Origin of the sequence: Cupriavidus sp. a3 (assembly GCF_051015765.1) — a bacterium.
GTDB lineage: Bacteria > Pseudomonadota > Gammaproteobacteria > Burkholderiales > Burkholderiaceae > Cupriavidus > Cupriavidus oxalaticus_A.
Window position 1 is genome coordinate 173015 of record NZ_CP170645.1, and the last position, 56836, is coordinate 229850.

Sequence of the window (56836 nt, forward strand, 5' to 3'; positions counted from 1 at the left end):
CCAGCTCGCGCGGCATCTCTTTGCGCGCCTCGAAGCCGTCCATCACGGGCACGACCTCACGCTCCATGAACCGGACCACGCTGTCGCGTATCGCAGCGATATCCTCTCCGTGCAGGTCAACCATCACCAATCTCCTCATTTGCTATGACTTACCGCGTCCCGCAGCACGCGGAAGCGCTCGGCCACTGTTGGCCTCTGATACTTATCATGACGGGCTTTGCCTGGCGGCTGAACCATGTTGCGCATTGTTCCGCCATGCAAAACCGCCAATCTCAGCGCCCCTGCCAGCGGGGCGCCCGCTTCTCCGCGAAGGCGCGCATGCCTTCTTGCGCATCCTCGCTTGCGTACACCGTGGCATAGATGTCTACCGCATCGCGCAGGCCTTGCTCGACACCGACCGAGCCGGCATGCTGGATGCTTTTCTTTCCGGCGCGCACGGAAAGCGGCGCATTGGCTGCAATCTTCGTCGCCATCTGGAGTGCGACAGTACGAACCTCGTCTGGCGTCTCTGCCACATGGTTGACAAATCCAAGCGCGTGCAGGCGCTCGATCGGTAAAAAGTCGCCGGTCAGGGTCATTTCCATCAGCACTCCCTGCGGCAGCATCCAGAGCAGCGGAACCCCCCAGGGGGAGCCGCGCCCCACCTTCGCCTCGGCAATGCCCCCTAACGTCCCTCGCAAGCCGATCCGCAAGTCACAGTTCAGCGCAAGCATCATGCCGCCCGCGGTAAAACTCCCCGTCATGGCAGCGATGATCGGCACGTTGACCGTTCTCATGCCTTGCTGGAAGGGATCCTCGATCCGGTCCGTAATGTCGGCTGTGGCATCGTCCCGACGGATGGCCGCCGCTTCCTTCAGGTCCATGCCGGCGCAAAAGGTGCCGCAGTCAGCGGATGTGAGGATCACCACCTGGACTGACTTGTCCTTGTTGATGCGCTTCCATACCGCGCTCAGGCCGTTGAAGACCGCCACAGACAGCGCGTTACGGGCCTGTGGGCGGTCGATCCTGACTTCCACCACGCCGGGTGCCACTTCGGCCAAGACCAAACCTTCCGCAATGGTTTCGGCATTCATGGCTCGATCACTGGCAGGCGCAGGATGGCATTGCCCAGCGATTTGCCGGTCTGGTCCAGCCGCAGCGTCCGGGTGGCGCCACCGCCCAGCGCCTTGTGCATGAATACGCTGAGCGAGTGCAGATTTGCGGCCTCGAATACCTCGACGTCACCGCGGACCCATTCGCCGAACAATTGCTTCACGGCCTCGGGGGTCACGGAGCGGCGCAGCGCCTCATAATCCTGTGGCGTTTTTGCGATCACGCCGATCGTCACCGTGTCGCCTTTATCGCCGGAGCGCACGTAGGCAATGTCTTTGAGCAGGGAAGTCATGCTGTCGATCTCCATTTCAAACGTCGAGGACCGTCACGGTCTGCTGGATCAGCTCGCGCGGAATCAGCGTCGGCCACAGCGACACCACGGGACGCGGCTTCATCGGTGCACCGAACGACGTGCCGCCGGGGCCCATGATCCACATATGGGCGCAGCCCCGCCGAACTTTCTCGGCCTCGTCCTTTGTGCGCGTGCGCACTGCGACGCGCAGACCGACCTCGTTGTGGTCGCAGTTGCTTCTGGGTGCGGCCGGGCCGTGCAGCATATTGACCCCAACGAAATCGAACTGGATCTCGTCGGCCTTCAGGCCCAGACGCTCAAAGCGCTCGAGCAGGGTTTCGCGGGCCTTTTCCGCCCGCGCCAGCGCCGACGGCCAAGGGAAGAACATCATGCCCTCGCCGATCCAGCCGTCTTCATAGCCGATGACGACCTTGAGCTGATCCGGACGCCCCGTTCCCGTCATGCCGCTGATGCGAATGCGGTCGCCACCCAGTTCTTCAAGCGAGAGCGAAGTGAAATCGGCGACGCCATCGGGCATCACATAGCGGCGAGGATCATTGATCTCGTAAAGCAGGTGCTCCTTGATCGTGAATTGGTCGACCCGGCCGCCAGTTCCCTGGAGCTTGCTGATCACGGCGGTGCCGTCCTTGGAGAAGTCCGCGAACGGGAAGCCGAGATTCCCCATATGCGGCATCTCGGCGAAACGCGAGTTGATCCCGCCGCTGGCGCAGCCGGCGCACTCGAGGACGTGGCCTACCGTCACTGCCGCGGCAATGCGATCCTCGTAAGATGCTTCGTAGCGCCACCCGAATTCGTGGACCATTGGGCCCACGTACAGCGCGTTGTCGGACACGCGGCCCGCCACCACCACATCCGCGCCGGCCCCCAGGGCTTCCACGATGCCCGAGGCATCGGTATAGACATTGGCCGCGACGACGCGCGAACGGATTCTGGCGAAATCCGTGTCGCCGGTATCCATGTTTACGAGGGGAATGCCACTCGCGATAATGTCGTCGAGCCGGTGCAGCACGTCATCGCCTTCGATGACCCCAACCTTCGTCCCCGACAAGCCCAATTCCTGCGCTGTCTTGACGATGGCGTTGCCAGCGGCCATGGGATTGACGCCACCGCCATTGGAAATCAGCTTCGTCCCGGACTGGCGCGCAAGTGGCATGGTAGCGCGCATGTAGTCGATGACGTCCGGCACGTAGCCCAACTGCGGATTCTTGGCCCGCAGGCGCTGCAGCAGCGCCATGGTCAGCTCGGCGAGGAAGTCGAACGACAGGTAGTCAAGCTTGCCGTGTTCCAGCAGTTCCAGGGCGGGGTCGAGTGCGTCTCCCCAAAAACCAGAACCAGATCCGATACGTACGATGTCTTTCATGTTGTCACCACACCTCTTGGAGAATTTGCTGTAACTGTTCCGCGTCGCGCACGGGGCGCGGGTTGTTCTGCAGGTACCAGTCGTCGAAGGAAACCCGGGCCAGCTCGGGCAGCGCGTCCTGCAGGACATCGAGGTCGCGCAGGCGCGTGGGCAGCTTCAGTGCGCCGAACACCGACGCAAGCGCATCGACCACCCGGGCGCCGGCCACCTCTTGTTCCGCGCCTTGCAAAGGCAACCCAAGCGCGGTAGCGATCTTGGCAAGGCCTTGCGCGGCTTCGGGGGCATTGAAACGAAGCACGGCGGGCAGCACGATGGCGTCGGTGATGCCGTTGTCGATGCCGAACCTGGCACTGATGGCGTGGCCGAGTGTCAGGGCAGCGCCCGCACCCGTGTAGTCGGAACCATGGCCACACAGGATCGAAGCCGCCATGAGTTCCGCACGCTCGCCGTCGTCATATTCGTGCTCGCTCGCACCAAGATGCTTCGTGAGCAGGCGCACCGCGTGCATCAGCATGGCATCGGCCATGGAATCGCCCTTGCGCGACATCAGGCCTTCGACTGCCAGCGACAACGTATTGAGTCCGGCACTGAGGATCAGCTGGCGCGACGCAGTCCTGAGCAGGTCCGGGTGGATGAACACGGACTGCGCCCGGGTCTTGGGGTCATAGAGCGCCAGGCGGCTGCCGTCGGCCGGATCGAGGACGGCGCTGCCGGCCTTCACGATGGCGGTCGTCGGCGTGGTCGGAATGACCAGCTGGGGCAGCTTGGGAGCGAGCAGCTTGGGGCTGGTCAGCTTCCCCGCCGGGTCGCGCTGCGTGCACATGGCGTCGGCCGGTCGCTGCTCGGCCATCAGGATGCTGGCTGCGCGCGCAGTCACGATCGCCGACCCGCCGCCGACCGCAATGACGGCATCGGCATTGACCCGCGCCAGTTCCGCTGCGGCTTGCTCGACCGCAGGCAGCGGGCTTTGCGAACGCACCCCGGCATAGACACCGGCACAGCGTCCCTGCGCCGCCGAGACGATCAGGTCGACGATACCGGCGTCGCGGCCGAGCGTTGCGCCACAGAAGACCAGCGCGCGCTTGCTGCCGAGCCGCTCCAGCTCTGCCCCGAGCGAGCCGAGGCTGTCCGCACCCTGGAAGATGCGCAGGGCCGGTACGATATGACGGAAGGATTGCATTGAGGTTTTGCGCATTGCCTGTAAGGTGAGAACCATGATGCGGCGGCTGGCGTCCAGCGCGAAGCCGGCATGAGACTGTTCCGCGGGTGAAAACAAGCCGCGGCGGCGAATGCAGCCGCTGCCCGGGTTCAGAAGATTTCAAACAAGCCGGCAGCGCCCATCCCACCGGCGATGCACATCGTCACGACCGCATACCTGGCGCGCCGCCGGCGGCCCTCCAGCAACACGTGACCTGCCAGTCTCGCGCCGCTCATGCCGAACGGATGTCCCACAGAGATCGCGCCGCCATTCACGTTCAAGCGCTCGTCCGGGATCCCAAGCTGACGCTGGCAGTAGACCGCTTGGCTCGCAAAGGCTTCATTGAGTTCCCACAGGCCGATGTCCGCCACGGTCAGGCCGTGCCGCTTCAGTAGCCTGGGAACGGCATAGACGGGACCGATACCCATTTCGTCGGGCTCGCAGCCGGCCAGCGCATATCCCCGGAAAGCGCCGAGCGGCTCGAGTCCCCGCTTCGACGCTTGGGACGCCTCCATCAGCACGCATGCCGCGGCGCCGTCGGACAGCTGCGAAGCGTTCCCTGCTGTCACGACATGTCCTTCGCCCAGCACGGGCTGAAGCTTTGCCAGGCTTTCGTAGGTGGTGCCCGGGCGGTTGCAGTTGTCGGCGTCGACGGTCACTTCCTTGTGCGTCACGGCTTTGGTGACTTTGTCGGTGACCGCCATCGTCGTCGTGCATGGGACGATTTCGTCGGCAAAGCGCCCCGCCTTTTGCGCCGCTTCCACCTTTCGCTGGCTGTCGGCGGCAAAGCGGTCCTGTGCTTCACGGCTGATCTCGTAGCGCCGGGCGACCACTTCCGCAGTCTCGATCATCGACAGGAATAGTTCAGGGCGATGCTCGGCAAGCCAGGGATCGATGGTGGTATCGGTTCCGTCGGTTGCGCGCGCTCGGATTTGGGAGATGCTTTCGACACCACCTGCGACAGCGGCATCGGCGCCATCCATGACCACCCGTCCGGCTGCAATAGCGATGGCCTCGAGACCTGATGCGCAGTAGCGGTTCACCGTGGCACCTGCGACGCCAATCGGCAGGCCCGCCCGGAGTGCTGCCTGACGGGCAACGTTCCTGCCGGTCGTGCCTTCCGGGTAGCCACAGCCCAGGATCAGGTCTTCGATGCGCCCCGGCTCGATGCCGGCGCGCTGAACCGCGGCCTGGATGGCGAAAGCAGCCAGGGTGGGACCCGGCGTGATGTTGAATTCCCCCCGATGGGACTTGGCAAGGGGAGTTCGTGCAGTGGATACGATGACGGCTTCGCGCACCGGAGGCTCCTTGGACTAGATTCGCGTATGACCTGCATCTTGCGGAGCACGGCCTGCGCGCGACAGCAAGTCGCAAGTTGTTCCGGCAGCGAAAACTCGCGAGTCGCCGTCCACGCAGTCTTCCACCTCGCAAAACCCAGTATTCGGCAAATAGAATCGCTAAATCGGGCAGGGATTACCCGTTGTTGACAGCTATCGATTCACGACACTAAGCTGGGTCATCCTTCGGGGCGTCCCCGTCTTTCGCATCTCCCCATGCCATCCAAGCCTTACAAAGTCACTTCCTTGGAACGTGGCCTGGCAGTACTGCAAACCTTAGGCAGCGCCGACAGGCCGCTGCGCAACCGGGATGTCGTGGCAAGCACCGGACTGCCGAAGGCGACTGTGTCCCGACTGACCAACACGCTGGCGGCCATGGGTTACCTGCGTCGCACCGACCAGGGCAGTTATGTGCCGGGGCATCTCAGCGCACGCTCGGGCCGGTCGATGCTCGCCGGACTCGACTTGGCGCAGCATGCGCCGCGCTTCCAGGCATTCTTCGAGGAAACCGGTGGGATCGCGGTATTGGAAGCGATGATCGGACGCACCATGGTCCCGGTGTTCCGCTGGTCTGCTGCCGCCAGCACGCTGCTGTCACAGGGAACCAGCGAGGTGTCCGACGATGAGCAGGTTCCGTCGCGCCATTGCCGGGAGTTCTTTTATGGCGACAAGACCAGCGTCACTGGGGAATTTGCCAGGCAACTCAGCGAGAAGGGATGGTGTTATTGGTGGGACGTGGCGGCCAGCGAACTGAGCGCCAGTACCGCAGTGCGGTTCGAGCACGTCGGTGACTTCGTATTGACGCTGCATGTGCCGCAGCCCGAAGCGCCATCCGAGGCGCGGCTCGCCTGTGTCGGACTGCATCTTTGCCAGTCCGCGCGAGACATTGCACAGCAATAGCTGTATCGAGAGGTAGCAAGCAATGGATACCAAGCCGCTCCAAAATGTCTGGCAGATGGCCGACCCGACGGCAACGAGGCTGGACCTGACAGGGATCGTGCGCAGGGTTCACAGCACCTCTGAAGAGCGCAGGAAGGCCGTTTCCACACGCAAGACTGCGCCTGCGCGCCAGGACCCGGGCTCCGATTTCGTCGAAGCTTTGGCCCATGGCCTCGCGCTGTTTGAATCCTGGCAAGACCACGATACGTGGCTCACCAACGCGCAGATTTCCGAGCGGTCTGGTCTGACGCGCACGACTGTCTCGCGGCTCTCCGCCGTCCTGGTTGACCTGGGCTACCTCGCTCGCGAAAGCCAGCGCGGACGCCTGCGACTTACAGCATTGACACTGAGCCTTGGCTTTGGCAATGCCTTCGCGCGGATTCCTGCTTCCGCATCGCAGCAGCAACTGAAACAACTCGCCAGCGAACTCGATGTGTATGCAGCGCTGAGCATACGGCAGAGCGACCTGGTCCAGGTCGTCGAGCACGTCGTGAGTCCGTACCACCCGGATGCCGTTGTCCTGGATGTCGGTGGGAAGCTACCGATCTGTCGTTCCGCATCTGGGTTCGCCGCTCTCTGTGCGCTCAAGGAAAGCGAGGCGTCACCGCTGCTCGAGCGGCTGCGGTCGCAGTATGGGGAACGGTGGTCGCCTTTGGCGCGCCAGATCGAACGATCGCGGCAGGAATACCTGAGCAAGGGCTACTGTACCTCGGTCTCGAACTTGTCGCGCAACATTGGCGCTGTCGCGGTCCCCGTGATACCCACCGGCAGCGACGATATCTTCGTGCTTGGTTGTGGCATGTCGGCCCAGGACTTCTATCCCGAACGCGTCGAGCGGGAAATAGCGCCGCAGCTGCTGAAGGTCGCAGATGACCTGAAGGTATCGCTGTTAGCGTGATAGCGCCATCCGCGGCCCCAACATGTGAGACTTTCAAATGCCCTGTCATCCCCCGCTGCCCGCCGTGAAATCCACGAGCGGGTCATTTCGATGAAGGCGTATCAGAGTGAAGACGGGCTCTACGAAATCGAAGCACGACTGGTCGATACCAAGCCATTTGCCTTCCAGCGGATCAGCCTGCCGGATCCGTTGCCACCGGGCGAACCGCTTCATGACCTGTCCCTGCGCCTCACGGTGGATCGGGACTATGTGGTGCGCGCGGTGGAAGCCTCGTCTGATGCCACGCCCTACTCGCTTTGCAAGGAAACCGAGTCGACACTATCCGTGCTCGTTGGAGATCGGATCGCATCTGGCTGGTCTTCGACCGTCAAGACGAAGCTGCGCGGCGCGGCGAGCTGTACGCATCTGATGGAGATGCTGATTCCCATGGGCACTACCGCCTTCCAGGGCATTAATGGCGTGCAGCGCGAAGGGCAGACAACCGTGGACACCAGCAAGGTCCCGGTCCAGGTGGACAGCTGCTACAGCTATGCGAAACACCGCAGTGTCATTCAGCGCTACTGGCCCCAGCATTATCAGCCGGATTCGGAATAAGGGAATAAGCGCGGCCGGCGTGAAAACGCACCGCCGACCGTTCGGCATTCGCACGGCCGGCGGTTCTCGATGGCAGGCTATTCGAGTTCCATCTTCGCAGTCTTCACGATGCGCGACCAGCGTTCGATGTCCTTCTTCTGGAAGTCCGCGAGCTCCTGGCGCGACATGGGCATCGGCCGCCAGCCGCTTTCGCCAAACAGTCGAGCAGCTTCGGGCATCCTCACGGCAGTAGTGATGACTTCATTCAGCTTGTCCGCCACTTCTGCGGGCGTGCCTTTTGGTGCGAACGCCGCGACCCAGCCGCTTAGTTCGTAACCCGGGACGCCCTGCTCGGCTATCGTGGGAACCGTCTCAAGGCCAGGCATGCGATTGCGCGTCGAGACACCAAGCGCGCGCAGCTTGCCGTTCCTGACCTGCGGCATGATCGAAAGCGAGTCGCCGAACGTCATGTCGACACGGCCACCGATGATATCGCCGACCACTGCCGACATCGCTTTGTATGGGATATGCAGGATGTCTACCTTTGCCTGCTGCTTGAACAGCTCCCCGCCTGCAAGTGTCCACGAGCTGGCACTGCCAAAGGTTAGCGTTCCGGGTTTATCCCGGGCCAGGGCGATCAGCTCAGGTACGTTCTCGGCCTTTACGGTCGGTGAGACGGCAAGCACCATGCCACCTAACGAGATCCCGGCGATGGGGACAAAGTCCGCGACGGGATCGTAAGGCATCTTCCTGTACAGGCTCGCGTTAGACGCGTGCGTGGTGCTGGTCGTGATGATGACCGTATAGCCATCAGCAGGCTGGCTCAGTGCGTACTGGATACCAATAATCCCATTAGCGCCGGGCTTGTTTTCCACGACGACAGGCTGTCTGGTCTGCTCGGTGACATGCTGGCCAATAAAGCGCGCCACCTGGTCTGTAGTGCTGCCGGCCGCAAACGGAACGATCACACGGATCGGCCGGGATGGGAACGACGACTGCGCCATCGCCCCTGTGCACGCCAGGATAAGCGGCACGGCGGCAAAGAATGTTTTGGGAAATCCTCTCACGGTTGGCTCCAAGATTTGTCGTCAGACAGTACAAGAGCTCGACGCAACGCGAACGTTTTCTGGCGCGATGCGTAGCCCGACAGCGAACTGCGGGTGGTGATATGCGCACCGGATTGATCGATTGCTGCCGTGCGCGCATGGACTCCCTGGCGCTCAATCGTCGGGCGCGGTCATGCGCTCCATGGCTTCGGCATACTCCAGTTGCAGTTGGTACATGACATCCTTGACCGAGCGCTCATGTGTCAGGTCCCAGACGCCCTGGCCCGCCGGATATGAAAAGTACTCCTTGCGCTTCGCCCGCACCACACGAGCCTGTGCCGGATTCCAGAGCACGGCTTGAAGCGGCGCCTGTAACGGTACGGGCGCATCAGGACGCTCCCAAGCTTCGGAAAGCTGACTCTTGATCATGCGGACAGTTTTTCCGCTCCAGCACCGGCGCCGCGCGACATCTTCGGAGCGCGCTGCAAACAGCACCTCTTTCTGGAACGGCTCGATCAGTTCGCTCTCTCGTGTGCCAAGCCAGATCGTGCCGGTCCAGACTCCCTCCGCGCCCAGTGCCCGTGCTGCAGCAATCTGGCTTCCGCGGGTAATCCCACCAGCGGCTAGCACCGGCACTCGGCCGGCAGCGGCGGCTACCACTTGCGGCACCAGCACCATGGTCGTGATCTCGCCCGTATGACCGGCCGCCTCAGTGCCAACGGCCACCAGCAGGTCCACACCGGCCTTGAGGTTTCGCTCGGCATGTTCAGCCTTGCCACAAAGCGCGCCCACCAGGATGCCGCGGCTGCGCAGTAGCGACACGATGTCGGCGCGCGGCTCGCCTAGCGCGCTGACCACCAGCCTGACTTGTGGATGCTGCAGTGCGACTTCCACCAGGCGCATGCCACCGCTCGCCGTACGATTGCGCCCGACCTGAAGGATCTCCTCGTAGAGGCGGCCATGTTCTTCCGCGGGCAGCGGCGGCACGTCCGCCTCCTTCAGGACGGTATCCATGTATGCCTTGTGCTCGCCAGGGATCAGTGCATCCAGCGATCCTGTGGTTTCCTCCGCCTCTTTCGAGTACTTTCCAGGCACGACGATGTCGATGCCGTAAGGCTTGCCGTCAACGTGCCTGTCGATCCAGGCAAGCTCTACTTCCAGTTGCTCCGGGGTAAACCACGATGCGCCCAGTACGCCGAAGCCACCGGCGCGCGTGACCTCGACAACGACATCGCGGCAGTGGGAAAAGGCGAAAATAGGGACGGAATATCCCAGCTTCTGGCGCAAGCTGGTCATGTCGTTCTTCATCTCAGGACTCCAGAAAGAGTGTCACCGTCATTGCTTGATGATGGTCGTCCGCTCCACCGAAACAATTCCGTGATCTTCACGGCAAGCTCTTCAGCGAACTGATTCGGAAATATCTAAGACCAGCGTGGAGCGGGGGCTTACGCCAATGAAAAGGGTCGGCACAGCGGCATCAGAGCCGAGTGAAGCCCGCCTTTCTGCCCTTATCCCGCATACTCTGGATGGGTGCGCTGGCCAGCCGTTTTCGCTTTGGTCGAACGATATTAGGAAAACGTAGTCGCGCTTCGAAGCCGCGGGCCATTTGTTCCGTCATGCAAAACAAGCAGCAGGAATTCCCGTTTTGGCCAGGTGAGCGCGCGAAGCCAAATGGTGCGCGCAAGGTTACGTAGATGCCAGTCCGCGATCTCCACTAGGATATATCATGCATCAATGACAATCGTTCACGAAGGAATAGGCGATGGAAGTCACTGGCATGAATCACTTCACTGTCCTGACAAAGAACCTGGCGTCCAGCGTGCAGTTCTACGCGCAAACACTTTGGCTCTCGAAAGGACCGCGCCCGGGACTATCGTTCCCTGGCGCATGGCTGTACTGCAACGGTGGGCCGATCGTGCATCTGATCTCCAGCGATACTTCAGCACCCCCATTTGGGGTAATTGACCACATGGCATTCAATGCACGGGACCTGCCCGAGCTTCAACAGCACCTTCAACCGGACCTGGGTTCTTCTGAATCAGGCAATGCCGAACCCGCCATCAACCGGCAAGATGACACCGGTCACATAGGCTGCGTCGTCGGAGCACAGGAAGCGCGCCACGCGCGCCACATCGCGCGGCGTGCCCCACCGTTGCATCGGAATACGAGCCATGATCCCCGCACTGCGCTCCGGGTTATCCAGCGCGCCCGATGACAAGCGCGTGCGGATCCAGCCCGGCGCGACCGCGTTCACGCGGACGCCTTTTGGTGCCAACGCTGCAGCGTAGGCGCGGGTCAGCCCAAGCACGCCGGCCTTGCTGGCCGTGTACGCCGGATTATTGGGTGAGCCAAAGTAGCTCCACATGGACGCCACGTTGACGACGGCGCCGCGTGCAGCGGCCAGGCGCTCCTCCAGCACGCTGATCATTGCCTGCGAACCGTTCAGGTTCACGTCGACCACCTTTCGGAATCCCTCCGGTGAGAACTCCTTGCGTTCGTGCAGGATAATGCCGGCTGCGTTGACCAGCACCGACACCGCATCCAGGTCCGCCGCGGCGTCACGCATGGCGTCCACGGCAGTGACATCGCCGCGTCGGAAGTCCAGAGCGCCCGGCAGGTCTTCGTCGGCGTCCATGCCCAGGCATACCACGCGCAGGCCGTCCTGTGCAAACAATTCGGCGATGGCACGGCCGATTCCGGTTCCACCGCCCGTTACCACTGCAATCCGTTGACTCATACTGCCTCACTCCCTGTTGAAGAAACGGGGCGCTACACGCCCAGGTAGGTTGCGCGCAAGTGCGGGTTGGCAAGCAGTTCCTTGCCCGGCCCGGACAGCGCGATGGTGCCGCTTTCGATGACGTAGCCGTAGTCGGCCATGTCCAGCACCTGGTTGACGTTCTGCTCGATCACAAGGACGGCCATGTCGCGCTCGCGCAGCTGGCGAATGCTGTCGAAGAGCCGATCGACCATGATCGGCGCGAGCCCGAGCGATGGCTCGTCCAGCGCCAGCACGCGTGGCAGCGCCATCAGCGCGCGGCCGACCGCCAGCATCTGCTGCTGCCCCCCGGACAGTGTCGAGGCGGCCAGGTGCTGGCGCTCCTCCAGTATCGGGAACAGCGTGAACACCTCGCGCAGCGTCTGCGTGCGCCGCTGGCGCGCGCGCCGATTGCTGGCGCCGATCAGCAGGTTCTCGAGGATTGACATGCCGAGGAAGAGCTGCTTGCCTTCCGGCGACTGAACGAAACCGTCCAGCACCACGCGGTGCGGCGCCTGGGCATCGAGCTCGCGTCCGTCCATGCGCACCGCGCCGCGCTTGCGCCGGACCAGCCCCGACACTGTGCGCAGGAATGTGGTCTTGCCAGCGCCGTTGGCGCCAATCAGCGCGGTGATTGAGCCCGGCGCCAGCGACAGGTTGATGCCGCGCAGCACCTGCTGTTCGCCATAGCCGGACCACAGGTCCTCCACTTCAAATACTGCTGCTGGCATAGCCATCTCCGAAATAGGCATTGAGAACCTGGGGCATGCGGACCACGTCAGCAGGCGCCCCGTCGGCGATCAGGCGCCCCTGCTCCATCACGATCACGCGGTCCGACAAGCCCATGATGACCTTCATCACGTGCTCGACGATCAGCACGGTCACGCCGGTGTCGCGGATTTTGCGTACCAGTTCGACCATCTCGCCCGCCTCGTTGGGCGTGGCCCCCGCCACCACCTCATCCATCAAGAGCAGGCGCGGACGCGTGGCCAGCGCCCGACCCAGTTCGAGCTTGCGCTTATCGAAGGCAGTCAGGTCGCTGGCATCGGTATCGGCACGCGCAGCCAAGCCCAGGAATTCCAGGCAGGCGTAGGCCTCGTCGCGCACGCGCGCCCTTACGCGGCTGCGCGAAAAGCCGCCGACCATGACGTTCTCCAACGCACTGAGCCCGCCGAAAGGCTTCGACAGCTGGAATGTGCGCGCGATACCAGCGGCGCATATCTGATGCGGCCGCTTGCCGCCGATCTGCTGTCCGCCGAACTGGATGTCGCCTTCGTCGGCCTGGATTGCGCCTGCGATCAGGTTGAAGGCAGTGGTCTTTCCCGCGCCATTCGGGCCGAGCAGTCCCAGGATCTCGCCCTTTCCCACCGAGAACGAAAGCTTGCTGACAGCCTGCAGGCCGCCGAAGCGCTTCGAGATCGATTTCACTTCGAGAATACGTTCCATGGATCTTCCTTCAGGCGTCCTTGGCGACGACCGCCTTGGCCGTAGCATGCGGTGCGCGCCGGTAGCGCAGCAGCCGCTCGAGCGGGCCGATAATGCCCTTGGGGAAATACAGCACCGCCACCATCAGGATCAGGCCATAGATCACCAGGTGCAGGCCGAGGAATTTGCCGGCAAACCAGGCGCGGGCGAGTTCGGCGATGGGGTGCAGCACGAAGGCGCCCAGCACCGGGCCGATGATGGTCCCCTGGCCGCCGACGATGGCCATGATGGCAGCGTCGATCGACAGGTCCAGTCCCATGTTCCGCTCCGGATTGATGTAGCGGAAGAATTGCGCATAGAAGGCGCCCCCCAGCCCGGTCATGAACGCGCTGATCGCGAGCGCAATGATCGGATAGCGCGTAGTGCTGACGCCTACCGCCTGGGCGGCGGCCTCGTCGCCGCGGATCGCCTTCAGGTAGTAGCCCAGGCGGGAGCGTTCAAGCGCCAGTGTGGCCAGCAGCATCGCCACCAGCATCGCAAAGATGATGTAGTAGTACGGTACCTTGTCGTCGAACTGGAACGCCAGCCAGCCTGCCTGCGATGGCGGAATGACAAGGCCCTGCGCCCCCTTGAGCGGGATACCGAGGAACTCATCGGTATTCTCGATCCAGATACGCACGATCTCGGCAAAGGCAATGGTGGTCAGCGTGAAGTACGGCCCCTTGAGCTTGAAGGTGGGATAGCCGATGCACACCGACAGCAGCGCCGCAGCCAACCCGCCGGCGAGCATGCCGAACCAGGGCGAGATGCCCAACTGAGTGAATAGCAGCACGGTGATATAGCCGGCCCCCCCGGCGAACACCGAATGGCCCAGGGACAGCTGACCTACATAGCCGCAGACGAAGTTCCATGCCGACGCCATGTAGGCGAAGTAGAGGATCATGATCAGCGAGTGGAGCGCGTAGCCGTCCTGCACGAATAGCGGCAGCACGCCGGCAACGGCCATCAGCGGAATTCCGATCACGGCGTTGATATTGGTCCTGGATACGGTCATGAGTACGGACATGAATGTGTCCCTCCCTACTTGCGGCCGAGCAGCCCGTTGGGGCGGAACAGCAGCACGATAATGAACAGGCAGAACGAGAACACCGATGCGGACGTGGCCGTGACGAACTGCGAGGCGACCGACTCGAACACGCCCAGCACCAGGCCGCCGAGCAGCGAACCCGGAATCGAGCCGATCCCGCCCAGCACCACCACCAGGAAGGACTTGATGCCAAACCCGAGTCCGGTGGTCGGCGATACCGACAGGAACGGCACCAGCAGCGCGCCGAAAAGTCCGAGGATGCCGGCGCCGATGCCGAAGGTGACGTTGTAGACCTGGCCAACGTTGATACCGGAAAGCGCTGCGGCGTCGCGGTTCTGGGCGGTTGCGCGGATCTGGCGGCCGGTGTCGGTGGCGCGCAGCCAGTACGACAGGCCGGCCGCGACCGCCACCGCCGCCACGCACGCGATCAGCCGCGGCACGTTGACCGGCAGCGATGCCAGGTCGATCGAGCCGCTGAGCGCATCGGTGGTGACCGTGCGCACATCGGGCCCGAAGGCCATCAGAATGCCGTTGTCGATCACCAGGAACACCCCGGTGGTCAGCAGCAAGGCACCAAGCGGCTCGACCACCATGGTGGCCTCGCGCCGGAACAGCGGGGCGATCACTACCGCCTGGGTGAAATAGCCGAGCAGGAACAGCAGCGGCACGGTGAACAGCACGGTAAGGTAAGGATGCAGGCCGAATACCGACCAGATCAGGTAACTCAGGTACATGGCGAGCATCAGGAAGGAGCCATGCGCGAAGTTGATTACCCTCAGCACGCCGAAGATGAGGCTGAGGCCAAGCGCAATGCCGCCGTAGATGCCGCCCAGCAGTACGCCGTTGACCACGGCGTAGGCCAGAATGGTTGGGTCCATGTCACTATCTCGATAAGCACGGGCAGCGCCCGTGTTGCGATACATCCGGCCCGGCACGGCGTGCCGGACCGTCCTGCCGGGTGCCTCAGCGCGCGCCGGGTGCGGGCAGCGGCCACACCGGCGCCACGCCTGCCAGGCGGTTCGATGCCGGCCAGATCGTGCGGCGCTCACCATTCTGGTTCTGCGAGATCACGCCGTGGGCAAAGGTGTTCTGGCCCTGCGCGTCGAACTTGATGCGCTGGTAGCCGGTGATCAGCGCGGGACCGCTGCTGATGTCGGTCGCGGCCAGGGCGTCGCGCACCTTGCCGCGCTCGGTCGAGGCAGCCCGCTCCAGCGCGTCCTTGACGATGTAGACGTTGGACACGCCCTGTGCGCCGTAGGAATTGATGCCGTAACCGAGCGCCGCCTTGAACCTGGCATCGGCGGCGATCATGGCCGGATCCTTGGCGGCGCGCATGATGTCGACCTGGAAGTCGTCCTGCACGAACATGTTCTCGACGGCCTTGGGCGACACCGCCTTGTAGAAGTTCGGATCCTCCGAGCCACCGCCCACGGAGTGGATGCCATAGGGCACGTACACGCGGCTTTCGGCGAGCTGGCGCGTGAACAGGATGTGGTCCGGCGTGTAGGCCACGACGATCAGCGCGTCGGGCTTGGCGCTGCGGATCTTGAGCAGTTGCGCCGACAGGTCGGTCTGGTTGGGCGGGTACGATTCATCCAGCGAGATGGCGTAACCGCGCTCCTTCGCCAGCTTCTTGACGTTGGCGGCATGCGAGCGGCCCCAGTCGGTACCCTCGTAGAACAGGCCGATGCTCTTCGGGCCCTTGCCAGTCTCCTTCTTCAGCAGGTCGAGCGCGTCGATCTGCTCGCGTGCGTCATAGATGGCCTTGTTGTTGGGCCGGAACACATACTTGAAGCCGCGCTCGGTAATCTCGTCCTTGACTGCGCCGGTGACCAGCCAGGGTACCTTGTAGCGCTCGGCGACCTCGGTGGCCGGGAAGGTCACCGCGCTGTTGTAGGCGCCGACGATCAGCGTGACGTTCTCGCGCTGGATCAGGCGCTCGGTTTCCGCGACACCGACGTCGGGCTTGGACTGGCTGTCGGCGAACACCAGCTTCAGGCGCGCGCCGCCCAGCGCCTTGACGCCGCCCGCGGCATTGATCTGCTCGGCGGCGATTTCCGCGCCGAGCTTGGTCTGGTTGCCAATGGTGGCGGCGCCGCCCGACAGCGGCAGCACGAAGCCGATCGGGATCTCCTTGACTTGCCCGATGGCATTGCCGCCCGCCAGCGCCAGCAGCAAGGCCGAGGCGCCGATAAAGCGACGGCGGGACGAACGTGGGTGCGTATGCATAGTGTCTCCTGGTTTGGTCCGGACCCGACGGCCCGGTGCAACTCTGGGTTGCTTCTGTGATCCGGCGCGGGCGCGCGGCCCGCGCCCTGCCGGTCAGGCCGCCATCACCTGCTGCGCCAGTTCGCCGATGCCGGCGGCATCGAGCTTGTAGTGCGCATACAGGTGGGTCGGTGGCGCGATCAGGCTGTACTCGTCGAGAATGCCGTGACGCACCAGCCGCGTACCCGCACCCGCATCAGCCAGCACCTCGGCCACCGCGCCGCCCAGGCCGCCCAGCACGTTGTGCTCCTCGACGGTCATGATTGCCTTGGAGCGCGCTGCCGCACGCAACACTGCCTCGCGGTCGAGCGGCTTGACGGTGGCCATGTCGATCATGCCGACCGAGCGGCCGGCGGCATTCATGCGCTTAGCCGCTTCCAGCGCCGGATGCACCGTCGAGCCGGTCGCGATCAGCGTCAGTTCCTCGCCCTGCAGGTGCTCGATCGCCTTGCCGAACTCAAAGACGGTGCCCTCCTCGTAGACGGCGGGCTCACGGCCACGGCCGATGCGGAAGTAGATCGGCTGCGCATGGTCCTTCGAGGCATTGATCGCCGCGCGCAACTGCGGGCCGTCCGCGGGGGCGACCACGGTCAGGTCCGCGATCGAGCGCATGATGGCCAGGTCCTCGGTCGCATGATGCGAGGTGCCGTAGAACCCCAGCGAGATGCCGGCGTGATGGCCGATCAGGCGCACAGGCAGCGCGCAGTACGCGACGTCCATGCGGATCTGTTCGCAGCACAGCAGCGCCAGGAACGAAGCAAAGGTGGCGACAAAAGGGGTATAGCCGGCAGTGGCCATGCCCGCGGCGGCCGTCACCATGTTTTGCTCGGAAATGCCGAACTGGATATAGCGGTCCGGATGCCGCTGGGCAAAGCGGATCAGCCCGTTGGAGTACTGCAGGTCGGCGGAGCCGGCGAGCACCGGCGCGCCCGCTTCGACCAGGTCGATCAGGCCGTCGGAGAGGTAGCTGAGTCCGGGGGTGATCGCGTTCAGGCCGCGGTACTGCCAGGAGTCCTTGGAGAGTGGCTGGTTCATTGCAATCAGTCCTTTGCGAGAATTTCTTCGATGGCGCGCTGGGCGTCGTTCGGGGCCAGGTAGCCCAGGTGCCAGCCCGGCTCGGTCTCCATGTAGGAAACCCCCTTGCCCTTGACGGTTTTCGCGATCACGCACACGGGGCGCGTGCGCGCGGTGTCGGCCCGCAGCCGCCGCAGCAGCGCGGTCAGCGCGGTCACATCGTGGCCGTCGACCTTGTGCACCTCCCAGCCGAACGCCTCCCACTTGGCGTCGAGCGGCTCGATGCCCATGACCTCGTCGACTGCGCCGTCAAGCTGGTAGCCATTGCGGTCAACGATCGCAATCAGCCTGCCGGTACCATGGTGCGCGGCGGACAGCGCTGCTTCCCATACCTGTCCTTCCTGCATCTCGCCGTCGCCCAGCATCACAAAGGTGGTGAAGTCCTGCCCCGCATGCCGGCCTGCGAGTGCCATGCCCAAGCCCGCGGACAGTGCGTGCCCAATTGACCCCGAGCTGAAATCGATGCCGGGCACCTTGCGCATGTCGGGGTGGTCGCCCAGGGGGCTCCCCAACCGGGTGTAGTCGTCCAGCCATTCTTTGGGGAAGAAGTCGAGATCTGCCAGGATCGGGAACAGCCCCACTGCGGCATGCCCCTTGCCCATCAGGAAGCGGTCGCGCCCAGCCCAGGCGGGCTCGCCGCGGCGCAGATTCATCACGTCGTAGTACAGCGCGGCAAAGGTCTCAGCCGCGGAGAACACCGAGGTGTAGTGGCCGGTCTTGGCGATCTCGATCAGGCGGATCGTCTCCAGGCGCACGAAGGTGGCGCGCTCCTTGAGCATTGCCACCTGTTCGGCGCTGGGCGTAAACGGGTCGGCGGCGGTGCTGACGAGCGCAGATGCTACAGACTGGTTCATCTCACATCTCCATTTTTATGATGCATCATATATCCTTTAATTGGGCAAAAAATTGGCCTTTGGCAGCCATGGCGGCCGTCAGAGGCTCCCCATGCAGAGGTACTTCACTTCCAGGTAGTCTTCGATGCCCTGGCGCGCCCCTTCGCGCCCGAGCCCGGATTCCTTGATACCGCCGAACGGTGCCACGGCGGTCGAGATCAGGCCTTCATTGATGCCGACCATGCCGCATTCCAGCGCCTCGGCCACGCGCCACACGCGGCGCAGGTCTTGCGTGTAGAAATAGCCGGCCAGCCCGAACGGCGTGTCATTGGCCATCTGCACGACCTGCTCGTCCGAATGAAAGCGCATCAGCGGCGCCACCGGGCCGAAGATCTCGTCGCGGCCCAGCGCCATCTGCGCGCTGACCTCGCCCACCACGGTGGGCGCATAGAAGGCAGAGCCATCCTGCGGCGGCGTTCCGCCCGCCAGCACGCGCGCCCCCAGTCCGACCGCCTCGTCGACCATGCCGTGCACGCGCCGTGCCGCGCCGGCATGGATCAGCGGGCCGATGGTGACGCCAGGCTGGCTGCCGTCGCCCATCCTCAGCCCCGCCACCGCCGCGCACAGCTTCGCGGCAAAGGCATCGTAGACCGCGTCATGGACGAAGATCCGATTGGCGCAGACGCAGGTCTGGCCGGCATTGCGGTACTTCGAGGCCATCGCACCGCGTACCGCGGCATCGATATCGGCATCGTCGAACACGATAAAGGGGGCGTTGCCACCCAGTTCCAGCGACAGCTTCTTGATATTGGACGCCGACTGCTCCATCAGCAGGCGGCCGACGCGCGTGGAGCCGGTGAAGGTCAGCTTGCGCACGGTTTCGTTGCGCGCCAGCACTTCGCCAATGGCCGGTGCGCTGGCGCCGGTGACCACGTTGAACACGCCCGCGGGCACGCCGGCACGCTGCGCCAGTTCCGCCAGCGCCAGCGCGCTCAGCGGTGTTTCCGCGGCCGGCTTGAGCACCACGGTGCAGCCCGCGGCCAGCGCCGGCGCCACCTTGCGCGTGGCCATTGCAATCGGGAAATTCCACGGCGTGAGCGCCGCCACCACGCCCACTGGCTGGCGGATCACCATCAGGCGCCGATCAGGCGATGGCGTGGGAATGCACTCGCCGTAGGTGCGCGTGGCTTCTTCGGCAAACCATTCGACAAAGGACGCGCCGTAGACCACCTCGCCTGCCGCCTCGGCCAGCGGCTTGCCCTGCTCTGCCGTCATCAACGCGGCCAAATCCGCCTCATGCGCGCGGATCAGCTCGTACCAGCGCCGCAGGCATTCGGCACGATGCCTGGCGGTGGTGTTGCGCCACGCGGCCAGGGCGCGCTCGGCCGCGGCGATGGCGCGGCGGGTTTCGTCGGCACCCATATCGGCGACTTCGGCAATGACTGCACCAGTGGCGGGGTTGGTCACGGCGAAGCGGGCACCGTTGTCGGCGTCGCACCATTCGCCGCCGATCAGGCCGCGCGTGCGCAGCAGTTCAGCATCGCGTAGCTTCATGATGCCTCCGCAGCCTGCAGCATCTGCAGCGCGCGCGCGTTGACCGCGCCCATCGCCGCGACCAGGTCGCCGGCGTCCAGTTCGCGCATGAAATTGCGCATATGGGGCGCGGCCAGCGAGAGTTCCGCGGCGTGGCGCAGCTCCTCCACCGTCGCATCGGGCAAACCCAGGTCAGCCAGGCACAATGGCAGGCCGATGCTGCGGTAAAGCGCCTCGACTTCAGTGCGCGCCGCATCGTCGCGCCGCTCCAGTTCCAGCTGCACCAGCAGGCCGTACGCCACCTGCAGGCCGTGCGGCGCGTGTCTGACCCCGCGCAGCGCCGACAGCCCGCGCGTCAGCGCATGGGCAATCGACAAACCGCCGCTCTCGAAGCCGAGGCCCGACATCAGGATGGTGGCCTCCACCACGCGTTCAAACGGGGGCGTCGGCGTGCCGGTGCCGGCGGCGGCCAGCGCATCTTGCGCATCCGCCATCAGCACCGCATGACAGGCACGCGCCAGCGCGGCGGCCGACAGCAACGGACGCGTGCCAAACATATTCCGCCCCGCCCGCGCACGCGCACACTGCTCGGCTTCGAACATCTTCGAGATGGCGTCGCCGATGCCCGCGAGCAACATCGAGGCAGGCGCCTGGGCAATCAGTGCGGTGTCGGCTATCACGCTGCTGGGGCTGTACGGCAGATGCCGCACGGCCAGCAGGCGGTGCGCCTCGTCATACAGCACATAGTTCTTGCTGGTCGGCGCGTCGTTTGACGCAACGGTGGGCACGGTGATCACCGGCACGCCGAAGTGGTCGGCCAGCGCCTTGCCCGCATCGATACTGCGCCCGCCGCCAGCCGCAACCACGAGGTCGGGGCCTGGCTGTCCGGCCTCTGCCGCCAGGCGCGCCACCAGGCCAGGTGTCAGGGCTTCGTCGAAGCTGACGCTGCGCGTCGCCACGCCAGCCTGTTCGCACAGGCGCACCAGCTGTTCCCCTACCATGCCCATCACCATGCGGTCGGCCACCAGCAAGGCATTGCTGCCCAGGCGCGCCGCGTGCTCGCCCAATACTTCGATGGCTCCCGCACCCTGGACATAGCGTCCGGGCGATCCGAATACTGCTTGCACGTTGTCTCCTCTCGCGTTCACCCGGCGCTCGCCGAATTTCGATACATGATATAGGATATATCCTGTCAGGCAAGGAATTTCTTTCGGACTCATCCAACCCGCTTCAGGAGACATAGCTCATGCAGCCACCCGATCTTCAGCCCCGCGCCGCCATCAATGGCCATACCCGCGTCATCGTGATCCTCGCCTACCCGACCCACCACGTGCGCACGCCATCGTTTTTCAATGCCTATATGGCCGAGACCGGCACCAACGCGGTCCTCGTGCCCTGGCAGGTCGCGCCGGCACAGCTGGCCGACGCGGTACGCGGCCTGCGCGAGGTTGAGAACCTCGCAGGCCTGATCGTCACGGTGCCGCACAAGCAGGCTATTGCCGGCCTTTGCGATGAACTGGAGGGGATTGCCGCCGACCTGCACGTATGCAACGTGGTGCGGCGCACCGCCGATGGCCGCCTCATTGGCGCCATGTACGACGGCATCGGCTTTGTCGAAGGCATGCGCAACAACCAGATCGACCCGGCGGGCAAGCGCACCCTGCTGCTCGGTGCCGGGGGAGCCGCCACGGCGGTGGCTGCCGCACTCCTCGACGCCAGTGTCGCGCAGTTGACGGTGGCGAACCGTACGCGCGCAAAGGCGGAGGAACTCGCCGCCCTGCTGCGGGCACGCCGGCCCGGTGCCGCGGTTCAGGCCGCCGCCAGCCTGGAAGGCGACTGGGACCTGGTCGTCAACGGCACCTCGCTGGGCCTGAAGCCAGACGACCCGTTGCCGCTCGACCCCGCCCTGCTGCGTCCCGGCACCATCGTCGCCGAGGTCATCATGCAGCCGGTCGAGACCGCCCTGCTGATTGCGGCACGGCAGCGCGGCTGCCGCGTGCATCGTGGCGAGCACATGGTCACTTCGCAGATCAGGCTGCTAGCCGACTTCCTGCTCAGCGCAACCCCCGCGCAGTAGCGCCATCGCCGCAGCGGGAAATCGGCGCCGGCACATCATATATGATATGTCCATGAACCTATGGCTGAGGCAGGACCCATGAAAGAACTTGCACGGGTGGAAAAAGGCAATCTCTCTTCCCGAGTCTACGATCAAATCCGCTCTGCGCTGATGAGCGGCAAGTACGTGCCCGGCGAACGGCTGCGCGTGGCCGAGCTCGCGCAGTCGCTTGGCACCAGTTCAACGCCGGTGCGCGAGGCGATTTTCCGACTGGTCAGCGAGCAAGCGCTGACCATGACCGCTGCCACCTCGATCACCGTCCCCGAACTGGATCCCGGCACCGTCGCGGAAATCCAGTTGATGCGCACATTGCTGGAGGGCGCCGCTGCCGAGACCGCGGCGCAGCGCATCACGCCGCAGGAAATCGCCCGGCTGCGCAAGACGCACGAGGCGTTTATCAAGGCCGTGGCGGTCAGCCCGCGCGAGGCCGCAGCGCAGAACCGCAAGTTCCATTTCGAACTGATGGCGGCATCGCGGCTGACCAACCTGTACGCAGTCGTCGAGAGCATGTGGGTACGCATGGGTCCGCTCCTGCACATCTTCCATACTGAACTGCGCGCCAGCCGTGAAAGTTTGAAATCTCACCCTCACTATCGCGTGCTTGACGGACTGGAGCGCCATGACCCGGCCACCGCGTCGCAGGCCATCCGCGATGACATCCAATGGGGGAAGGTTGTCTTGCTTGAATGGATGGCGGCACGCGAAGAGCGGGAAACGGCTTAGTCAATGGGATGGGGCCGCGTCTCTGGCGGCCTCGTTTTGGGTTGGGATCCTTTCTTTGCGATTAATTGCATTTTATGAGGCCGGTGAAGATCGCCATACGTTTGTTGAAGATCGTCATTCGTGCGAGCCACGCTCAACATTCATGCGAGCATGTCATTTTTGCGCTCAGCATCCGTGCGAATGTATGTTTCCCATGCGGAGTAGGGTCCCGGTGAGGCGTTGCCTGAGCTCTCCGAAGCAGTTGATTAAAATTACCAACGTTATAGAGGGCGGATTCAACTGGTCGTCGCAACACCTTTAATCAAGGAGGTGTTTATGGGACGACCAGCGGGGTGGATGCAGAAGTTGACAGGGCGAGAAGCGATGCGTTTGCCAGGTGCGCCGTCACATCGGCGTGAGACCGAACGGCGATTTTGGGCGCAAATCGCGACAGGGATTACAAGTGAGAAGGCTGCAGAGGCGGTTGGCGTGTCGCAGGCAGTAGGCACTCGCTGGTTCCGGCATAGTGGCGGCATGCCACTATTCATGTCGAGCCCCATATCCGGTAGGTACTTGTCGTTCGCGGAACGAGAAGAGATTGGGCAACTTTCGCTGCAAGGCGTCGAAGTACGCGAGCGCGCCACCGGGCGCAAATCCGATAATGATGCGCGTGGGCGTCTCCGCGGTTGTTGCAGCGGTGGCATGCAAGGAAGCGACGCCGAAGGCAACCGCCAGCGCGGTTGCCAACCGCCGCAAGGGTGCGCTGTGTCAGCGTCGCGGATCTTCATCCTTCTACTCTACCGTGGTGCTGGCATTAGCGATTTCGATCAGTTGTTGCACCGGGCGCCTCGGCGAGACGACAGGGGTTTAGGGAGAGAGCTAAATTCAATATATAAGAGAGACATGACGCAAATGGACTCAACACGGCCCCAGTGTCCGCTCTACAAAGGTGGCCTCGAGCGACACGCCGAGAAAACGCGCGATCTCCACGATTTGCCCGTAAAGCATCCATTGCCCATGATGGATACGACAGCCTCGCTCGCGCGCCGCTGCCAGCAGCGCGGTCTCCGGATCGCGCACGACAGCCTCGCAGACCAGCGTGCCGGGGGCCAGGCGCTCGGCCGGCAACGGCAGCGCATCGTCATCGCGCAGGCCGAGCGACGTGGCATTTACCACCACATCGAACCCGGCCGGGTCATCGCCGCCCGCGTGGATCGCCACATCGGGCAGCGCTGCGCGCAACCGTTCGACCAGTTGCGCCGCCTTCCCCGCGGAGCGGTTGTGGATCACCAGCTCCGCTGGCCGTTCCCGCGCGATGGCGAAGGCCATGGCCTTGCCGGCGCCACCGGCGCCGACCTGCAGGGCGCGCTTGCCCGCCAGCGCGTGGCCGCGCTCGCGCAGGCCGGCGACGAAGCCGTCGCCGTCGAAGTTGCCGCCGACCCAGATGCGCTGGTCACGGTCATAGCGCAGCGCGTTGACCGATCCGACCAGGCGGGCGGTCTCCGTCAGCTCGGCGCACGCCGCCACGACCGCTTCCTTGTGCGGTACGGTCACTACCATGCCGGCCAGGTTCTTCATTGCCGGGAGACTGTCGAGCAGCACGCGCAACTGCTCGGGCGCGACGTGGAACGGCACGCACACGGCGTTCAGGCCCTGGCGCGACACCGAGGCATTGAACAGCTGCGGCGTGCGCACCTGGGTGATGGGGTCGGCGATGATGCCGACCAACCGGGTATTGCCGTCGATCAGCATGTTCAGATGCCCGCCATGCAGGTGTACTTGATCACCAGGTAGTCCTCGATGCCGTAGTGCGAGCCCTCGCGGCCCACGCCCGACTGCTTGACGCCGCCGAACGGCGCCACCTCGTTCGAGATCAGGCCGGTGTTCACGCCGACCATGCCATATTCCAGCCTTTCGGACACGCGCCAGACGCGGCCCAGGTCGCGCGCATAGAAGTAACTGGCCAGCCCGAACTCGGTATCGTTGGCCATGGCCACGACCTCGTCCTCGGTGTCGAAGCGGAACAGCGGCGCCAGCGGGCCGAAGGTTTCCTCGCGCGCGACCAGCATGCCGGGCGCGACATCGGCCAGCACGGTCGGCTGGAAGAACGAATGGCCGAGCGCGTGGCGCTGTCCGCCATGCAGCACGCGCGCGCCCTTGCCGACGGCGTCGGCAATATGCTCCTCCACCTTCGTCACGGCTTTGTCGTCGATCAGCGGTCCGATGCGCACGCCATCCTCCATGCCGTTGCCGACCTTGAGCGCGGCCACGGCGGCCACCAGCTTCTGCGCGAACGCGTCGTACACGCCCGCCTGCACGTAGATGCGGTTGGCGCAGACGCAGGTCTGGCCGGCATTGCGGTACTTCGACACGATCGCGCCTTCCACCGCGGCATCCAGGTCGGCATCGTCGAACACGATGAAGGGCGCGTTGCCGCCCAGCTCCATCGACACCTTCTTGATGGTCGACGCGGTCTGCGCCATCAGCACGCGGCCCACCTCGGTCGAGCCGGTAAAGGTCAGCTTGCGCACCAGCGGGTTGCCGCTCATCTCGCCGCCAATCGCGCTCGCCGAGCCCGTCACCACCGACAGCACGCCGGCCGGGATGCCGGCACGCTCGGCCAGCGCGACCAGCGCCAGCGCGGTCAGCGGGGTCTGCGAGGCAGGCTTGAGCACCATGGTGCAGCCGACCGCCAGCGCCGGGCCGGCCTTGCGCGTGATCATTGCCGCGGGAAAGTTCCACGGCGTGATGGCGGCGCAGACACCGACCGGCTCCTTGGTCACGACGATGCGCTGGTTGGTGGCCGGCGCGGGGATCGTGTCGCCGTAGACGCGCTTGCCTTCTTCAGCAAACCATTCGATGAAGGAGGCCGCATAGGCGATCTCGCCACGCGCCTCGGCATTCGGCTTGCCCTGCTCGGCGGTCATGATGCGCGCCAGGTCTTCCTGGTTGGCCAGGATCAGTTCGAACCACTTGCGCAGCAGCGCCGAACGTTCCCTGGCGGTGCGCGCGCGCCAGGCGGGCAGCGCACGGTTGGCGGCTTCAATGGCCTGGCGGGTCTCGTCGGCGCCCAGTTGCGGCACCTGGCCCACGCGTTCGCCAGTGGCGGGGTTGGTCACGTCAATGCGGCGCTCGCCGTCGATCCAGCGGCCGTCGATATAGCACTGCTGCCGCAGCAGCGAGGAATCTTGCAGGTTCAGCATAGTCGGTGTGATGGGTTGAGCCGTATCAGCCGGCCATATAGAGGCCGCCGTTGACGTGCAGCACTTCGCCTGTGATGAAGCTGGCGGCGCCGCTGCACAGGAAAGCGATCGCGCTGGCGACTTCGCGCGGATGGCCCAGTCGCCGCAGCGGCGTCTGTTCCACCGATTCGGCACCGCGCGTGCGCACCAGTTCGGTCGTCATCGGCGTCTCAATGATGCCAGGCGACACCGCATTGACACGGGTACGCGGCCCCAGTTCGCGCGCCAGGCTGCGCGTAAGGCTCAGCAGCGCCCCTTTGGAGGCCGCATAGTGGGCATTGCTGTAGGCCCCGCGGTGCGCCGCCACCGAGGTCAGGTTGACGATGGCGCTGTCTTCGCGCAAGGCGGTCATCGCGCGGCGGACCAGGTAGAAAACGCCGTCCAGGTTGATGCCAAGCGTCTGGCGCCACTGGTCGTCGGTCATCGATGCGACGGGCTGGGCCTGGTACAGGCCAGCGGACGGCACCAGGAAATCGATGCCGCCAAAGCGCTCCACCGCCGTGGCGACGGCGCGCGCGCTGTCGTCCGGGCTGGCAGCATCCATGTGCAGCGTGGCGATGCGGTCCGGGTCACCAAGCGTCTGCGCGAAGCCGGCCAGGCTGTCCGCATCCAGGTCGGTCAGCACCAGGTTGGCGCCGCCGGCATGGAACAGGCGTGCGACCTCGCGGCCGATCCCCCCGTTGGCCCCGGTCAACAGCAGCGTGCGCGATGCAAAGTCAGACATGCGGTGTCTCCGTGCGGTCAGTTCGATTCAGATATGCAGAGCGCGGCCGTAGGCGGCGAGCACGGCCTCGTGCATCGCCTCGGACAGGGTCGGGTGCGGCAGCACGGCGGACATCAGTTCGGCCTCGGTGGTCTCCAGGGCCTGCGCAATGCCGTAGCCCTGGATCATCTCGGTCACCTCGTCGCCCACCATGTGGGCGCCCAGCAGCTCGCCGCTGCCTTCGTCGAACACCACCTTGGCCAGCCCGGCCGTCGCGCCCATTGCGATGGCCTTACCGTTGGCCGAGAACGGGAACCTGCCGACACGCACGCGGTGGCCCCCCGCGATCGCCTGCGCTTCGGTCAGGCCGACGCTGGCCACCTGCGGATGGCTGTAGGTGCACGCCGGGATCCGGCGCGGGTCGAGCGGGTGCGGCTGCAGGCCGGCGATGTTCTCGACGCAAATCACGCCTTCGTGGCTGGCCTTGTGCGCCAGCCACGGCGGGCCGGCCACGTCGCCGATGGCGTAGACGCCCGGCTCACCGGTACGGCCGAATGCATCCGTGACGATATGCGTGCGCTCCACCCGGACCCCGGTGCCTTTCAGGCCGAGCTCTTCGACATTGCCGACGATGCCGGCCGCGACCAGCACCACATCGGTCTCAAACTGCGTGGATGCGCCGCCGGCCAGCGTCACCGTCCACCCGGACGCACCGCGTTGGGCCCCTTCCAGGCGCGTGCCGGCGTGGATGGCGATACCGTCGCGCCGGAGCTGGCTCGCCACCTGCGCGGCAATCTCCTCATCCTCCGTCGGCAGGATGCGCTCGGCCATCTCGACCAGCGTGACCTGCACGCCCACCGCGTGATAGAAGCTCGCGAACTCGACGCCGATCGCCCCCGCGCCCACGATCAGCATGCGGCGCGGGATCGCCGGTGGCGCCAGCGCCTCGCGGTAGCTCCAGACGGTGCTGCCGTCGACCGGCAATTGCGGCAGCGGCCGCGCGCGGGCGCCGGTGGCGAGCACGATATGGCCGGCGCCGACGGTGCTGGCTTGGCCGTCGGCCCCGCGCACCTGCAACCGGCCCTGGCCCGCCAGCCGTCCATGGCCATTGAGCACGGTGATGCCATGCTTCTTCATCAGGTGCGCCACGCCCTTGTTGAGCTGCGCCGCGACCGCGCGCGAACGCGCCACCATGGCCGGGACGTCCGCCCGGGGCTCGGCCACCGTGACGCCATAGGCCGCGGCTTCCCTCACCAGGCGCAGCACGTCGGCCGAGCGCAGCAGCGCCTTGGTCGGGATGCAGCCCCAGTTCAGGCAGATGCCGCCGAGCGCGGCCTTCTCGATCACGGCGGTGCGCATACCCAGTTGCGCAGCGCGGATGGCGGCCACGTAGCCGCCGGGCCCGCCGCCGACAATGGCCAGGTCGAACGAAGATGTCATCGCGCCCCCTTCAGACCAGCATCGCCAGCGGGTTTTCCAGCAGGCGCCGGAACGCAGCCAGCCACTTCGCCGCCAGCGCGCCGTCGATGGCGCGATGGTCGACCGACAGCGTGCAGCGCATGACCTGGGCCACCTCGACCTGGCCGTCGCGCACCACCGGCACCGGCTGCGTGGCCCCCACCGCCAGGATGGCCGCCTGCGGCGGATTGATGATGGCGGAAAACTCGGCCACGCCATGCATGCCAAGGTTGCTGACGCTGAAGCTGCCGCCCTGGTACTCGTCCGGGCGCAGCTGGCCCGCGCGCGCCCGCGCCGCCAGTTCGGCGATCTCTGCGCTGATCACCGACAGCGGCTTGCTGTCGGCCGCGCGTACGATGGGCGTGATCAGGCCAGTGTCGGTGGACACGGCCACGGCGATATCGGCACTGCGGAACTGGCGCATCGCGGTGTCGGTCCATGCCACATTGGCTTCCGGCACCTCGCGCAGCGCCACGGCCACCGCGCGCACCACGAAGTCATTGACGGAGATCTTGCGCGCGGCGCCGGCGTTGATCTCGGCGCGCAGCGCCAGCAGCCGGTCCATCCGGCAATCCACCGACAGGTAGAAATGCGGGATGGTGGACTTGCTTTCCGCCAGCCGGCGCGCAATGGTCCGCCGCATATTGCTGTGCGGAATCTCGATGAAGTCTTCGGTGCCGGCATCCCGCACCGGCGCCGGGGTTGCGATGGGGGTTGCGGTGGAAGTCGCGGTAGGCGCCTCAGCCCGGGCCGCCTCCACGTCGCGCCTGACGATCCGCCCGTTCGGGCCGCTGCCCGCCAGCGTGGCGAGATCGAGGCCGCGTTGCGCGGCCAGCCGCCGTGCCAGCGGGCTGGAAAAGATGCGCACCGGGACTCCGGCCGGCGCGGCGGCGGGTTCTGCAACGGCGGCCGCGACGGCCGCCTCCGGAACCGGCATCGGCGACTGCGACCCAGGCACCGCGATGCCGCCGGACGTAGCGATCAGCGCATCGATATCCGCGTGTGTCTCGCCATTGACCAGCAGCACGCCGATCGGCGCGCCGACCTCCACCTCCTGGCCGGCGCGGACCAGCATCCGGCCGAGCGTGCCGGCGGTGTCGGCATTGAGTTCGACGATCGCCTTGTCGGTCTCGATCTCGGCAATGCAGTCGCCCACGGCAATCTTGTCGCCTTCCTGGCGGGTCCAGGCCTGCAGGGTGGCGTGGGTGGCATTGGCGGCCACCTCGGGCATGCGCAGCAGGACGGCCATCAGGCATCTCCCCTGGCAAACAGGTCGGGACGATAGCCGGCGATGTCCGTGTACTGGACGATCTCCAGCACATTGCCCTCCGGATCCCGGCAGAAGGCCAGGTAGGTGCCGGGGCGGACTTCGACGCGGCGCGGACCGGTCATGCATTCCACGCCCTGCGCTACCAGCGCATCGACCACGGCCTGGATATCGTCGACGATGAAGGTCAGGTACGACGCATTGGCCTTGTCCAGGATATACGCCGTCGCCGGCTCGGCGGCGGGCGGCCGCTGCGGCGCCAGCAGCTTGATGCGCTCGCCATACGGGGTCTGCAGGCGCACGACGGTATAGCCCTGCGCATGCATCGCGGCCTGCACCGACTTCTCCGCCGGCACCACCACCTCGCTGACGAAGGTGAAGCCCAGCACGTCTTCGTAGAAGCGGCGCATGCGGGGCAGGTCCCGGACCGCGATGCCGACTTCGAGTGGTACCACCATGTTCAGCTTCATTTCCATGACTCCCCGGTTCAGGCCTGGCCCTTCTCGCGCATCACATGGCGCAGGCCGTCGATGACTTCTTCGGTGCGCGCCGCCGCCGCCCGCTCAAGCACCTTGGAGATGCTCGGCGCCGCTTCCGCGCCGGTGACGCGCTGCACGGGCTGGTCCAGCCAGTCGAAGCAGCGCCGCTGGAGTTCGTCGGCAAGCCAGGCGCCGTAGGAGGTCCCGCGCGCACCCTGCTCCACGATCAGCACATTGTTGGTCTTGCGGATGCTGGCTTCAATGGTTTCCCAGTCCAGGCTGGCGCGGTCGAGCCAGCGCAGGTCGATCACCTCGGCATCCACGCCGGTCTTCTCCACGGCTTCCAGCGCGTGGCCGACCATCGACAGGTAGGTGATGACCGTGACCTCGCTGCCTTGGCGCCGCACTGCGGCCTTGCCCAGCGGCAGGCAGTAGTCAAGGTCGTCCACCGGGCCGAGCGCGGAACTGTTGTACAGGTCCACATGCTCGATCACCAGCACCGGGTCCTTGCAGGCCAGCGCGGTATTCATCAGCCCCACGTAGTCGAACGGGTTCGAAGGCGCCACGATGCGCCAGCCCGGATTGGTCGCGAAGATGCCGGCCGGGTCCATTGAATGCTGGGAGCCGTAGCCGGTGCCCATTGCCACCTTGGTGCGCAGCACCAGCGGCACGTCGCTGTCGCCGCCGAACATGTGGCGGGCCTTGCCGATCTGGTTGAAGACCTGGTCGGCGGCCACCCACATGAAATCGGGGTACATGAACTCCACCACCGGCTTGAAGCGGCCGTCCAGCGCCACGCCGCCGCCCAGGCCGACAAAGGCGTTCTCACTGATCGGCGTGCCGAGCACGCGCTCGGGGAAGCGGTCGCGCAGCCCGCGCGTGGCGCCATTGGTGCCGCCCTTGAGCCGGTGGACATCCTCGCCCATCACCACGACCGTGGGGTCGGTTTCCATGCGCCGGCCCATCACGTCGGCCACCACGTCGACGAACTTGCGCGTGTCGAGCATGCCGGTGAAGCTCTCCTGCTCTTCATAGCGCAGCCCTTCCAGCTCCTTCAGCTCGCTGCGGATGCCCACGTCGCGGAAGTCCGGGCTCGGCCACAGTTCCGGGCGGATGATGCGCTTGCCCGGCTTGCCGGACGGGTCGGGCTGCGTCAGCGCCGCCATGGCGGCCTGCATGGCTGCCCTGACGCGCTCGCGCAGGGCCTGCACCTGCTCCGCCGTGACCAGGCCGCGCGCCTGCATGCGGTGCGCCAGCAGCTCGAGCGGGTCGCGCGCGCGCCACTGCTGTTCTTCTTCCTTGCTGCGATAGCCGAACGCGCTGCCCGGGAACGGGCCGTTCTGGTGGAAGAAGCGATACACGTCCGCCTCGATCACGGCCGGGCCGTGGCCGGCGCGCATATGGGCCAGCGCCTGCTGCATCGCCAGGTGCACGGCCAGCGGGTCCATGCCGTCGACCTTCCAGCTGCGGATGCCAAACCCCAGCCCGCGCGCCGACAGGCGCGGCTCGGCGGTCGATTCCGCCACGGTGGTGGAGACCGCGTAGCCGTTGTTCTCGATGAAGAAGCACAACGGCAGCTTCCATGCGGCGGCCAGGTTCATCGTCTCCAGCACCGAGCCGATATTGACCGCGCCGTCGCCGAAGTAGGCCACGGCCACCGCGTCGGTGCCGGCATGCTTGTGCGCCCAGGCCGCGCCCGCCGCCAGCGGCACGCCGCCGCCGACGATGGCGTTGGTGCCTAGCGCGCCGGCCTCGGCCCATTGCAGGTGCATCGAGCCGCCGCGGCCCTTGCAGAAGCCCTGCGCCAGCCCGAGGATCTCCGCCAGCGTGCGCTGCAGCAGCGTCTGCACGGGGGCGGAGAATGGCGCGTCCGGATCCAGCCCCTGCGGCGCCAGGTAGCCGAGGGCCTTGGAAAGGAACTGGTGGTGGCCGCGGTGCGAGCCGTTGACCTGGTCGACACCGGTCAGGCCCACGATAGAGCCCGCCGCGCCGCCCTCCTGCCCGATGCTGGAGTGCGCCGGCCCGTGGACCAGGCCCTCGGCGGCCAGCTCCAGCACGGCTTCTTCAAAGCCGCGGATCAGGTGCATGTGGGTCAGCATGGTGCCCAGCAGGCCGGGGGCCGCGTTGGCCCAGTCTTCCTCCGTGGTGCGCAACTCGACCCAGTCGGCGCCGGGTTGCAGGGCGATGCATTCAGACATGGAATAGTCCTTGGTTCAGGATGTTCGGATCGTGCGAGTCGTGCGAGTCGGGGCCGCCCGGGCTCAGAAGCCGTCGGCCGTCCAGCCGCCATCGGAGACCAGCGCGTGGCCGGTGATGAACGCGGCCGCGTCCGACGCCAGGAACAGCGCGACCTCGGCCATCTCCTCCGGCGTGCCGAAGCGGCGCAGCGGCGTGCGCGCCATCAGCGCCTCGGCGTCCAGCGCGCGGCGCTCGATCAGCGTGTCGGTCAGCGCGGTGCGCGTATAGCCCGGACAGACGGCATTGACGCGGATATTGTGCTGCGCCCATTCGGCCGCGAGCGACTTGGTCAGCGACACCACGCCGGCCTTAGCCGCGCAGTAGGCCAGCCGGTTGGCGGACGACACCATGCCCCACATCGACGCCGTGCTCAGGATCACGCCGCCGTTCTGGCGGATCATGCGGCGCGCGGCGGCCTGAGTGCAGTAGAAGACGCCGGAGAGGTCGATATCGATGGTGCGGCGCCACTCGGCCGGCGTCAGTGCGATCGACGGCTTGTTCATCGAGATGCCTGCGTTGTTGAGCAGGATGTCGATGCGGCCGAAGCGCGCCTCGGCCTCTGCGCACGCGCGCTCGACCGCCTCGTCGTCGGTGATCGATGCCTGCACGGTCAGCACCTGCACGCCGGGGAAGGCCGCCTCGAGCTCGTTCCGGGTGGCGGCCAGCCCTTCGGCATCCAGGTCCAGCAGCACCAGCCGCGCGCCGTGGCGCGCGAAGCCGTGGGCCATGGCGCGGCCGATGCCGCTGGCGCCGCCGGTGTTGAGCACCACCTTGCCCTCCAGGCCCGGGTAGCGGGCCGGGGCAAACGCTTGCGCATCGGGAAATCCGGTAAGGGAAGGAGCGTTCATACCGCGAGCCAGTCCTTGAGTAGTTGGGGGTTGGAGGTCAGTTGTTCGGGGGTGCCTTCAAACACGATGCGGCCGTGGCCCATCACGCAGACGCGGCTCGACACCTTGAGCGCGATGGCAAGCTTCTGCTCCACCAGCACCACCGAGACGCCGCGCCGGTGGATGTCGCGGACGGCTTCGCCGACCACGGCGACGATCTTGGGTGCCAGGCCTTCGGTGGGCTCGTCGATCAGCATCACCAGCGGGTTGCCCAGCAGCGAGCGGCACATCGTCAGCATCTGCTGCTCGCCGCCGGACAGGCTGCCGGCCTTGGTATTGCGGCGTTCCTTCAGGCGCGGGAAGTAGTCGAACATCTGCGCCACGGTCCACTGCGGCGCGCCCTCTGGCGCGCGCTGCTCGCCCATGCGCAGGTTCTCGTCGACGGTCAGGTTGGCAAACACCTCGCGCTCTTCGGGCACGTAGGCAATGCCGCTGCGGCAGATGGCATACGAGCGTGCGCCAGCCAGGTCGCGGCCGCGCAGGCGGATGTGTCCGGCCGACGGCGGCACCAGCCCCATGATCGCCTTGAGCGTGGTCGAGCGGCCGGCGCCGTTGCGGCCGAGCAGGCTCACGACCTCGCCCTGGCCGACCTGGAAGTCCACGCCATGCAGGATGTGGCTTTTGCCGTAGTGCGCGTGCAGCTTTTCCACCGACAGCAGCGGTGCGGGGTTCATACGCTGACCTCCTCGCCCAGGTAGGCTTCCTTCACGCGGGCGTTGTTGCGGATTTCGTCGGGCGTGCCGGTGGCGACGATCTCGCCGTAGACCAGCACGCTAATGCGGTCGCTGAGCGAGAACACCACGTCCATGTCGTGTTCCACGATCATCAGCGTGCGGCCCCGCGTGACCTCGCGGATCAGCCCCGCGGTGTAGCTGGTTTCCTCGTGCGACATGCCGGCCATGGGCTCGTCGAGCATGATCACCTGCGGATCGGACGCCAGCGTCATGGCGATCTCCAGCGAGCGCTGCTCCGAGTACGACAGCTCCCCGGCAATCACCTGCGCGCGGCGCGCGAGCCGCAACTGCTCCAGCAGGTGCGCGGCCTCCTCATTGACCGCGCGCGCCTTGTGGGCAAACTTCCACAGCGTGTACTGGAGGCCATGCCGGCGCATCAGCGCCAGGCGCAGGTTCTCGAACACGGTCAGGCCGGCGAAGATATTGGTGATCTGGAACGAACGGGCCAGGCCACGGCGGTTGATGTCCTGCGGCGAGAGGCCATGGATCGGCTTGCCGCCGAGCAGGATCTCGCCGCGCGTGAGCGGCAGGCGCCCGGAGATCAGGTGGAACAGCGTGGACTTGCCGGCGCCGTTGGGGCCGATCAGCGCATGGCGCTCGCCCGGCACGATATCCAGGTCAACACCGCGGATGATGTCGACGTCGCCGAACGACTTGCGCAGCCCGCGCAGCGACAGGATGGGGGATGCGGTCATGCGGGGTTCCTCCCGGCCTCGATGGCATCGCCGGCGGCGATGTCCGTGGTGTCAGCGTCCTCGCGCAGCCGCTGCCAGCGCTGGCTGGCACGGTGCGCCAGCAGTGCGCCCGCGCCGACCAGCACGGCGGGCGGCAGCCACGTCAGCGGCGACAGCGGCGCCCATTCGCGGCCGAACAGCGGGATCGGCGGCCAGCCCGCGCCACCATTGAGCGCGGCCAGCGCGCGATAGTCCTGCGAGAAGAAGCGCTGCAGCAGTTCGACGCCGAACACGGTGCCGCCCGCCAGCAGCAGCGTGGCGGCGACGAACGCGACGGCGATCGGCAGCAGGCGGCGCGCGCCATAAATCTTGCTGCCCGCAACCCACCAGGTCAGCAGGCCCGAGATGCCGGCCGGCATGAACAGCATCACCAGCACGAACACGATGCCCTGGTACAGCAGCCACGAGCGCGTCAGGTCGGACACCGCATAGCCGAAGAAGGTCATCAGCGCCGCGCCGAGCGCCGGCCCCAGGAAGACCTTGACGCCGCCGATATAGCTGTTGAGCACCACCGCCGCGGAGACGCCGGCGTCGAACACGACGTAGTTGGCGGCCTCCATGTTGATGGCCTGCAGGCCGCCGGCAATGCCCGAGAACATCGTGGAAATGGCGAACACCAGCACGCCGAGCCGATGGATGTCGTAGCCGAGGAAGCGCAGCCGGTTGGCGTTCTCGCGCAGGCCCAGCGTCAGGCGGCCGACCGGCGTCAGCGTGTACAGGTAGAGCAGCGCCAGCGACAGCAGCACCCAGGCCAGCGTCAGGTAGTAGACCTGGTTGCTGTCGCCGAAGGTCAGGCCCCAGGCCGGCATGCGCATGGTGGAGATGCCGGCTTCGCCGCCGAACCAGCTCTTGATATGCGGCGCCAGCGCATGCAGCAGCTCGGCCAGTGCCAGCGTGATCATGGCGAAGTAGACGCCGGTGCGCTTGGTGGCAAACCACCCGGCGACCAGGCCGATGGCAAGCCCGGCCGCGCCGCCTGCCAGCGGCAGCAGCGGCGTGGGCAGCAGGCCGTTGCCGCCCACGACGTTCATGGCGTGGACCGTGGCAAATGCACCCACGCCAAAGTACGCGGCATGGCCGAACGAGAGCATGCCGCCCTGTCCGCTGAGCAGATTGAAGGCCATCGCGAACAGCACCGCGATCAGCATCTGGATGGTGGCGTTGACCAGCGACGGCGACAGCACCGCGGGGGCGGCGACCAGCGCGGCAATGGCGAGCGCCAGCAGGATCGTGCGGGAATGACGCATGCTTACTCCTTTTCGCCCATCAGGCCGGACGGGCGGCACAACAGGATCAGCAACATCAGCGCGAAGGGGATCGTTGCCGACAGGCTGGACAGCTTGAGGGTCAGCAGCCCGCCTGCATCCCTGGCCCAGTCGCCCGCGCCCACCAGCGCCAGCAGGTCGGCCAGGCTGCGGTCGACGCCGACCGACAGCGCCGTCATCAGGCCGATCAGCAGCGAAGCCACCATGGCGCCCTCCAGGGAGCCGAGGCCGCCCACCACGACCACGACGAAAACCAGCACGCCCAGTTCCAGCGCCATGTTGGGGTTGGTGGTATAGAAGGCGCCCGCCACCGCCCCGGCCAGGCCGGCCAGCGCCGCGCCGATGCCGAACACGCCCATGAACACCAGCGGCACGTTGTGGCCCAGCGCCTCGGCCATGCGCGGCTTATAGATGGCCGAGCGCACCACGATGCCGACGCGGGTGCGGGTCAGCAGCAGGTAGATGACCACGAACATCGCGACGGCCACGATGCCCATGAAGACGCGGTAGAACGGGTAGGTTGACGCGCCCACGTGGAACGCGGCGAAATCCAGCGACGCGGGCACCCGGTAGTCGACCGGGAAGTTGCCGAAGAACAGCTTGACCAGTTCGGCGATGATGAACGACAGGCCGAACGTGAGCAGCAGCTCGTGGGCATGGCCGTGGTGATGGACACGGCGCAGGAAAAAACGCTCCACGGCCACGCCGACCAGTCCCACCAGCAGCGGCGACACCACGATGGCGAGCCAGAAGCCGATCACGCCCTGCAGCGAAAAGGCAAGGTAGGCACCCAGCATGTAGAACGATGCATGGGCAAAGTTGAGCACGCCCATCATGCCGAAGATGAGCGTCAGGCCGGCGGAGACCATGAACAGCAGCAGGCCGTAGATGGCGCCGTTGAGCAGCGAGACGATGAAGTATTCCATGTGCGCTTCCTGGGGACGAACCGGGCCGCCGCGCGCCGGGACCAGCCCGTGCGCGCGTGGCGGGTGCGGCCCGGACGGGCCGCGGACGCGGGGGAAGAGGCCTAGGCCGGGCGCTGCATCTTGCAGCTGGCCTGCGGCGGCGTGGCGGCTTCCGCGGCGGGGAAAGCCTTCACCGGCTTGAAGCCCATGTCGGTGCCGTCCACCTTGAATCTGGCATCCTTGCTGACCACCGACACCACCATCGGCAGCAGCACCTGGTGGTCGTCGGCACGCATGCTCAGCTCACCCAGCGGCCCCTTGAGCGTGGCCTTCTCCAGCGACTTGGCCAGCGCGGTGACGTTGAGCTTGCCGCTCTCGGGCTTGACCGTCTTCAGGGCCTGGCCCAGCATCTCGATGCCGAACACCGCCTGCGGCTCGACATAGGCGGGCAGATGCCCGGCCTTGGCTTTGAAGTCGTTGGCGAACTTCTCGCCCTCGGCGCCGCCCGCTTCCGCGTTGAACGGATGGGCGACATAGTGGCCGAGCGCCACCTCGCCGGCGTTGCCGAGATTGCCCGGCTGGTCCAGAAACACCGTGGCGAAGCGGGTCTTGAGGCCCGCCGCCTTGGTGGACTTCATCAGCAGCAGCAAGTCGTTCGACCAGTTGCCGGTCATCGCGGTATCGGCCTTGGTCGCGGCGATCTTGGCCACGTAAGGCGAGAAGTCCTGCACCTTGTTGACGTCGTGCAGCGTCTTCTCCACCACCTGGTAGCCGCCCGCGGCCGCGTCCTTGGCGATCGCCCTCTCCATGTCCATGCCCCAGGAATAGTTCTGGTTGATGGAGTACACGCGCGTGCCGAGCGCATTAAGCGGCTTCATCGCGCCGACCAGCGCCTTGACGCGGATCTCGGCGTTGGTGGCGAACTTGAAATGGTAGAAGTGGCACTTCTCGCCGGTCAGCTCGAGCGCTTCGCCGCCAACGTTGAGGAACAGGATCTCCTTGCCCGGATTGCGCAGGTTGTACTTGCGCACGTCCTCGGTCAGCTGGCCCGATACCGCCGACGATGCGCCCTGGACCACGATCTGCACGCCATCGGCAATGGCGGCCTTGAGCTTGTCGGCGGCGCCGGCGGGACCACCCTGGTTGTCGTACTCCACCAGCTGCAGCGGTTCGCCGTTCCAGCCCCCGGCGGCATTGATCTTGTCGATCGCGTAGCGCGCAGCGGCACGGAACATCAGGCCGGTAGAGGCTTGCGGGCCGGACAGCGTCTCGACGATGGCAATCTTGACCGGAGCCGCGTTTGCGGCGCCCCCCAGCAGCGAAAGGGCCGCGCAAGCGACAAGACGACTGGGAATACGGCTACCGCTCATGGTTGTCTCCTATTGTGATGTTCTGGCGGAAGTGGCCTGACAACAATAAAAAGTGGTCAGACCAGTGAAATATAAGAAGTCCGGCAGACACAGTCAATGCCGTATTGGCGGATCTAGGGTTTCCACGGGGAAAGCAATTTCCCGGAATGTAGCGCGCGGGGCATGCTACATTAACCTGTAGGACCAATTACACACCGATCCATGCAAGGAACCGAGCGCCCGGCCGAGGGAGAAGAATCATGACGTCGAGAGGATCTGCCCAAGTGCTGAAGACACCCAAACGCGCGGAAGGGACATCGTTCTACCCCGAGCCCAAGCACCTGCCCGACGAGATTGCGTCGCGGCTCACGCAAGCCATCCAGGCCGGCGAGTTCGCAATCGGCGACCGGCTGCCCAGCGAGCGCGATCTTTGCGAACAGTTCTCGTGCAGCCGCGCGGTGGTCCGCGAAGCCCTCTCGCAACTCAAGAGAGAGGGACTGGTCTCGTCACGGGCCGGCAGCGGCGTGTTTGTCACCGAGCGCAGCCAGAAGCAGGCATTTCGGATGCAGGACGTCACCATTGACGAGAAGGACTCGCTGGCCATGGTGATGGAACTGCTGGTGACGATCGAAGTGGCAGCAACCCGGTTCGCCGCCATGCGCCGCTCGCCGGAAGACCTCAAGCGCATCAAGCGCGCACTGATCGGAATGGAATACGAGATCGCCAACGACCGGCTGGGCGATGAGGAGGACTTTGCTTTCCACCAGGCGATCGTGGACGCCACGCACAACCCGCATTTCCGGGCGCTGTCGGAGCACCTGGAGCATGGGGCAAGGCGCGTCATCCGGCAGGCACGCAGCAACACCAAGGCGCAGCATGCAGACCTGATCGAGGCCGTGCAGCAAGAGCACAAGGCCATCTATGACGCCATCGCCGCCGGCGATCCGGCGCGCGCTGCGGCAGCCGCGGAAATCCACCTGCGCAACGCCGCGGAACGGCTGAATATGTATCTGAAGGGTTGAAGATTGCCAGCTGTGGGCGGCTCGCCGGCACTTCTATATACGGCGCGGGTTCCAGGCAGATTCCGAAGTGACAGAATTTGCGGGTCTCCGCACATTGTGTGACGGCCGAGTCAAGGCCTTTATTTCCGGCCGGTTTGGTCTACGTTGATCGTTTGAGGCAAGTTCTCGGTGGGATCGATCGTATTCTCGCCCGTGTGGGTAAGCTTCGTCTCCAGCGACGTGCAAGGGGAGACCATTACTGTCGAAGCCTGCAGTACAGTTCGCAGGGCACCGTGTCCGTGAGCCTTGACGTTGCCGGCGCCCGTCAAGTTATTTCACTAAGATGAAATTATTTAAGTTCTGCGGCCAGTGAGGACGACCCACCCTATGGTCCTGTTGGAATTGGCTTGCGGGACACCCCCAGCCCCACGCGCCCGGACACTCGGCGACATCGGACTGCTGCAGCCCGCCAAGCAGGCGAGCCTGGCAGAGGTAATGGCGTTTATCGAACTCGAGAAATTGTATGGACTGGGTTGCGGCCTGGTGGACGTCTCATTGCTGGCTTCCACTCTGATCACACCCGGTGCGCAGCTATGGACGCTGGACAAGCGTCTCGACGATTTGTCAGTGCGTTTTGGTGTGGCGCATCGGCCCAAGCTTCATTAGGTCGCGTGAAGCCAGCACGGGGTTGGTTGGTTGGTTAGTTGGTTGGTTGAACGCTTGGACCGTAATTTTTCGCTGCTTTATCGGTCACGACGGGCCGAGCAAACGCGCTACCGGTCTTCTCCGGCCACAGCCCGCCACGCGTTGACAATGCTCCCGGCCGCGAGGTCGATGTCCTCCTCCGTGGTGGCCCAGGAAATCACTGACATCCGCAGCACGGCCCGGCCCCTCCAGTCGGCACCGCCGACATAGCATTCACCCGCGGTTTGCACCCGTGCGACTACGGCACGGGTCAGGCGGTCGGCGGCGACGGGGTCTTCCTCCGGGCCGAAGCGCAGCAGCACCTGATTGAGCGAGATGCGGTTCAGCACGGCAATGCCGGCTTCCTGCCCCAGCCGCGCTGCCAGCCGGCGCGCCAGCCGGCAGTGCCGCGCTATCATCCCGGCAACACCGGTGCGTCCCAGGTGGCGCAGCATGGCCCAGGTGGCGAAGCCGCGCGCGCGGCGAGAGAGCTCCGGCACGTAGTGGGAGGGATCGCGCTCATCGCCATCCGCCAGCGGCAGGTAGCTGGCGGCGGCAGTCATGGCACGCCGGTGCGCCTCGGGGTGCGCGACGATGGCGTAGCCGCTGTCATAGGGGGCCTGCAGCCATTTGTGCCCGTCGGTCGCCCAGGAGTCCGCCGCCTCGAATCCGGCGGCCAGCGCCGCGGTTTCAGGGCAGGCCCTGGCCCAGAGGCCGAAGGCGCCGTCCACGTGCAGCCAGGCGCCGCGGGCGCGGATGGCAGGCAGCATCTGCGCGACCGGATCGAAGGCGCCGGTATGAATGTGGCCGGCCTGAGCGATCACGATGGCGGGGCCCGCACCGCCCGCCAGCGCGGCTTGCGCGTCAGCGGCACGCATGGCACCGTCACGGCCCGCCGGCACGCGCGACACGCACGCGCTACCGAAGCCGAGCAGGCGCAGCGCGGCGTAGACGGAGGTATGCGCCTCCGCGCCGATCAGCACCTGGATGCGCGGTGCGCCGAACAGGCCTTGCGTCTCGGCATCCCACCCGGCGCGCTGCAGTACCTGCGTGCGCGCAGCCGCGAGGCAGACGAAATTGGCCATGGTGGCGCCGGTGACGAAGCCGACCGAGGCGGTACCCGGCAGGCGCAGGATGTCGAGCAGCCAGCGGGCCGCGGTGTTTTCCGCTGCGGCGCCCGCAGGCGCGCCGCGATGGTTGGCGCAATTCTGTCCCCAGGCACTGGTCAGCCAGTCTGCGGCGACCCCGACCGGATGCGAGCCGCCGACCACCCAGCCGAAGAAGCGCGGGCCCGTGGTGGCGAGCAGGCCGGGCTCGGCCAGTGCGCGCAGGGCCTCGATGGTTTCGTCCGCCGGCGTGCCGGCTTCCGGGGTGGGCGCATCCCAGGCCTCGCGGCAGTCCGCATAGGAAGTGGCCGGCCACGTCCGCGCCGCGCCTGCCGCCTGGCGGTAGCGCGTGGCGGCGGCAGCCGCGCGGGCAAGCACATCGAGGTCTTCCGTTTCCCTGCACGACATGCCGGCTTTCAATCTCTAGATCTTCGTCACGAACGTCCTGGCGTGGTACAGCGCGACCAGGCTCAGCGCCGTGATGATGACAATGGCAAGCACATCGGCGCCCGCATAGCCCCAGAAATCCGACATGGCAATCTCCTAGTGTGTGGTTGCGCAGCACCGGTGCTGCGCCGCTGTCAAAGCAAGCCCGTGTCGCGCATGCGCTGCCGGCCGAAATCGCTCAACCGGAAGCGGAATCGCATCTTGTCGGCGCAGGTGTCGAATTTCTCCTCCACGCTGGTGAGCAGCCCGCCCGAATACAGGTCGGTCAGGATGACCCGCACGGATCCGGCCCAGTAGTTTCCCCCTTTGCCGTACTCCCGGCATACCGAGGCGGCGATATCGCTATCCCACATGCCGTCCGTCCCCGCGATCTGCTGCAGTATGAATCCCTTGATATGCACCTTCGCCATCTCTCATCTCCCGATTGAGAACCACCCACATGTCCAGAACGGGTTACAGCGCACGGACCACTTCGAGGACGTCGCTCTTCTCCGTGTACATCAGGAAAGCGCCCGATACCACCAGCGTCAGTCCCAGCAGGAAGTTCCACGCCGGGAACTGCAGCGTGAACGCGGCCAGGAACACCACGGCGAAGGCGCCATAGAGCGCTGCGATGGCCTGGCCCCGGCCGACGCCGATCAGCGGAAAGGACTTGTACCAGGACACGTAGCAGAAGCCGAACGTGATGCCCGCCAGCAGCAGCCAGGTCATCGCCTTCAGGTTCCAGGTCTGCGCCATCATGCGCATCACGTCGATGTCGCCGAACAGTGCCAGCGCCGGCAGGACCAGGCACAGCCAGTAGAGGGCCTCGGCAGTGAAGCGCACGGTGATGCCGCAGTCAGGATCGGTGACATCGAGCGCGCGCCCGGCAAGCGCCCCTTCGACGCCCCACCCCAGCGCCGCCATGGCGCCGCCGAGGTAGCCCAGCCACGACGTGTGCTTGCCGGACGCGCCGGAAAGCTCGCCGAGGATGCCGGGCGCGTAGATTGCCACGCCGCCGCCGATAATGACCAGGATGCCCAGCGCGGCACGCATCGTAATCTTCTCGTTGTACCAGACGCGGGCGATGCTGGCGCCGACGATGGGATACAAGAGCCCGGCAATGGCGGCGAACACCGCGCCCACGTAGCCCATGGCAAGGAAGGAGCCGAAGATGGCCATCGGCCCACCGAAGATCGCCGCGGCAAAGTACCACTTGGAAATGCGCCGCACCTGGACCAGCGTGCGGCCGAAGTCCTTGAACTTGTCCAGCACGATCAGCCAGAGGAAGAGGAACAGCAGCACCGAGAATGCGTTGAAGGTCGTGATAACCGCCGCCGCCGTCAGGAACTGGCGCGGGTTGGCCATGTCCATGGCGGCGAACGGCGCCTCCTTCCACACCGCGGCGCCGGGCACGTACCACGCACCCCACAAGACCGCACACCACAGCGCCCAGATAAAGCCCCAGCGGATGCTGCGGGCACGAAAACTCACCTTCGCTTGGCCGACGGTCGTCATGAATCCTCCTGTGGTGGGCGCGTCGGAATGCACGCCTGATTCGAGCCTCATGTCCACATACGGAAAGGACCGCACGAACATGTGCGTTGGATTATTGGAGGGGCGCGGGGCCGGCACAATAATCCAAAGGAGAGATACCTACAAAGAGGCATGCGCGGCCGGCATACTTGGCGGAAAAATGCGCGTAGTGCGAGGGGACGAGAGCGCGAACGCCGCCGTGCCGCGCGGCGCGGCAGGCGGTGCTGACTTGCGCTGGGGGGACTAGCTCAGTGCCGCGGCTTCTGCTGCCCGTGCCGCCAGACCACGGCTTCGAGCCGGGAGTGAAGATTGAGCTTGGACAGCACGTGCTTGACGTGCACCTTGACGGTTCCAACGCTGATGCCGAGCTGGCGGGCGATGGTCTTGTTGCACAGGCCTTCCGCCAGGAAGTCCAGCACCTCGGACTCGCGGCTGGTCAGGTCAGCCTGGGCGGCGGGCACGCGCTGGTTGGACGCGACCACCTCCATCAGGCTGCCGGTCACGGAATCGCTCAGCACCGAGGCGCCATTCGCCGCGCGCCGCAGGCAGTCGCACAGGTCTTCCGGCTCCATGTCCTTGAGCAGGTAGCCATGCGCTCCGGCGCGCAGCGCGGAAACCACGTCGCGTTCGTTATCCGATACTGTCAGCATGATGAAGCGGGAGTCGACGTGCTTCTCGCGCAAGGCGCCGATGGTCTCGATGCCGCTCATGCCCGGCATGTTCAGGTCGATGAGGATGACATCCGGCTGCATGCGCACTGCCATGTCCACGCCCTCCGCGCCGGAGGAGGCCTGGCCGACGACACGGAAGTCCTGGTCCATGCCGATGAGTTGCGCGAGACCCTTGCGGAACAAGGCGTGATCGTCGATGACCAGAACCGTGTTGCTCGTTTCCATGGCCGTTGTCTCCGTATTTTTTGCAGCCACGCGGCCGGTTCCTGATCCGGCCTGATACTTCTGCGGGACGCATTGCCGCCTGTATCGGCGGTTGTTTGCGAGAGCAACGGAGATACTACCGGCATCCCCGGTTTTGGGGAAGGCGTCAGCGCATGCCAGCGCGACTGGGGTTTTCCCGATTGTGCGCTGACGCTCACCACTCAGGCTGCCGCACCGGACGGAAGTGGACCGAAACGCAGGAGCCGCCGCCCGGCCTGGGACTGATCGACAACGCACCGTCCAGGCTCAATGCGCGCTCGCGCATGATGGCAGTGCCGTGCTGGTTGCGCGGATCCGCGGCCGGCTCGAAGCCCAGGCCATCGTCCTCGATGACGATGGCGATCGCGCCATTCTCCTCCGGCAGCAGCCTCACGGTGGCCTGCGATGCACCCGCGTGGCGCACGACATTGGAGAGGGCCTCGCGCACGATCTGCACGATATGGAACTCTTCGTTGGCACTGAGCTGGCAGCCCTTGAGCCGGTTGTCCAGCGTCATGGCCACGCTGCTGCGCGCGCCATACTCATCAAGGGCCTCCTCCAGCGCCGCGGCCAGGCCCTGCACATTGATCTGCGTGCGGAACGTCGTGATCAGTTCGCGCAGCTTGCGATAGGCGCCGTTCAGGCCGTCGCGCAGTTCTTCCGCGGTCGCCTCCAGGCCCTCGCGCGCGTCCCCTCGGTCGGCCAGGGTCTGCAGGCGGCTGACCTGGATCTTCATGTAGGACAGCGACTGCGCCAGCGAGTCGTGCAGTTCGCGCGCCATGGCCGTGCGCTCCTCGATCAGCGCTACCCGGCGCCCTTCCTGCATGCGCCGGAAGTTGCCGATCGCCAGGGACAGGTGACGCCCGATCGCCTCGCCGATCTGGCTGCCTTGCGCCTGGCAGTCCTGCGCCGTCCGGAACAGCACGAAGAGATGCCCGTAGCGCTCCTTGCCGTCGCTGATCGGCACCGCGAGCCCGACCTCGGCGTGCCCGCCCTGCTCCGCCAGCTCGAACACCATGTGCGGGCCCGCCACCGTGAGCGCGCGCACACGCTCCACCTGCGCCCACCCCAGCTCCCCGGCGTGCACGACTTCCGGCAGTTCGAGCGCCTCGCTGGTCTCGTCGTCCAGGCAGATGCAGCAGGCGCGCGCCTGGAGCCCGTCGGCCACCGCCTCGCACACATTGCGCAAGGCCTGCGCCCCCAGCGACTCGCCGGACAGCGCTGTCATCACCTGCTCGAGCAGGCTGAGCCAGCGGTCCTTGCGCTCCGCGGGAATGTCGCCTGCCGGCGCGCGCGCCTCACGCGCCTGGCGGCGCATCCCCAGGCCGATCAGCACGCCACCGGCGGCCACGATCAGCAAGGCAATGCGGACCGCAATATCCACCCGCAAGTGGCGCTGCAAGGCCTCGGATACATCGACGGCCGCCTGCTCAAGCACCGGCATGACTGCCGACACCGTACCGTAGGCATGGGCCTGCCCTTCGTCCGCCAGCCCCGCGCCGAATGGCGGGTCGGACAGCAGCCGGCGCGTTTCCGCCAGCCATTGGCGCCCCTCCCGTCCGGCTTCGTTGCGCTGGTCGAAGCCGCTGCCGCGCTGGCGCAATTCGGCCGCCTTGCTCAGGAAGCTCACCGCCTCGCTGGACCAGGCCGCGGTCAGGATGGGTTGCACCATCAGCGCCAGCGCCGCCAGCGCCGCCACGGTGATCACCACGGCCCAGGCCCGCACCGCGCGCTGTTGCCGGGCAAGGAAAAGCAAGTATGATTGCGGGGCGCGTCTGCCGGGTACGGAATTGAGATTCATGGGTTCACCTTGGGTCGCAACGCGCATTCAGCCCAGAGCGTTCGATTACCAGCATAACGAAGGAACGCGGGAATATAAAAGGAGACAAGCGCGGCCAGGGTCTGTTCGCATGCAAAGCGTACGCGCGTCTTGCATGCGGACAGGTTCCACGCGAGGGGAGCATCATGCTGACCGTGTGGCTGTACCTGACCGGCGCAGCCGCTGCGTGTGGCTATGCCATCGGCGCCACCATGGGCTGGCTGCCGTCCAGTACACCGCTTGCCGTGGCGTGCCTCGGCGGCGCGCTCGGCCTGGTGGTAGCGGCCGCGGCCACCAACCGGCGCGCGCCGGGCCGGCCTGCCGCCGCCGCGGTGCCGCGCCCCGGCGTTGGCCCGATCCCGCCCCTTCACGACTACCGTGCGCTGATCGACGGTCTCGAGGACATCGTCTTCGAGACCGACGCCGAGGCTGCCTTTGATTTCCTGAATCATGCCTGGAAGTCCATCACCATGCTGGATGTGCACGTCAGCTTGCACACGCCGCTGTTCCGCTACGTCCACCCGGACGAGCAGGCGCTCAACCGCGAGCAGTTTCTCACGATCCTCTCGCAGCATGGCGATGCCTGCCGCTACGAGACCCGCCTGATCCGCCATGACGGGCAGCAGCGCTGGGTGGAAGTCAGGCTGCGGCCACGCTTCGACGGGCACGGCCAGGTGAGCGGCACCACCGGCATGATGACCGACATCCATTCCCGCAAACGCGCCGAAGACGTGCTGCGCGCACGCGACCGCAGCCTGTCGACCCTGCTGGACCATCTCCCGGGTATGGCCTTCCGCTGCCGCAACGACCGCCGCTGGACCATGGAGTTCGTCAGCGATGGCTGCTTCGAACTGACCGGCCTGGAAGCGGTCGACCTGCTCAACCACCCGTCCTACGACGAACTGATCCATCCTGAAGACCGCGCCTATGTCTGGGATTACGTGCAGAGCCAGCTCGAGCAGCGCAAGGCCTTCCACCTGCGCTACCGCATCCGCACGCGCGCCGGCCAGGAGAAATGGGTCGACGAGCGCAGCCGCGGGATCTACGCGGGCAACGGCACCCTGCTGGCGATCGAGGGCTTTATCTCCGACATCAGCAGCCAGAAGCGCGACGAGGAACGTGCCGAGCGGGAGCCGCTGCGCGACCGGCTCACCGGCCTGAAGAGCCGTGCCCTGCTGCTCGATCGCGTCGATCTTGCGCTGCAGTACGGCGCGACCTTCATGCTGCTGTGCCTGGACGTCGACAATCTCAAGCGGATCAACGAGCGGCACGGCCGCGCGTTTGGCGACCAGCTGCTGAGCCGGCTCGGGGAGCGGCTCGCGGCGTGGTGCGGGCCAGGCATCTCCGCCGGCCGCAGCGGCGGCGATGAGTTCGCCATTCTCGCGCTGGAAGCGCCAACCCGTGGCGACGCGGCCGCCTGCGCCGAAGCCCCCGCCGGCTGCGCACCGGCAGACCGCCAGCTCGGTGGCGTCATCGCCGCGCTGACCCTGGTGGACACCATTGCCGGCATGCTGGACACGCCCTTCGACCTCGACGGCACCTCGATTTCCATCAGCGCCAGGCTGGGCATTGCATTCAGCACCGAGGCCGGCACCGACGCCCGCGCCATGCTGCGCGACGCGCTGCACGCCGTGTATTCGGCCCGCTGGCAGACCGCAAGCGGCACCGTGCGCTACGCCTTCGCCGGCGAGTCCGCCAGGCATGTCGCGCAAGCCTGGCGACGCTCGGCCAGTGAATTTGCGCGTGCCTGCGACACGCTGCGCCTGCAGGTCAGCCTGGCCCAGGTCAGGCCGCTCGGCGACAAGCCGGGCTGGGCCGAAGGCACGGCCTGCTGGCACAGCCCACGCGCCGGCCTGATTCCTGCCGAGCACATGTTCCTGCATGCGTGCCGCGCCGGCACGCTGCAGGCCGTGGTCGAGCGCTATCTGCTCGCCATCTTCGCAGAGGCCCGTCTTCATCTGAAGCCGCAGCAGCGCCTGTGCCTGTGCATCGATGTCGTACCGCTCGATGCGGCCATACTGCAAGGGATACACGGCGCCTTGCTTGCCATCGCGGGCCAGCCCGGCGCCACCCGGGTCGACCTGCTCCTGCCGCAACAGGTCGACCCGGGACTGGCCGATCTCGAAGCCACGCTGGCCGGCCTGCGCAGCCGTGGCGTGCGTGTCGGCGTGGACCTTACCCCGGCCGCCAGTCGCGACGGCGAGCCCTTTCCCACGTGGGCCTTGCTCGCCGACTTCTGGCGCATCGGGGTCGACCAGGCCGCCATGGCACGGATCCGGCTCGAACGCCTGCTGCGGATTGCGGCACTGCACGACATCCCCGTGGTGGCCGCCGGCGATGCCGGCGCCTTTGGCAGCCGCCTCATCCACCGGGTTGGCGTGGCCGAGCCGATCGCGCCGGCCGCCTAGCCTGCCGCCGCCCCGCTCCATGGCAGCCAGTGCTCAGAACACGCGTTTCAGGCCGAGTATCCAGTGCGCGGTGCCCAGCCGCTTGCCGTCGGCCACCCACAGGCTGCGATCGGCATTCGTCCCCGTGTAGGCCAACGAGACGGTCCAGCCGGTGCCGAAGCTCTTGCTGACCACGGCGCGCCAGTCCGTATAGTTGAAGGCGCCGTAGTTGCGCACCCATTGCCGGCCCACATGCAGCCCCAGCACGAAGTCTTCCGGCAGCGGGACATCGGCGTTGAGCTCCAGGTAGCCGCTGCCATGCGAGCTGCCCTGGTTGGTCCCCATCGATGCGCTGTTGAAGCCGAAGAAGTCGGTCAGCGTGCTGGAGTATTTCAGGGTCACAAACTTCCAGCCGACCGCGCCGTACAGTTCCAGCGTGTTGTATTTCTCGTCCGAGCCCGGCAGCTTGGGGTTTTCCGGATAGTAGAACTGCAGCAGCCCGACATCAAAGCGCCAGTCGCCGAAGGACTTGGTAAAGCCGCCATACAGGTCCATCTCAAGGCTGGCGCCGTTGATCGCCTTGCTGCTGACGTTGGTCGCCCAGACGCCAGCGTAGAGACCGCTATCGTGCGCGTAGTCGAAGCCGCCCTGCAAGGCAGGCCGGTCCTGCGTGTAGGTGATGCCGCGAAAGACGTAGTTGCTCATCAGCGCGACATTGGCGCTGAAGGTATGGGGGCTGGCGGGCGGCTTCGGCTCCTCCTGCGCGAAGACGCCTGGGGCCGCGCCTGCACCGCAGGCCAGCAAGCAACCCGAGGCGAAGGCCCTGGACCAGGATTGCGAGGACAGTTTCATGCTTGATCCTTGGCAAGGAATGTTTGCGCTGCATCGACTGCGTATTGTTGGTGGCGTACTGTTGGTGGCTTGTTGTTGCTCCCCATGCCGCGGCGCTCTGGTCCGGCTGGCGCCTTGCCATACCCCCCTCACCCGGGCCCTCTCCCATGCGGGCCGAGGGCGGGTGCAACCGGGCGAGGAAGGTCACCGCCGGCAGGTTCCCGCCGTCGGCTTGCTGCACCATCCACCTCAGAAATGGTTGCGCAGCTCCTTGCCGATATCGAAGATGTCGCCCACGATGCCGTACTTCGCAATCGTGAATATGGAAGCCTCGGGGTCGGTGTTGACGGCGATGATGGTGTCCACATGCTTCATGCCGGCCATGTGCTGGACCGAACCCGAGATGCCCATCGCCACGTACAGCTTGCAGTTGGCGGCGGTCTTGCCCGACTGCCCCACCTGCCGCGACTTCGGCAGCCACCCCGAATCGGCGATCGGCCGCGAGCAGCCCAGCGTGGCGCCCACCGAATCCGACAGCTCCTTGAACTGCTCGACGTTGTCTTCCTCGCCCACGCCGCGTCCGATCGAGAGGATGAAGTCCGCGCCCGGGATGTCCACATCGTCGCCGCCGGCCGGCTCTTCGAAGGCCAGGTGCTGGCTGCGCGGCGCGACCTGCGGTGCCGCCTGGCTGGACACCGCCGGTGTCCCGGCCGCTTCCACCGGCTTGAACGAGCCCGGCCGTACCGTCAGCACCACGGTGGCGCGATCGGGGAACTCCATCTCGACGTTCACCTTCTGGCCGTATCCGGAACGCGTGGCCACCCAGCCATCGCCATCGCGCTCGACCTTGAACACGTCGGTGGTAAAGCCATGGCCATCACGCACCGCCAGCGGCGCCGCATAGCCCAGCGTATCCACGCTATGCGGCAGCAAGACCAGCGACGGCTTGCCGGCAGCAATCAGCGCGCGCACCGACGCTTCATATACTTCCGGATCGAAGGCATCGTCCGCGCTTTGCACCGTCACGATCTCATCCACGCCCGCCAGTTTCAGTGCCTCGGCGTAGCGCCCCGGATCGGCGCCGATCACCGCCACCCGCACCGGCTCGCCGCTTGCCGCCTTCAGGCTGACGGCCAGGCCGACCAGTTCGCGGCTGACCGGACGCAGCTCGCCCTTGCGATGCTCACCTACCACCAGAATGCCCGTCATCATGCTTCTCCCCTGTATTCCTTGATGATCCTTGCCAGTTGCGACGCCTGCTCGGCCGGGGTGCCCCCGATCATTTGCGCGCGGCCCTTCTCCGGCACGTACATGCGCCGCACCCGCGACAGGGAGCCCGCCGCACCAGCCTCGCCGGCGGCAAGGCCGATGTCTTCCGGCGACACCACTTCAATCGGCCGCGAGGCCGCCTGCTTGATGCCGCGCAAGGAGGCATAGCGCGGCGTGTTGATGCCGAGCTGCAGCGTGAGCACGGCGGGCGTGTCGATCTTCACCGCGGCATAGGTGCCGCCTTCGAGCTCGCGCCGCACCGTTGCCTTGCCATCACCCGGGGTGTATTCCAGCGTCGCAACGACCGCCGCATGGGGCGCATCCAGCAGCCCGGCGAGCGCCATGCCGGTCGCGCCGAAGGCGTGGTCGGAAGCCTGCACGCCGGCAAACACCAGGTCGGCGGACTCGCGGCGTGCCAGCGCGGCCAGCACCCGCGCCACGGCGATGGGGTCGGATTCCTCCAGCGCATCGTCCCAGACGCGGATGGCGCGGTCGGCGCCCTTGGCCAGGCACTTGCGCAACTCTTCGTCCGCGCTGTCCGGGCCCACCGTGGCCACGATCACCTCGATGCCCTCGCCGCCCGGCCCCTCCTTGAGGCGCATGGCCTCCTCCAGGGTGTAGTGGTCCCACTCGTTCAGGTCGTGCACCAGGAAGTCGGGATCGATGTCGCGGCCGTCGTCGCGAATCTCGAAGTCCTCGTCCAGCGTGGCCACCTGCTTGATCGTCACCAGTATCTTCATATCGTCTCCATCGTCTGCGCTGCTTGTTGTATGGCTCGCGGCATGGCCTGGCGCCGCGCCGGCGCCGCGCGCATGCCCGCCAGCCGGGCGAAATGGCCGAAGATGCGGAAGCGGACTTGCGCGTCGGGGTCGCCGCGCATGCGCCAACGGTCCGCGTCCGTCAGGTTGGGATGCTCGATCACCATGGCGCGGTGCAAGGCGTAGCCGTCGTGACGCAGCACCAGCAGCACGCCACGCGGCGCCTTCCGGTTGAGGATCACGGCGCGGCGGACATCGGCGCTCGGGTGGGCCGCCAGCGTCGCCAGCCGCGCGGGCGAGGTGCCGGGATGACGTGCCACGCCCGCCAGTACGTCGACGTCCGTGCAGCGTGCAAGGCGGCGCAGCAGCGGCAACGGCAGGTCATCGCGGTAGGCCACGCCGGCCCGTACCCAGGCGACGGGATCCGCGCCCAGCCGCTCCAGCAGTCCCGCAGGACAGCCCGGGTGCCGCGCCGCGCAGCGCCGCACCTCTGGCTCTGGATCCGCTGCGGCCAGCACCAGCCAGTCCACCGGGCAGCCGGGGTTGCGTGCCACCGTGCGGCGCACCCAGGGGTCGGTGTCCTCCAGCAGCCAGCCCGCCATGCGCGCCGCCAGGTCCTTGCGCCCCGCCACCGCGCGGCGCACACCGGCATCGCCGTCGAAGCAGCATGCCAGCAAGGCATCGGCGGGTATGGCCGGGTGCGCCGCTGCCGCACGACGTACGGCGGGATCGGCATCTGCCGCGAGCTGGCGCAGAAGCGTCCCCGGGGCCCGCGCCTGCTGCGCCAGGCAGCGCCGCTCCAGCGCCGATGCCGGCAATGCCTGCAGCAGGCTGTCCGGGCAATGCGGATGCAACAGGATCTGGGCTCGCACCGCTACGCCGTTGCCCTCGTCCCCCTCGTCCCCCTGGCCTGCATCGCGCCACAAAGCCTGCAAGGTGGCCTCGCCGGTGGCCAGGTTGATGGCCAGCAGCCGCTGCAGGACCGGCAAGTGCCGCTGCTGCAGCGCGGCCAGCACGTCCGCGGCGACGCCCGCGTTCTCGCACAGCGCGCACAGGATCTCCTCCTGCGCCGTGTCGTCGGCGATCTGCGCCAGCACCGCACGCGGCATATGCGCGTGCCGCGCCAGCAGCAGTCGCATGCGTTCGCTGCGCGCCCGCGGCCAGAGCGCAGCCAGGCAATCCGCTGGCGCGGCGGGATTGCGCGCGAGCCGCTGCCCGACCATGGCATCGTCGCGCGCTTCCGCACCCAGCCGCGCCAGCACGGGCGGCGCCACGAAGGCCGCAGATGCCAGCAGCAGCCGGTCGCGGCGCGCCTCGAACAGGCGCGGCGCCAGCCACTGCCGGTGCACCGCCGAGGCGTAGGGATAGAGCGCGGCCGCGGGGTACGGCTCCGCGTCTTCCCGCGCGCGCCGCAGCAGCTCCATCCAGTGCCGACCGGTGAATTTCATCGCCGCGCGCCTCAGGCTTCCACCAGGCCGCCCTGCGGGCTGGCGGACCCGCCAGCACGCAGGGCGGCTGCACCGGCACCTGCACCGGCAACCTCGGCTTCCAGCGTGATGGGCTCGGCCAGCGCGTCGCGGATCATCTCGATCAGTTCTCGCACCACGAACTTGCCCTCATAGCCGCTGGTCTTGAGCGCGTCCTCGAACATGGTCAGGTCTTTGGGGCAGCAAACCACGAAGACTTCCAGCCCGTCGATGCCCGCCGCCTCACGCATGCGCAGCTGGGACGGCTTCTCGGCGCCGACCGGATCCGGCATCCAGATGCGCCCGCCGCCGGCGCCGCAACAGAAGGAGTTGTCGCCATGGCGTGGCATCTCCACCAGTTCGCAGCCGATGCGCTTCAGGATTTCGCGCGGGCCGCCGTAGCCCTTGTTGAAACGGCCCAGGTGGCAGGGATCGTGCAGGGTCACGCGCAAATGCTGCGGCTGGCGCACCTTGAGCTGGCCCTGCTCCAGCATGCGCTGCACGAAGCTGGTGTAGTGCTCGATCTCATAGTTGCCGCCGAAGTCCGGATACTCGTTGCGGATGGTGTTGTAGGAATGCGGGTCCGTGGTCACGATGCGCTGGAACTGCGCGGTGCCCAGCGTGGCGATATTGGTTTCGGCCAGCAGTTCGTAGAGCCCTTCCTCGCCCACGCGGCGCACGTCGTTGCCGGCATTCGATTCCCCTTCGAACAGCAGGCCGAAATTGACGCCGGCCTCGTGCAGCAGGGTGGCGAAGGCCTGGCTGACCTTCTGGTTGCGCGGATCGAACGAGGCGTAGTCGCCCACGAACCACAGCACGTCCACCGGCTCCTTGCGCGCATCCTTGATCTGGAACGGCAGCGCCTTGGTCCAGGCCGCGCGCTTGCGCTTGGATTCCCCGAAGGAATTGCCAGTCTTGTGGATGGTCTGCAAGGTCTTCTGCAGCTGCGGCTCCATCTCGCCCTCTTCCACCAGCTTGCGGCGCATCTGCACGATGATGGGTACATGCTCCACCGCCACCGGGCAGATCTCCACGCAGGCCATGCAGGTGCGGCACGACCACAGGGTCTCCATGAACACCTGGCCGCCATCCTTGCCGTGCGGGCTCAGCTTGACCTGCTCCGGCAAGGTGTTCTTCTGCAGGGCATCGTTGGCGAACTCGCGCAGCGAGAGGATCACGTCGCGCGGCGACAGCGGCGCCCCTGCGGCGCGCGCCGGGCAGGCTTCATGGCAGCGGCCGCACTTGGTGCAGGCATCGAGGTTGAGCAGATGCTTCCAGGTAAAGTCGGTGATGGTCGTATAGCCCACCTTGTCGCCGGTGGCGGCCTGGCGCGGCAGGCGCTGCGCGGCCAGCGGATCGCGCAACATCAGCGAGCCGGCCGCGGTGAAGATGTGCTTGACCTTCGTGAAGGGAATCAGCGCGATCAGGGTCAGCGCCAGCAAACCGTGGAACCACCACAGGCCGGTGCGCAGCAGCCCCGCCGCGGCGGCGCTCAGCCCGGCAGCGCGCAGGCCTTCGGCCAGCGCCGCGCCGAACGGCGACCACCACCGCAACTCCCATACCTCCGGCCGCTGCTGCAGCCAGACCAGGCGGGCGGCCTCCAGCACGTAGCCGGTCGCGCCGATGACGATCAGTGTCCACAGGAAGGCCCAGTCCTCGCGGCGGTAGCCGCTGCGGTCGTAGCCGGGCTCGCCGGGCTTGCGGTCGGGGCGCGTGTAGTCCAGCTTGGGCGGCTTGATCCAGCCGCGCCGGACCATCATGTAGACGAGACCGCCGATCATGGCCACGCCGGCGCAATCCAGTACCAGCGAGAACCACAGATAGAAATTCCCGTGCCAGAAGCTGATGCCGAACAGCTTGGCCGTGATGTCGTAGTCGAGCGTAATGGTTGCGGTGCCGATGAAGAGCAGCGCGAAACCATAGAAGATAAGCCGGTGCGCGCGCCCGGCGGCGGGATCGCGCCTGGCGATAGTGCGATGGCTCGCTACCGTGCGGCACATCTGCAGGAAGCGCTTGAACAGATCGAGCGGCGCGCCCAGGGGCTGGCCACGCCGGTACTTGCGCACCTGCACATAGGTGCCCCAGCAGAACACGCCGATGGCGCCGAAGCCCACCAGGTAGAACAGCACGATGGCGTGGGACGAGAATCCTTCAAACAGGACCCGGGTGATCTGGAGCGGGTCGAACTTGTCTGCGGCGAACATGGCGGCTTCCGTCTGGGTCGATGCGTGGAGGAGCGGCGGGGCGCGTCGCGACGAGGAGGGCCAGGCACAGCCTGCCTGGCCCTCCCCCCGCGGATCACACCTTGTAGATGATCTCGAAGGTGCCTTCCTTCTTGTGCGGCACGCCCCAGACCGGCACTTCGCGGCGGTAAGGCAGCGGGATCTGCGCGTCGGCTTCCTCGATCTCGCGCGCCAGCCGCTGGCCGCCGAAGGTGGCGTCGGCAATCAGCCGCGGCGCCTCGGCATCGCCGATCAGGTAGACCTCCTTGATGCCCACGCTGGCCCAGCGGTCCTGCGCCGCCTTCAGCTGCCGGTACAGGCCGTCGTTGGAGCGGCGGCCGGTCACCAGCACCAGCGAGTCGAACTCCAGCCAGCGATGGGTCTTGTTCTCGTCCCGCGGGGACTTGCCGGGTCCGCGGTACGTGCGGCGCGAGCCGTCGCCCCAGATGTTGTAGATCTCGATGCGGCCCGGCTCGATGCGGCTGGCGAAATGGTCGCCCATCTCGTTGACGCCCAATTCGTGCAGGCGCCGCATCATGTTCGGATACTCCAGCGTGAAGTGCATGTAGTTGGCGAGGTGCACACCGCTGACGATGGTCACCTCGTGGCCGGCAGTCGCCAGCTTCTCGGCCAGGCTCGGCGCCATGAAGTAAGTGTCCGCGTTGAGGATGACCACGCGCTTGCCGATCGCCTTCTTGCCGGCGATCACCTGCTCCGGCGTCAACTGGTCGTCGCGCGAGGCGTCGGCACCCGGGATGGGGTCGTGGGTCAGGCAGTTGGTGCCGTCGGTCACCCAGTGCGAACCGGTAGCGATGACCACCTTCTCGGCACCGTATTCAAGAATGGCGTTGGCGCTCAGCGGCTTCTGGCCCAGCGCGAGCTGGCTCTGCTTGTTCTTTTTGAGCAGCTTGGCGATCTGCGTCTCGCGGTAATCGCGGTGGTAGCCCCATTCGCCCAGTCCGGGCAGCGTGATGATCTGGTTCAGGTGGCCGCCGATCTTCTCCGCAGTGTCGACCAGGTGCACGGTGTGCCCGCGCTCCATCAGCACGCGCGCGCATTCCGAGCCGGCGGGGCCCGCGCCCACCACCAGCACGGAATCGTCGGACTTGGCGCGCGCGAACCTCTCGGGGTGCCAGCCGCGGCGGTACTCCTCGCCGGCGGTGGCGTTCTGCGTGCAGATCATCGGCGGGCCGCCGATTTCCCAGCGCGAGATGCAGACATTGCAGCCGATGCAGACGCGGATGTCGTCGATGCGGCCTTCCTCAATCTTCTTCGGCAGGAAGGGGTCGGCGATGGACGGACGCGCTGCGCCGATGATGTCGGCAATGCCCTTGGTCACGATCTCGGTCATCTTTTCCGGATCGGTGAAGCGGCCCACGCCCAGCACCGGCTTCTTCGACACCTGCTTGATAAAGCGGGTCCAGGGAATCTGGTGGCCCTGCAGGTTGAAGCGCGAGGGACCGGCGTCCTCGCCCCACTCGGCGATGTCGCCCACGTCCACGTCCCACAGGTCTAGCAGGTGGTCGGCCATCTCGACGAACTTCATGCCGTCCTGCTCCACCTCGATGCCAGCCACGCCGTACAGCGAATCCACCGCGAAGCGCGTGGCGATGGCGCAGTCGTCGCCCACGGCGCGGCGCACCTTCTCCAGCGTTTCGAGCCAGAAGCGCGCGCGGTTCTCCAGCGAGCCGCCGTACTTGTCGGTGCGCTTGTTGTAGTAGGGAGAGAGGAACTGCAGCGGCAGGTAGGAGTGCGCCCCGTACACGTAGACGATGTCGAAGCCGGCATCGCGCGCGCGGTAGGCCGCATCGACGTAGTACTGCTGCACCTGGGCGATGTCGCGCAGGTCCATCTCCTTGCAGTAGGTCAGGGTCTCGAACTCCGAGGCGTACTGGCTCGGGCCGCGCGGCGTGGCCCGGCTTTCCATGCAGGGCGCGTGGGCGCCGCCGTACCACATCTCGATGCCGGCCAGTGCGCCGTACTTGTGGACCTCGTCGGTCATCGCGCGCAGGTTGCGCACATCGCCCTCGTCCCAGATCCGCGCGGACATCCGGTGCGTGTCATCCGATTCCGGGTGGATCGAACAGTATTCCGTATTGAGGGCTGCCCAGCCCCCTTCCGCCTTCATCGAGCGATGGGCCGCCTGGAATCCGGGCAGCGTGGAGCCTGCGCCGATGCAATGCGGAACCTGGTAGAAGCGGTTGCGCAGTGTCTTGGGGCCGATCTGGATCGGTTCAAACAGGATGTCGTAGCGTGGGTCGCGGGCCATTGATGGTCTCCAGCCGGTTTGTGGGGCGATCGCTCTCGGGCGTCGCAGGCAACGCGGAGCGCGAGCTCCGCCTTGAATCGAATCGGGACGTCTGTTGTTGTTCTCTGGCTGCGCTGCGCTAATCCGGCGCCGTGCCTTCGCTGAGCATGCGGGCGTCGTCGAATGGCGCCAGCCAGTCGATCGCCGCCTGGCGGTAGCGGGTGATCCCCTTGTAGTCGACCAGTTCGCCAGGCAAGGTGCGCAGCACGCGGTGCAGCCGCGCCGCCCATTTGGGCACCGTGGCAAGCTCCTGCAGGCTGATCAGGTAACAACGCACGCCGAAGCCGATGGCATTGCTG

The 56836-nt window shown here is 66.2% G+C and carries 50 protein-coding genes and 2 pseudogenes (2 of these 52 cut by a window edge); 9 read left to right on the forward strand and 43 right to left on the reverse strand.

The genetic code is table 11. The features are described from left to right. The 6 genes from ACAD63_RS33635 to ACAD63_RS33660 form a co-directional block, all read right to left on the reverse strand. On the reverse strand, window positions 1-124 hold the start of the coding sequence (locus ACAD63_RS33635; protein WP_434035033.1) for an acyl-CoA dehydrogenase family protein. The gene continues 1091 nt to the left of window position 1, outside the view; 124 of the gene's 1215 nt are visible here — the first part of the coding sequence; it begins with the start codon at window positions 122-124; its stop codon lies off the left edge, out of view. 148 nt (window positions 125-272) lie between these two features. Continuing rightward, window positions 273-1073 (reverse strand): enoyl-CoA hydratase/isomerase family protein, encoded by an 801-nt coding sequence (locus ACAD63_RS33640; protein ID WP_434035034.1) that lies wholly within the window; start codon window positions 1071-1073, stop codon window positions 273-275. After that, a complete protein-coding gene (locus tag ACAD63_RS33645; protein WP_135707123.1) occupies window positions 1070-1384 on the reverse strand; it encodes an AtuA-related protein in 315 nt (104 codons plus the stop codon). Before ACAD63_RS33645 ends, ACAD63_RS33640 begins: the two co-directional genes overlap by 4 nt. A gap of 16 nt (window positions 1385-1400) precedes the next feature. Continuing rightward, window positions 1401-2765: an acyclic terpene utilization AtuA family protein gene (locus ACAD63_RS33650; RefSeq protein WP_434035035.1), complete on the reverse strand. Its 1365-nt coding sequence runs from the start codon at window positions 2763-2765 to the stop codon at window positions 1401-1403. A gap of 4 nt (window positions 2766-2769) precedes the next feature. After that, the gene (locus ACAD63_RS33655) at window positions 2770-3945 is read right to left on the reverse strand and encodes an iron-containing alcohol dehydrogenase family protein (protein WP_434035036.1); all 1176 of its coding nucleotides are present in this window, start codon (window positions 3943-3945) and stop codon (window positions 2770-2772) included. A gap of 128 nt (window positions 3946-4073) precedes the next feature. Next, window positions 4074-5261 (reverse strand): acetyl-CoA C-acyltransferase, encoded by a 1188-nt coding sequence (locus ACAD63_RS33660; RefSeq protein ID WP_434035037.1) that lies wholly within the window; start codon window positions 5259-5261, stop codon window positions 4074-4076. 255 nt (window positions 5262-5516) lie between these two features. On the opposite strand from ACAD63_RS33660, the gene ACAD63_RS33665 reads away from it, so the two are divergent. Genes ACAD63_RS33665 through ACAD63_RS33675 form a run of 3 tightly spaced genes read left to right on the forward strand, consistent with a single transcriptional unit; the run spans window position 5517 to window position 7731 of the window. Then, a complete protein-coding gene (locus ACAD63_RS33665) occupies window positions 5517-6200 on the forward strand; it encodes a helix-turn-helix domain-containing protein (protein ID WP_434035038.1) in 684 nt (227 codons plus the stop codon). Window positions 6201-6222: 22 nt separating this feature from the next. After that, window positions 6223-7137: an IclR family transcriptional regulator gene (locus ACAD63_RS33670; protein ID WP_434035039.1), complete on the forward strand. Its 915-nt coding sequence runs from the start codon at window positions 6223-6225 to the stop codon at window positions 7135-7137. A gap of 24 nt (window positions 7138-7161) precedes the next feature. Next, on the forward strand, window positions 7162-7731 hold the full coding sequence (locus ACAD63_RS33675) for a DUF2889 domain-containing protein (RefSeq protein WP_434035040.1): 570 nt from the start codon (window positions 7162-7164) through the stop codon (window positions 7729-7731). 77 nt (window positions 7732-7808) lie between these two features. Here ACAD63_RS33675 and ACAD63_RS33680 read toward each other — a convergent pair whose 3' ends face one another. From ACAD63_RS33680 to ACAD63_RS33735, 12 genes are all read right to left on the reverse strand, one after another. Then, window positions 7809-8777: a Bug family tripartite tricarboxylate transporter substrate binding protein gene (locus ACAD63_RS33680; RefSeq protein ID WP_434035041.1), complete on the reverse strand. Its 969-nt coding sequence runs from the start codon at window positions 8775-8777 to the stop codon at window positions 7809-7811. A gap of 153 nt (window positions 8778-8930) precedes the next feature. Further along, entirely contained in the window at window positions 8931-10064 is a 1134-nt protein-coding gene (locus tag ACAD63_RS33685) for a nitronate monooxygenase (RefSeq protein ID WP_135706807.1), read from the reverse strand. A 730-nt stretch (window positions 10065-10794) separates the two neighbouring features. Then, window positions 10795-11493 (reverse strand): SDR family NAD(P)-dependent oxidoreductase, encoded by a 699-nt coding sequence (locus ACAD63_RS33690; RefSeq protein WP_434035042.1) that lies wholly within the window; start codon window positions 11491-11493, stop codon window positions 10795-10797. A 32-nt stretch (window positions 11494-11525) separates the two neighbouring features. After that, on the reverse strand, window positions 11526-12242 hold the full coding sequence (locus ACAD63_RS33695) for an ABC transporter ATP-binding protein (RefSeq protein WP_135706808.1): 717 nt from the start codon (window positions 12240-12242) through the stop codon (window positions 11526-11528). Next, window positions 12223-12957, reverse strand: coding sequence for an ABC transporter ATP-binding protein (locus ACAD63_RS33700; RefSeq protein WP_434035043.1), 735 nt, complete (start codon window positions 12955-12957; stop codon window positions 12223-12225). Before ACAD63_RS33700 ends, ACAD63_RS33695 begins: the two co-directional genes overlap by 20 nt. A 10-nt stretch (window positions 12958-12967) precedes the next feature. Then, a complete protein-coding gene (locus tag ACAD63_RS33705; RefSeq protein WP_240746027.1) occupies window positions 12968-14002 on the reverse strand; it encodes a branched-chain amino acid ABC transporter permease in 1035 nt (344 codons plus the stop codon). A 14-nt stretch (window positions 14003-14016) separates the two neighbouring features. Beyond that, on the reverse strand, window positions 14017-14901 hold the full coding sequence (locus ACAD63_RS33710) for a branched-chain amino acid ABC transporter permease (protein ID WP_135706810.1): 885 nt from the start codon (window positions 14899-14901) through the stop codon (window positions 14017-14019). An 85-nt stretch (window positions 14902-14986) separates the two neighbouring features. Beyond that, entirely contained in the window at window positions 14987-16252 is a 1266-nt protein-coding gene (locus tag ACAD63_RS33715; protein ID WP_135706811.1) for an ABC transporter substrate-binding protein, read from the reverse strand. Window positions 16253-16345: 93 nt separating this feature from the next. Continuing rightward, window positions 16346-17326, reverse strand: coding sequence for a transketolase family protein (locus tag ACAD63_RS33720; RefSeq protein WP_135706812.1), 981 nt, complete (start codon window positions 17324-17326; stop codon window positions 16346-16348). Between the two features lie 5 nt (window positions 17327-17331). Beyond that, the gene (locus tag ACAD63_RS33725; RefSeq protein ID WP_431189932.1) at window positions 17332-18144 is read right to left on the reverse strand and encodes a transketolase; all 813 of its coding nucleotides are present in this window, start codon (window positions 18142-18144) and stop codon (window positions 17332-17334) included. Between the two features lie 153 nt (window positions 18145-18297). Further along, on the reverse strand, window positions 18298-19752 hold the full coding sequence (locus ACAD63_RS33730) for an NAD-dependent succinate-semialdehyde dehydrogenase (RefSeq protein WP_135706814.1): 1455 nt from the start codon (window positions 19750-19752) through the stop codon (window positions 18298-18300). Beyond that, complete coding sequence (locus ACAD63_RS33735) at window positions 19749-20858, reverse strand: glycerol dehydrogenase (RefSeq protein WP_135706815.1); 1110 nt, start codon at window positions 20856-20858, stop codon at window positions 19749-19751. The genes ACAD63_RS33730 and ACAD63_RS33735 overlap by 4 nt, the downstream gene beginning before the upstream one ends. Window positions 20859-20977: 119 nt before the next feature. Here ACAD63_RS33735 and ACAD63_RS33740 point away from each other — a divergent pair, with 119 nt between their 5' ends. The 3 genes and pseudogenes from ACAD63_RS33740 to ACAD63_RS33750 form a co-directional block, all read left to right on the forward strand. Next, the gene (locus ACAD63_RS33740; protein ID WP_343550279.1) at window positions 20978-21808 is read left to right on the forward strand and encodes a shikimate dehydrogenase family protein; all 831 of its coding nucleotides are present in this window, start codon (window positions 20978-20980) and stop codon (window positions 21806-21808) included. Between the two features lie 78 nt (window positions 21809-21886). Beyond that, window positions 21887-22570: a GntR family transcriptional regulator gene (locus tag ACAD63_RS33745; protein WP_343550280.1), complete on the forward strand. Its 684-nt coding sequence runs from the start codon at window positions 21887-21889 to the stop codon at window positions 22568-22570. A 336-nt stretch (window positions 22571-22906) separates the two neighbouring features. After that, window positions 22907-23313 (forward strand): annotated as a pseudogene (locus tag ACAD63_RS33750) (IS30 family transposase); the annotation flags it as partial. 154 nt (window positions 23314-23467) lie between these two features. Here ACAD63_RS33750 and ACAD63_RS33755 read toward each other — a convergent pair. From ACAD63_RS33755 to ACAD63_RS33815, 13 genes are all read right to left on the reverse strand, one after another. Beyond that, the gene (locus ACAD63_RS33755) at window positions 23468-24301 is read right to left on the reverse strand and encodes a shikimate dehydrogenase family protein (RefSeq protein WP_343550281.1); all 834 of its coding nucleotides are present in this window, start codon (window positions 24299-24301) and stop codon (window positions 23468-23470) included. A 2-nt stretch (window positions 24302-24303) separates the two neighbouring features. Continuing rightward, window positions 24304-25752 carry an NADP-dependent succinate-semialdehyde dehydrogenase gene (gabD, locus tag ACAD63_RS33760; protein ID WP_434035044.1) on the reverse strand — a complete coding sequence of 483 codons (1449 nt, stop codon included), beginning with the start codon at window positions 25750-25752 and terminating at the stop codon, window positions 24304-24306. Window positions 25753-25777: 25 nt separating this feature from the next. Continuing rightward, the gene (locus ACAD63_RS33765) at window positions 25778-26515 is read right to left on the reverse strand and encodes an SDR family NAD(P)-dependent oxidoreductase (RefSeq protein WP_135706820.1); all 738 of its coding nucleotides are present in this window, start codon (window positions 26513-26515) and stop codon (window positions 25778-25780) included. A gap of 27 nt (window positions 26516-26542) precedes the next feature. Beyond that, a complete protein-coding gene (lpdA, locus tag ACAD63_RS33770; RefSeq protein WP_135706821.1) occupies window positions 26543-27934 on the reverse strand; it encodes a dihydrolipoyl dehydrogenase in 1392 nt (463 codons plus the stop codon). Window positions 27935-27944: 10 nt separating this feature from the next. Then, window positions 27945-29201, reverse strand: a complete 1257-nt coding sequence (locus tag ACAD63_RS33775) for a pyruvate dehydrogenase complex dihydrolipoamide acetyltransferase (protein ID WP_135706822.1) — start codon at window positions 29199-29201, stop codon at window positions 27945-27947. Beyond that, window positions 29201-29689, reverse strand: coding sequence for a VOC family protein (locus tag ACAD63_RS33780; protein WP_135706823.1), 489 nt, complete (start codon window positions 29687-29689; stop codon window positions 29201-29203). The genes ACAD63_RS33775 and ACAD63_RS33780 overlap by 1 nt, the downstream gene beginning before the upstream one ends. A 17-nt stretch (window positions 29690-29706) precedes the next feature. Beyond that, window positions 29707-31896 (reverse strand): alpha-ketoacid dehydrogenase subunit alpha/beta, encoded by a 2190-nt coding sequence (locus ACAD63_RS33785; RefSeq protein WP_135706824.1) that lies wholly within the window; start codon window positions 31894-31896, stop codon window positions 29707-29709. A gap of 63 nt (window positions 31897-31959) precedes the next feature. Next, on the reverse strand, window positions 31960-32784 hold the full coding sequence (locus ACAD63_RS33790; protein WP_135706825.1) for an SDR family NAD(P)-dependent oxidoreductase: 825 nt from the start codon (window positions 32782-32784) through the stop codon (window positions 31960-31962). After that, on the reverse strand, window positions 32781-33497 hold the full coding sequence (locus ACAD63_RS33795) for an ABC transporter ATP-binding protein (RefSeq protein WP_135706826.1): 717 nt from the start codon (window positions 33495-33497) through the stop codon (window positions 32781-32783). The genes ACAD63_RS33790 and ACAD63_RS33795 overlap by 4 nt, the downstream gene beginning before the upstream one ends. After that, entirely contained in the window at window positions 33494-34252 is a 759-nt protein-coding gene (locus ACAD63_RS33800; RefSeq protein WP_135706827.1) for an ABC transporter ATP-binding protein, read from the reverse strand. Before ACAD63_RS33800 ends, ACAD63_RS33795 begins: the two co-directional genes overlap by 4 nt. Then, window positions 34249-35538, reverse strand: coding sequence for a branched-chain amino acid ABC transporter permease (locus ACAD63_RS33805; RefSeq protein WP_135706828.1), 1290 nt, complete (start codon window positions 35536-35538; stop codon window positions 34249-34251). Before ACAD63_RS33805 ends, ACAD63_RS33800 begins: the two co-directional genes overlap by 4 nt. A 2-nt stretch (window positions 35539-35540) precedes the next feature. Further along, window positions 35541-36482, reverse strand: coding sequence for a branched-chain amino acid ABC transporter permease (locus ACAD63_RS33810; protein WP_135706829.1), 942 nt, complete (start codon window positions 36480-36482; stop codon window positions 35541-35543). A gap of 101 nt (window positions 36483-36583) precedes the next feature. Continuing rightward, the gene (locus ACAD63_RS33815) at window positions 36584-37831 is read right to left on the reverse strand and encodes a branched-chain amino acid ABC transporter substrate-binding protein (RefSeq protein ID WP_434035045.1); all 1248 of its coding nucleotides are present in this window, start codon (window positions 37829-37831) and stop codon (window positions 36584-36586) included. A gap of 263 nt (window positions 37832-38094) precedes the next feature. On the opposite strand from ACAD63_RS33815, the gene ACAD63_RS33820 reads away from it, so the two are divergent. Both ACAD63_RS33820 and ACAD63_RS33825 read left to right on the forward strand, forming a co-directional pair. After that, a complete protein-coding gene (locus tag ACAD63_RS33820) occupies window positions 38095-38832 on the forward strand; it encodes a FadR/GntR family transcriptional regulator (protein WP_240746028.1) in 738 nt (245 codons plus the stop codon). Window positions 38833-39189: 357 nt separating this feature from the next. Next, window positions 39190-39477 (forward strand): annotated as a pseudogene (locus ACAD63_RS33825) (VapC toxin family PIN domain ribonuclease); the annotation flags it as partial. Between the two features lie 107 nt (window positions 39478-39584). Here the strand turns inward: ACAD63_RS33825 and ACAD63_RS33830 are convergent. The 5 genes from ACAD63_RS33830 to ACAD63_RS33850 all read right to left on the reverse strand — a co-directional run bounded on the left by ACAD63_RS33830 (window position 39585) and on the right by ACAD63_RS33850 (window position 45233). Beyond that, window positions 39585-41009, reverse strand: coding sequence for a pyridoxal phosphate-dependent decarboxylase family protein (locus ACAD63_RS33830; protein WP_135706832.1), 1425 nt, complete (start codon window positions 41007-41009; stop codon window positions 39585-39587). Window positions 41010-41182: 173 nt separating this feature from the next. Continuing rightward, window positions 41183-41458 (reverse strand): hypothetical protein, encoded by a 276-nt coding sequence (locus ACAD63_RS33835; RefSeq protein ID WP_195428677.1) that lies wholly within the window; start codon window positions 41456-41458, stop codon window positions 41183-41185. A gap of 43 nt (window positions 41459-41501) precedes the next feature. Then, window positions 41502-42545, reverse strand: coding sequence for a DMT family transporter (locus tag ACAD63_RS33840; RefSeq protein WP_135706834.1), 1044 nt, complete (start codon window positions 42543-42545; stop codon window positions 41502-41504). A 266-nt stretch (window positions 42546-42811) separates the two neighbouring features. Further along, entirely contained in the window at window positions 42812-43459 is a 648-nt protein-coding gene (gene narL / locus ACAD63_RS33845) for a two-component system response regulator NarL (RefSeq protein ID WP_135706835.1), read from the reverse strand. A 193-nt stretch (window positions 43460-43652) separates the two neighbouring features. Next, window positions 43653-45233: a histidine kinase gene (locus ACAD63_RS33850; RefSeq protein WP_434035046.1), complete on the reverse strand. Its 1581-nt coding sequence runs from the start codon at window positions 45231-45233 to the stop codon at window positions 43653-43655. Window positions 45234-45442: 209 nt separating this feature from the next. Here ACAD63_RS33850 and ACAD63_RS33855 point away from each other — a divergent pair, with 209 nt between their 5' ends. Further along, the gene (locus tag ACAD63_RS33855; protein ID WP_135706836.1) at window positions 45443-47704 is read left to right on the forward strand and encodes a PAS domain S-box protein; all 2262 of its coding nucleotides are present in this window, start codon (window positions 45443-45445) and stop codon (window positions 47702-47704) included. Window positions 47705-47737: 33 nt separating this feature from the next. Here ACAD63_RS33855 and ACAD63_RS33860 read toward each other — a convergent pair whose 3' ends face one another. The 7 genes from ACAD63_RS33860 to ACAD63_RS33890 all read right to left on the reverse strand — a co-directional run. Further along, the gene (locus tag ACAD63_RS33860; RefSeq protein WP_135706837.1) at window positions 47738-48535 is read right to left on the reverse strand and encodes a TorF family putative porin; all 798 of its coding nucleotides are present in this window, start codon (window positions 48533-48535) and stop codon (window positions 47738-47740) included. Window positions 48536-48763: 228 nt separating this feature from the next. Further along, window positions 48764-49723, reverse strand: coding sequence for an electron transfer flavoprotein subunit alpha/FixB family protein (locus tag ACAD63_RS33865; RefSeq protein ID WP_434035078.1), 960 nt, complete (start codon window positions 49721-49723; stop codon window positions 48764-48766). Beyond that, entirely contained in the window at window positions 49723-50523 is an 801-nt protein-coding gene (locus tag ACAD63_RS33870) for an electron transfer flavoprotein subunit beta/FixA family protein (RefSeq protein WP_434035047.1), read from the reverse strand. Before ACAD63_RS33870 ends, ACAD63_RS33865 begins: the two co-directional genes overlap by 1 nt. Then, window positions 50520-51989 (reverse strand): hypothetical protein, encoded by a 1470-nt coding sequence (locus tag ACAD63_RS33875; RefSeq protein WP_434035048.1) that lies wholly within the window; start codon window positions 51987-51989, stop codon window positions 50520-50522. The genes ACAD63_RS33870 and ACAD63_RS33875 overlap by 4 nt, the downstream gene beginning before the upstream one ends. An 11-nt stretch (window positions 51990-52000) precedes the next feature. Beyond that, a complete protein-coding gene (locus ACAD63_RS33880) occupies window positions 52001-54211 on the reverse strand; it encodes a heterodisulfide reductase-related iron-sulfur binding cluster (protein ID WP_434035049.1) in 2211 nt (736 codons plus the stop codon). 94 nt (window positions 54212-54305) lie between these two features. Further along, window positions 54306-56498 carry an FAD-dependent oxidoreductase gene (locus ACAD63_RS33885; RefSeq protein WP_195428685.1) on the reverse strand — a complete coding sequence of 731 codons (2193 nt, stop codon included), beginning with the start codon at window positions 56496-56498 and terminating at the stop codon, window positions 54306-54308. A gap of 118 nt (window positions 56499-56616) precedes the next feature. Further along, a protein-coding gene (locus ACAD63_RS33890; RefSeq protein ID WP_434035050.1) for a heme-dependent oxidative N-demethylase family protein crosses the window boundary here: on the reverse strand, window positions 56617-56836 show its end. Its footprint extends 824 nt past the window's final position; 220 of the gene's 1044 nt are visible here — the last part of the coding sequence; the start codon falls outside the window, past its right edge — the gene reads right to left on this strand; the stop codon is at window positions 56617-56619.

What these genes read in the sequence shown, in the direction of transcription:
- ACAD63_RS33640 (WP_434035034.1), bottom strand. Translation starts at nt 1,073, where the DNA reads ATGAATGCCGAAACCATTGCGGAAGGTTTGGTCTTGGCCGAAGTGGCA.
- ACAD63_RS33645 (WP_135707123.1), bottom strand. Translation starts at nt 1,384, where the DNA reads ATGACTTCCCTGCTCAAAGACATTGCCTACGTGCGCTCCGGCGATAAA.
- ACAD63_RS33650 (WP_434035035.1), bottom strand. Translation starts at nt 2,765, where the DNA reads ATGAAAGACATCGTACGTATCGGATCTGGTTCTGGTTTTTGGGGAGAC.
- ACAD63_RS33655 (WP_434035036.1), bottom strand. Translation starts at nt 3,945, where the DNA reads ATGCAATCCTTCCGTCATATCGTACCGGCCCTGCGCATCTTCCAGGGT.
- ACAD63_RS33665 (WP_434035038.1), top strand. Translation starts at nt 5,517, where the DNA reads ATGCCATCCAAGCCTTACAAAGTCACTTCCTTGGAACGTGGCCTGGCA.
- ACAD63_RS33670 (WP_434035039.1), top strand. Translation starts at nt 6,223, where the DNA reads ATGGATACCAAGCCGCTCCAAAATGTCTGGCAGATGGCCGACCCGACG.
- ACAD63_RS33685 (WP_135706807.1), bottom strand. Translation starts at nt 10,064, where the DNA reads ATGAAGAACGACATGACCAGCTTGCGCCAGAAGCTGGGATATTCCGTC.
- ACAD63_RS33690 (WP_434035042.1), bottom strand. Translation starts at nt 11,493, where the DNA reads ATGAGTCAACGGATTGCAGTGGTAACGGGCGGTGGAACCGGAATCGGC.
- ACAD63_RS33695 (WP_135706808.1), bottom strand. Translation starts at nt 12,242, where the DNA reads ATGCCAGCAGCAGTATTTGAAGTGGAGGACCTGTGGTCCGGCTATGGC.
- ACAD63_RS33700 (WP_434035043.1), bottom strand. Translation starts at nt 12,957, where the DNA reads ATGGAACGTATTCTCGAAGTGAAATCGATCTCGAAGCGCTTCGGCGGC.
- ACAD63_RS33705 (WP_240746027.1), bottom strand. Translation starts at nt 14,002, where the DNA reads ATGTCCGTACTCATGACCGTATCCAGGACCAATATCAACGCCGTGATC.
- ACAD63_RS33710 (WP_135706810.1), bottom strand. Translation starts at nt 14,901, where the DNA reads ATGGACCCAACCATTCTGGCCTACGCCGTGGTCAACGGCGTACTGCTG.
- ACAD63_RS33715 (WP_135706811.1), bottom strand. Translation starts at nt 16,252, where the DNA reads ATGCATACGCACCCACGTTCGTCCCGCCGTCGCTTTATCGGCGCCTCG.
- ACAD63_RS33720 (WP_135706812.1), bottom strand. Translation starts at nt 17,326, where the DNA reads ATGAACCAGCCACTCTCCAAGGACTCCTGGCAGTACCGCGGCCTGAAC.
- ACAD63_RS33725 (WP_431189932.1), bottom strand. Translation starts at nt 18,144, where the DNA reads ATGCTCAAGGAGCGCGCCACCTTCGTGCGCCTGGAGACGATCCGCCTG.
- ACAD63_RS33730 (WP_135706814.1), bottom strand. Translation starts at nt 19,752, where the DNA reads ATGAAGCTACGCGATGCTGAACTGCTGCGCACGCGCGGCCTGATCGGC.
- ACAD63_RS33740 (WP_343550279.1), top strand. Translation starts at nt 20,978, where the DNA reads ATGCAGCCACCCGATCTTCAGCCCCGCGCCGCCATCAATGGCCATACC.
- ACAD63_RS33745 (WP_343550280.1), top strand. Translation starts at nt 21,887, where the DNA reads ATGAAAGAACTTGCACGGGTGGAAAAAGGCAATCTCTCTTCCCGAGTC.
- ACAD63_RS33755 (WP_343550281.1), bottom strand. Translation starts at nt 24,301, where the DNA reads ATGCTGATCGACGGCAATACCCGGTTGGTCGGCATCATCGCCGACCCC.
- gabD (WP_434035044.1), bottom strand. Translation starts at nt 25,752, where the DNA reads ATGCTGAACCTGCAAGATTCCTCGCTGCTGCGGCAGCAGTGCTATATC.
- ACAD63_RS33765 (WP_135706820.1), bottom strand. Translation starts at nt 26,515, where the DNA reads ATGTCTGACTTTGCATCGCGCACGCTGCTGTTGACCGGGGCCAACGGG.
- lpdA (WP_135706821.1), bottom strand. Translation starts at nt 27,934, where the DNA reads ATGACATCTTCGTTCGACCTGGCCATTGTCGGCGGCGGGCCCGGCGGC.
- ACAD63_RS33775 (WP_135706822.1), bottom strand. Translation starts at nt 29,201, where the DNA reads ATGGCCGTCCTGCTGCGCATGCCCGAGGTGGCCGCCAATGCCACCCAC.
- ACAD63_RS33780 (WP_135706823.1), bottom strand. Translation starts at nt 29,689, where the DNA reads ATGAAGCTGAACATGGTGGTACCACTCGAAGTCGGCATCGCGGTCCGG.
- ACAD63_RS33785 (WP_135706824.1), bottom strand. Translation starts at nt 31,896, where the DNA reads ATGTCTGAATGCATCGCCCTGCAACCCGGCGCCGACTGGGTCGAGTTG.
- ACAD63_RS33790 (WP_135706825.1), bottom strand. Translation starts at nt 32,784, where the DNA reads ATGAACGCTCCTTCCCTTACCGGATTTCCCGATGCGCAAGCGTTTGCC.
- ACAD63_RS33795 (WP_135706826.1), bottom strand. Translation starts at nt 33,497, where the DNA reads ATGAACCCCGCACCGCTGCTGTCGGTGGAAAAGCTGCACGCGCACTAC.
- ACAD63_RS33800 (WP_135706827.1), bottom strand. Translation starts at nt 34,252, where the DNA reads ATGACCGCATCCCCCATCCTGTCGCTGCGCGGGCTGCGCAAGTCGTTC.
- ACAD63_RS33805 (WP_135706828.1), bottom strand. Translation starts at nt 35,538, where the DNA reads ATGCGTCATTCCCGCACGATCCTGCTGGCGCTCGCCATTGCCGCGCTG.
- ACAD63_RS33810 (WP_135706829.1), bottom strand. Translation starts at nt 36,482, where the DNA reads ATGGAATACTTCATCGTCTCGCTGCTCAACGGCGCCATCTACGGCCTG.
- ACAD63_RS33815 (WP_434035045.1), bottom strand. Translation starts at nt 37,831, where the DNA reads ATGAGCGGTAGCCGTATTCCCAGTCGTCTTGTCGCTTGCGCGGCCCTT.
- ACAD63_RS33830 (WP_135706832.1), bottom strand. Translation starts at nt 41,009, where the DNA reads ATGTCGTGCAGGGAAACGGAAGACCTCGATGTGCTTGCCCGCGCGGCT.
- ACAD63_RS33835 (WP_195428677.1), bottom strand. Translation starts at nt 41,458, where the DNA reads ATGGCGAAGGTGCATATCAAGGGATTCATACTGCAGCAGATCGCGGGG.
- ACAD63_RS33840 (WP_135706834.1), bottom strand. Translation starts at nt 42,545, where the DNA reads ATGACGACCGTCGGCCAAGCGAAGGTGAGTTTTCGTGCCCGCAGCATC.
- narL (WP_135706835.1), bottom strand. Translation starts at nt 43,459, where the DNA reads ATGGAAACGAGCAACACGGTTCTGGTCATCGACGATCACGCCTTGTTC.
- ACAD63_RS33855 (WP_135706836.1), top strand. Translation starts at nt 45,443, where the DNA reads ATGCTGACCGTGTGGCTGTACCTGACCGGCGCAGCCGCTGCGTGTGGC.
- ACAD63_RS33860 (WP_135706837.1), bottom strand. Translation starts at nt 48,535, where the DNA reads ATGAAACTGTCCTCGCAATCCTGGTCCAGGGCCTTCGCCTCGGGTTGC.
- ACAD63_RS33865 (WP_434035078.1), bottom strand. Translation starts at nt 49,723, where the DNA reads ATGACGGGCATTCTGGTGGTAGGTGAGCATCGCAAGGGCGAGCTGCGT.
- ACAD63_RS33870 (WP_434035047.1), bottom strand. Translation starts at nt 50,523, where the DNA reads ATGAAGATACTGGTGACGATCAAGCAGGTGGCCACGCTGGACGAGGAC.
- ACAD63_RS33875 (WP_434035048.1), bottom strand. Translation starts at nt 51,989, where the DNA reads ATGAAATTCACCGGTCGGCACTGGATGGAGCTGCTGCGGCGCGCGCGG.
- ACAD63_RS33880 (WP_434035049.1), bottom strand. Translation starts at nt 54,211, where the DNA reads ATGTTCGCCGCAGACAAGTTCGACCCGCTCCAGATCACCCGGGTCCTG.
- ACAD63_RS33885 (WP_195428685.1), bottom strand. Translation starts at nt 56,498, where the DNA reads ATGGCCCGCGACCCACGCTACGACATCCTGTTTGAACCGATCCAGATC.